Consider the following 52,999-nt stretch of genomic DNA (forward strand, 5'->3'; position numbering starts at 1 on the left):
ATGCCTCGCTGGTGCTGGGGCGGGTTGCGGGTTGATGCTGATCTGGCGCTCGGTCGCGTCCAATGCGTTGACGCTTCTTATCGTTCTGCTTGCCGGGGTCGGGATTGCCGTGGCGCTGGCGCAGAACTCCTATCGCGCGGAGGGGCCGTCCACCGAGGCGGTCTGCCTGAGCGTGCCGCGCGGCGCGACCATGACATCGGTCAGCGGTGATCTGGCCGATAAGGGGATGATCAAATTCCCTGCCCTGATGCGCGTGGGTGCGGATTACGAGGAGAAGGCCGACCGCCTGAAGGCTGGCAACTTCCTGATCCCGCCCGGCGCCTCGATGCAGCAGATCGTCGATCTTGTGACCCGCAGCGGCCAAAGCACCTGCGGCAGCGAGATCAACCTGCGGATCGGTGTGGCCACCACCACGATCCGGGTGCGGGAGCTGGATCCAGCCACCTCGGAGTACCAGATCACCGCCGATTTCACCCTGGGCGATCCGACGCCCGATGCCTATGATGACCTGCTCAGCCGGGGGTTTGCCCGCACGCGGGTGACCATGGCCGAAGGCGTGACCAGCTGGCAGGTGGCCGACAGTCTGAACAAGGCGGGATTCCTGACCGGCGCGCCGGTCGAGGTTGCCCCGGAAGGCGCGCTGGCGCCGGGCAGCTACGATGTGGACATGGCCTCGGACCGGGCCGAATTGCAGCAGCGAATGCGCGAAGAGCAGGAGGCCATCCTGACCGCCGCCTGGGCCGGACGCGCCGAAGGGTTGCCGCTGGAAAGCGCCGAAGAAGCCCTGATCCTGGCGTCGATCATCGAGAAGGAAACCGGCGTCGCCGAGGAACGGCCCTGGGTGTCGAGCGTCTTCATCAACCGGCTGAACAAGGGGATGCGGCTGCAAACCGACCCGACGGTGATCTATGGCATCACCAAGGGCGAGGGCGTTCTGGGCCGCGGGCTGTACCGCAGCGAGCTGGCCCGGCCGACGCCCTTCAACACCTATACCATCGACGGGCTGCCACCGACGCCCATTGCCAACCCGGGGCGCGAGGCGATCGAGGCCGCGGTGAATCCGGCCGAGACCGACTTCCTGTTCTTCGTGGCCGATGGCACCGGCGGGCATGTGTTTGCCCGGACGCTGGAGGAGCACAACATCAACGTGCGCCGCTGGCGTCAGATCGAGCAGCAGCGCAGTCAGTAGCGAGTCGCGCGTGGGGCGAATCTCCCGCGCGGCCTGAAAATCAACGTCAGAAAGTTGGGGATCCCTGCACCGATGGTGTGGGGATCCTGCCTTTTGGCGCCGGTGGCCGGTCAAGGCCCTGTTAATAATCCTGAACACGCGGCGGGGGTTTCCATCGTCAGAAAAACAAGGGCACGCGCGGTGTCGCGGCCCGGTGTTAATCGATTCGCGACCCTGGAAACCTTAACGGCTCGAACGGTTCCGGTTTGTTCTAAAAGTCTGTTTTCATTGACAAAACGGCCCGATCGAATTATCAATTTAGGCAAGCTGGAAGACATGGACAAGACGCCGGAAAGACTTGGTGGATGTCGCGTTCATGGCTCTCTCGACGGGATACCGGGAGAGGCGGGTTAACAAGAATGGTGATGATCATCCCCGAAACGGGGGAGAACACCGCAGGGCATGTGCGCTCTGCGGCACGCAAGCAACTCGACCGCGCCACAGGTGCGCTCGACAAACTGGTGGACCAACTGGACGACGGCGAGATCGGCAAGATCGGGGAGGCAGGCAAGCTTCTTCGGGAGCTGAAGAACGCCCTGCAGTCGGCAATCGCGGAAAGGGAACGTCTTGAAAAGGAACAGCGGGAACAAGCTGGCATTGTCCACGACTATGCCCTCGACTTCGACGCCGCGAGACTTGAAATCGGGCGGCGTCTTGCTTGCCTCGGCGCCGCCGGAGGTGCGGGAGGCGTTTCTGAATGACCTGTCGCCGGGCACGCTTCTGGCCTTGCCCTATCTCTTCGAGTTCTGGGCGCTGGAGCACCAGTTGCCCCCGGCGGGCGAATGGCGGACCTGGGTCATCATGGGTGGCCGTGGCGCGGGCAAGACCCGCGCCGGGGCCGAGTGGGTACGGCGCGAGGTCGAAGGATCGCGGCCGCTGGATCCGGGCCGGTCGCGGCGGGTGGCGCTGGTCGGCGAGACCATCGAACAGGTGCGCGAGGTGATGGTGTTCGGCGACAGCGGCATCCTGGCCTGTTCGCCCCCTGACCGAAAACCGGTCTGGGAGGCGACGCGGAAACGGCTGGTCTGGCCCAACGGTGCCATCGCCCAGGTGTTTTCGGCGCATGAGCCGGAAAGCCTGCGCGGCCCGCAGTTCGATGCGGCTTGGGTCGACGAGTTGGCCAAGTGGAAGAAGGCGGAGGATGCCTGGGACATGCTGCAATTCGGACTGCGACTGGGCCAGACGCCCCGGCAGGTGGTGACCACCACGCCGCGCAACGTCGGCGTGCTGAAGCGCATCCTCGACAATCCGTCGACGGTGGTGACCGCCGCCGCGACCGAGGCCAACGCCGCCTATCTGGCCGACAGCTTCCTGGCGGAAGTGCGGGCACGCTATGCCGGGACGCGGCTGGGGCGGCAGGAGCTGGACGGGGTGTTGCTGGAGGAAGTCGAGGGGGCCATGTGGACCCAGCCGATGTTGCAGGCCTGTCAGGTCGAGACGCTGCCGGATCTGGATCGCGTTGTGGTGGCGGTGGATCCGCCGGTGACCGGGCACAACACCTCGGACCAATGCGGGATCCTTGTTGTGGGGGTCCGCATGTCGGGGTCGCCGCAGGACTGGACCGCCTATGTGATCGAGGATGCCTCGCTGGGCAAGGCCAGCCCGACCGGCTGGGCCGAGGCGGCGCTGGCGGCGATGGCGCGGCACAAGGCCGACCGCATGGTCGCCGAGGTCAACCAGGGCGGCGACATGGTCGAGACCGTGATCCGCCAGGTCGATCCGATGGTGCCTTTCCGGGCGGTGCGGGCCAGCCGGGGCAAGGCCGCACGGGCCGAGCCGGTGGCGGCGCTCTATGAACAGGGGCGGGTGAAACACCTGCGGGGTCTGGGAGATCTGGAAGACCAGATGTGCCAGATGACCATTCGCGGCTTCGAAGGGCGGGGCAGTCCCGACCGCGTCGATGCGCTGGTCTGGGCCCTGACCGACCTGATGATCGAACCTGCCGGGCGGTTCCTTCGCCCGCGCGTCCGGGGCCTGTAGCACCCCCCGAAACCGACACATCCGAGACCGAAAAAGTACACACCGCGGCGCAGGTCGCTTGCGGTCAAGGAGGGCCTTTGCCGATGATCAAGGAATTTTTCAAACGCGAGCCGAACCAGCCGCCGATGACCCCGCCCGCGCCAGAGCGCAAGGCGTCTGCCACCGGCTCGGTGCTGGCGGCGGTGCAAGGGGCCGGGCGGTCGGTCTGGGGACCACGCGATGCCACCAGCCTGATCCGCAACGGGTTCTCGGGCAATCCGGTGGGCTTCCGGTCGGTGAAGCTGATCGCCGAAGCCGCCGCAGCCCTGCCGCTGGTGGTGCAGGATGCCGAGCGCCGCTATGACGCGCATCCGCTGTCCGACCGGCTGGCCCGGCCCAATGGGGCGCAGGGACGGGCCGAGCTTCTGGAAATGCTCTACGGCCAGATCCTGCTATCGGGCAACGGCTATCTGGAAGGCGCGGGCGGTGGTCTGGGCGTGATGCCGCTGGAGCTGCATGTGCTGCGGTCGGACCGGATGCGGGTGGTGCCGGGCGGCGATGGCTGGCCCGCGGCCTATGAATACTCGGTCGGCGGGCGCAAGCATCGCTTCGACATGACCGGCGATGTGCCGCCGATCTGCCATATCCGCAGCTTCAGCCCGCTGGACGATCACTATGGGTTTTCGCCTTTGCAGGCGGCGGCGAACGCGGTGGATGTGCACAATTCGGCGTCGCGCTGGTCCAAGGCGCTACTGGACAATGCGGCACGGCCCTCGGGCGCCATCGTCTTTACCGGCCCCGAGGGGCAGGGGACCATGTCCAACGATCAGTACGAGCGGCTGGTGGACGAGATGGCCGCCAACTATCAGGGCGCGCGCAACGCCGGACGGCCGATGCTGCTGGAAGGCGGGCTGGACTGGCGGCCGATGGGGTTCAGCCCCTCGGACATGGAGTTCCAGAAGACCAAGGAAGCCGCCGCGCGCGAGATCGCCCTGGCCTTCGGGGTGCCGCCGATGCTGTTGGGGATCCCCGGCGATGCGACCTATGCCAATTACCAGGAGGCCAACCGCGCCTTCTATCGCCTGACCGTGCTGCCGCTGGCCACGCGGGTTTCGGCCGCCATCGCCGACTGGCTGGCGCGCTTCACCGGAGAGGCGGTGTGGCTGCAGCCCGATCTGGACAAGATCCCGGCCCTGTCAGCCGAGCGCGAGGCGCAGTGGCGCCGGGTGCGTGAGGCCGACTTCCTGACCCGCAACGAAAAGCGCGGCCTGCTGGGTCTGCCGCCCGTTGTCGAGGGCACGGGAGAGGGCGCGTGAGCGAAATGCCCAGACCAGCGCCCGGCGGTTCACGCTTTCTGTATGAGCCCTTCGACCACAGTCCGGTGAAGGTGCACGAAGTACAGGAAAAGCTTCTGGACCTGAAGTTTTCCGGCATCGACGGGCGGCTGGAACGGATCGAACAGATGATGGAGCGGCTGGAACGCCGGCTGTGGCTGACTGTCTATGGCGTGGTGGCCACCATCCTGGCGCAGGCCATCCGCTCGCTGCTGACTTTGGCTCCCAATGGAGGATTTGGATCATGACCACGCAGAGCCCCTCGGGGTTGGAACACAAGTTCTGCAGGTTCGACGGAGAGGTCGCGCTGGAGGACGGTTGCCGGATCGAGGGCTATGCCTCGTTGTTCGGGCGCACGGATCAGGGCGGCGACGTGGTGGCGGCGGGGGCCTACACAAGGTCGCTGGAGCGGTTGGGCAAGGCGGGCCGCGCGGTCAAGCTGCTGTGGCAGCATGATCCGTCCCAGCCCATCGGCATCTGGGACGAGGTCCACGAGGACGCCACCGGCCTGTTCGTCAAGGGCCGCCTGCTGACCGATGTGACCCGGGGCCGCGAGGCCGCCAGCCTGATCGAGGCCGGGGCCATCGACGGGCTGTCCATCGGCTACCGCACCGTTGCGGCCACCAAGGATGCCGAGGGCCGCCGGGTGCTGACCGAGCTGGAGCTGTGGGAAGTGTCGCTGGTGACCTTCCCGATGCTGCCCGAGGCCCGCATCGGCGCCAAGGCCGAGGATCGCAACGACACCCTTTGCCGGGAGCTGGCCGAGATTTTCGGCGCCGCCCGTCAGACCCTGGCCGCGGCGGACTGAGCCTCCGCGCCCAACCTATCAGAAAGGACATCGGATGATTGAACCCGAGACCAAGGCTCGGGGCGGGGAAGTTATGCCCGCCGCCCAGCCGGTGCCGCCCAGCGGGGTGGCCGAGATGAAGTCCGCCTTTGTCGGGCTCATGCAGGACCTGACCGAGTTCCGGCAGGGGATTTCCAACCAACTCAAAGCACAGGAAGAGAAACTGACCATGCTGGATCGCAAGACCGCTTTCGCCGGGCGCCCCGCCCTGTCCGTCACCGCCGAAACCGAGGTGCCGCACCAGAAGGCCTTCGAAGGCTACCTGCGCAGCGGCAACGAGGAAGCGCTGCGATCGCTGGACCTGGAAACCAAGGGCATGACCACCACCAGCGAGGGCGTGCTGGTCGACCAGGTCACTTCGGAGGCCATCCAGAGCGTGCTGCAGTCGACGTCGTCGATCCGGTCGATCGCCACCGTGGTGCATGTGGAGGCGAACTCTTACGATGTGCTGGTGGATCACGAGGACATGGGCTTTACCTGGGCCAATGAGACCGCGACGCTGACCGACAGCACCACGCCGCAGATCTCGCGCATTCCGATCAACCTGCACGAACTGAGCGCCCTGCCGAAGGTCAGCCAGCGCCTGCTGGACGACAGCGCCTTCGACATCGAGAACTGGCTGGCCGGGCGCATCGGCGAGAACTTCGCCCGCGCCGAGGCCGAGGCCTTCATCAATGGCGACGGGGTCGACAAGCCGCGCGGGTTCCTGACCCATCCGATGATCGACAATGACAGCTGGAGCTGGGGCAACCTGGGCTATGTCTTCACCGGCGCGGCGGGGGATTTCTCGTCCACCAATGCCTCGGACGCGATCATCGAGTTGGTCTATGCGCTGGGAAGCCGCTACCGCGCCAACGCGAGCTTCGTGATGAACTCGAAGACCGCCGGTGCCGTGCGCAAGATGAAGGATGCCGATGGCCGCTTCCTGTGGTCCGATGGTCTGGCCGCGGGCGAGCCGTCGCGCCTGATGGGCTATCCGGTGCTGATCTCGGAAAAGATGCCCGACATCGCGCCCGGCGTGGCCGCCATCGCCTTCGGGGATTTCGCGGCGGGCTACACCATTGCCGAGCGTCCCGACCTGCGGGTGCTGCGCGATCCGTTCTCGGCCAAGCCGCATGTGCTGTTCTATGCCACCAAGCGCGTCGGCGGCGACGTCAGCGACTTCGCGGCGATCAAGCTGCTGAAGTTCGACATCTCGTAACCGCAGCGCAGAACAAGGCCGGACTCTGCAGGGGGTCCGGTCTTCAGGGGTGGCCGTTCAGGAAATGGTCGCGTTGTCCAGCTTTCCCATCCGTTCGAGCAGCGCGGCGGGAGGGCGGCCACCCTGCCTTGGCCTCTGGCCCAACCCCCCAAGTGGAGGACAGTTCATGAAGCTTGTCGAGCTAGCCCCGGTTTCCGTTTTCGATCTGCCGATGGCCGAATTGCGCGAGCATCTGCGTCTGGGCACCGGCTTTGCCGATGACGACATTCAGGATCCGGTTCTGGAGCGGGCCCTGCGGGCGGCGCTGGATGCGATCGAGGCGCGGACCGGCAAGGTTCTGTTCGCCCGCGCCTTCCGCTGGACCGTGCAGGCCTGGCGCAGCCCGGTGGTGCAGGCGCTGCCGGTGGCCCCGGTGACCCAGATCACCGCCCTGTCGCTGGTCGGCGCCACCGGCGATGTGACGCCGCTGAGCCCCGCCGACGTGAGCCTTGAGGAAGACATGCACCGCCCGCAGCTTCATCCCGCCCAGGGCTGCCTGCCGACGATCCCGATGCGGGGCAAGGCCGAGGTGACCTTCGTGGCCGGGTTTGCCGCCAACTGGTCCGGGATCCCCGCCGATCTGGCGCAGGCGGTTCTGCTGATGGCCGCGCATTTCTATGAATCCCGGCTTGACGGCGGTGACGACGGCAACCTGCCCTTCGGGGTCGGCGCGCTGATTGCACGGTATCGCACGGTGCGCATCCTGGGAGGGGCCAGCGCATGAGCCCGCATCTTCTGAGAACACGGCTGGGGCTGGAGCGCCCGGTGGCGCTGGCCGATGGTGCCGGGGGCGCCTCGGTCGGCTGGAGCCAGGAGGGCCTGCTGTGGGGCGCGCTGGAGCCGCTACCGGGCCGCGAGGCCGGACATGACGGCGCGGCGGTGTCGCGGGTGCGCTATCGCATCACACTGCGCGGAGCGCCGGTGGGGGCGCCGTCGCGGCCAAGGGTGCGCGACCGGCTGCGCGCCGGCGTGCGCTGTTTCGAGATCACCGCGGTGCGCGAGGCCGACCCGGCCGCCCGCTTTCTGATCTGCGACGCGGTCGAGGAGGTGAGCGCATGAGCTATGCCACCGCTCCGGCCCTTCAGGCGGCGATCTATGGCCATCTGACCGCCGACGCAGTTTTGGCCGCGCTGGTGGGGCCGGCCATTTTCGATGCCCCACCCGGCGAGGGCGCCTTGCCGCCCACCTATGTGCTGCTGGGCGACGAGGAGGCGCGGGACCGCTCGGACAAGGGCGCGCGCGCCACGATGTACCGGCTGACCCTGTCGGTGGTGACCGATGCGGCCGGGTTCCATCACGCCAAGCGCGTGGCGGCGGCCGTAGACGCGGCGCTGACCGGTGCCACGCTGACCATGGGCAGCGGCCATCTGGTCGCCCTGACTTTCGAACGGGCGCGCGCACGGCGCACCCGCAATGCCTCTGGCCGCCGGATCGACCTGCGATTCCGCGCGCTGGTGGATGAGACCCCTTAACGAAACGGGAGAGTTTCCATGACGGTACAAAGCGGCAAGGATCTGCTGATCAAGATCGATTTCGACGGCAATGGCGATTTCCGCACCCTCGCGGGGCTGCGGGCCACGCGCATCGGGTTCAACGCCGAAACGGTGGATGTGACCAGCCTGGACAGTGCGGGCGGTTGGCGCGAGCTCCTCTCCGGGGCAGGGGTGCGGTCGGCCTCGCTGACCGGGGCGGGGGTGTTTCGCGACGACAGCACCGATCTGCGCGCCAAGGACATGTTCTTCGGTTCTCAGGTCACGGTCTATCAGGTGGTGATCCCCGACTTCGGGATCGTTCAGGGGGAGTTCCAGATCACCGCCCTGGAGTATTCCGGCAATTACGACGGCGAGGCGACCTATGAGATGTCGCTGGCCTCGGCCGGGGCCCTGAGCTTCACGGCGATCTGATGGCCAATCCGTGGCGAGGCGAGGTGGCGCTGACCATCGACGGGCAGGCGCGGGTGTTGCGGCTGACGCTGGGGGCGCTGGCGGAACTGGAGGCGGAGCTGGACAGTGGCTCGCTTCTGGATCTGGTCGGGCGGTTCGAGAGCGGGGCATTTTCGACCCGCGACGTGCTGGCCCTGATCGTTGCCGGGCTGCGGGGCGGCGGGGCCGATCTGGGCCCGCGCGACCTGATGCGGGCCGAAATCGACGGCGGGCCGCTGGTGGCGGCGCAGGCGGCGGCGCTGTTGCTGGCCCGCGCCTTTGCCCTGCCGCAGGAGCCGGGTGGATGAGCGGGCTGGACTGGCCCGGCCTGATGCGCGCGGGCCTGTGCGGGCTGGGGCTGACGCCGGACCGGTTCTGGGCCCTGACGCCCGCCGAGCTTTGGCTGATGCTGGGCCAGTCCGACAGCGCCGACGCGCGCATGGGGCGCGATCGCCTTGGGGCGCTGATGGCGCAATTTCCCGACACGACAACAGGATGATTCAGGATGGACAGCTTGGAAGTGGAAGATTTCAACCGGCAGGTGGATGCGCTGGAAGACAGCCTTGCGGGGGCGCAGAGCGTGGCCTCGGTGTTCACCGGCGAGTTGCAGCAGATCCGCACCACCATGGCCGACACGGGACGCGAGGTGCGCAACCTGTCGGGTGGCATCAGCCGCGGGCTTCGCGGGGCGTTTGACGGGCTGGTTTTCGACGGGATGAAACTGTCGGACGCCATGAAAAAGGTCGGCGAGTCGATGCTGAGCGCCACCTATTCCTCGGCCATCAGCCCGGTGACCAAGCATTTTGGCAAGATCGCCGGGGCCGGGATCGAGTCGGTGATTTCAAGCGCGCTGCCCTTCGCCAAGGGCGGGGCCTTCAGCCAGGGGCGGGTGACGCCCTTTGCGCGCGGCGGCGTGGTCTCGGGGCCAGTGAGTTTTCCCATGCGCGGCGGCACCGGGCTGATGGGCGAGGCGGGGCCGGAGGCCATCATGCCGCTGACCCGCGGCGCTGACGGCAGCCTGGGCGTCAAGGCCGAGGGCGGCGCGGCGCGGCCGGTCAACGTCGTCATCAACGTCTCGACCCCGGATGTGGCCGGGTTCCAGCGCTCGCGCACCCAGATCGCGGCGCAGATGGGCCGCGCGCTTGGCGCCGGGCAACGCAATCGCTGAACAGGAGACAGGCCATGGGTTTTCACGAGATCAGATTTCCGACCTCGCTGAGCTTCGGCTCGGCAGGCGGGCCGGAGCGGCGGACCGAAGTGGTGACGCTGGCCAACGGCTTCGAGGAGCGCAACACCCCCTGGGCACAGTCGCGCCGCCGCTATGACGCGGGCATGGGCGTGCGGTCGCTGGACGATGTGGCCGCGCTGATCGCCTTTTTCGAGGCGCGGCAAGGGCGGCTGTACGGGTTTCGCTGGAAGGATTGGGCGGATTTCAAAAGCTGCCTGCCCTCGGCGGACCCGGCGCCCGGAGATCAGGTGATCGGCACCGGCGACGGGGCGACGGCGGTGTTCGGGCTGACCAAGCGCTATGTCTCGGGCAGCGAGAGCTATCAGCGGCCTATCGCCAAACCCGTGACCGGGACCGTGCGGGTTGCCGTGGCGGGGGTTGAGGTGCCGCCCGGCGGGTTCAGCGTCGATGATACCACCGGGCAGGTCACGCTGGGCGTGGCGCCGGGAGCGGGACAGGTGGTGACGGCGGGGTACGAATACGACGTGCCGGTGCGCTTCGACACCGACCAGATCGTCACCTCGGTCGCCAGTTTCCAGGCCGGCGACGTGCCCGATGTGCCGGTGGTCGAGGTGCGGGTCTGATGGCGGTTTCGGCAGCTCTCCAGGCGCATCTGGACACTGGCACCACGACGCTGTGCCGCTGCTGGCGGATCCGTCGGCGCGACGGGCGAACGCTGGGGTTCACCGATCACGACCGGGATCTTGGGTTCGACGGCACCACCTTCAAGGCCGACACCGGGCTGACCGCGCAGGCGCTGGAGCAATCAACCGGCCTGTCGGTGGACAATTCCGAGGCTTTGGGCGCGCTGAGTGCCGCCGCCGTGACCGAGGAAGATCTGGCGGCAGGCCGCTTCGACGGGGCCGAGGTCGAGTCCTGGTTGGTGAACTGGGCCGATCCGGCCACGCGCCACCCGGTGTTTCGCGGTCATCTGGGCGAGGTGCGCGCCGGCGGCGGGGTGTTCCGGGCCGAGTTGCGCGGGCTGACCGAAGCGCTGAACCAGCCGCAGGGCCGCGCGTTCCAGCCGCTGTGTTCGGCGCATCTGGGCGATGGCGCCTGCAAGGTGGCCCTGGGCGACCCGGCCCATTCCGTCACCCTGACCCTGACCGAAGTGCGCCGCCCGCAAGAGCTGCGCGTGACCGATCCTGTGGCGCATTCGGAAGGCTGGTTCACGCGCGGTGAGATGGTGGTGCTGAGCGGGGCGGCCAAGGATCTGTCGGTGCAGATCAAGGAGGACCAGCTGAACGGGACGGGCCGCACCCTGCATCTGTGGGAAGACCTGCGCGCACCCTTGGTGCCCGGTGATCAGCTGCGCCTGACGGCGGGCTGCGACAAGCGGGCTGCGACCTGCCGAGGGAAGTTCGGCAATTTCCTGAACTTCCGGGGCTTTCCGGATATTCCCGGCGACGACTGGCTGATGGCCGTGCCCAAACGCGCGGGCCGCAACAACGGCGGGAGCCGGGTGCGATGAGCCGGGCGCAGCAAAGCATCGCGGTCGCGCGGGGCTGGCTTGGCACGCCCTATCTGCACCAGGCCACCACCCGGGGCGCGGGCTGCGATTGCCTTGGGCTGTTGCGCGGGGTCTGGCGCGAGCTTTACGGCGCCGAGCCGGAACCGGTGCCACCCTACAGCCCCGACTGGTCGGAACCGCAGGGCGAGGAACGGCTGCTGGCCGCCGCCCGCCGCTGGCTGGTGGCGCGACCGCCGGGGTCCGAGGCCGAGGGCGATGTGCTTCTGTTCCGCATGCGCGACGGCATGGTGGCCAAGCATCTGGGCCTGCAATCGGCCACCGGGCCGGAGGCGGCCTTCATCCACGCCTATGCCCGGCACGGGGTGGTTGAAAGCCCCCTGTCGCAGCCGTGGCGGCGGCGCATCGTGGCGCGTTTTGCATTTCCCGAAGGAGCCTGATCATGGCGACACTACTTCTTTCAGCCGCCGGCGCGGCGGCGGGCAGCGCGCTTGGCGGCTCGTTCCTGGGCCTGTCGGCGGCGGTCATCGGCCGGGCGGCAGGGGCGACCATCGGGCGGGCCATCGACCAGCGGATCATGGGCAGCGGCTCGCAGGTGGTGGAGCGCGGGCAGGTGGATCGGTTCCGTGTCACCGGGGCCTCGCAGGGCGCGCCGATCCCACAGGTCTTTGGCCGTATCCGGGTGCCGGGACAAGTTATCTGGGCGTCGAATTTCGAGGAAAGCCGCAAGACCACCCGCGTCGGGGGCGGCAAGGGCGGCGCGCCGAAATCCAAGGTGCGGACCTACAGCTACAGTGTCAGCGTTGCGGTGGCTCTGTGCGAGGGCGAGATTTCCCGCGTCGGGCGGATCTGGGCCGACGGGCAGGAGATCCGTACCGACCAGCTGTCGTTGCGGGTCTATCGCGGCAGCGAGACGCAATTGCCCGATCCCAAGATCGCCGCCGTGGAGGGCAGCGAGAACGCCCCGGCCTTTCGCGGCACGGCCTATGTGGTGTTCGAGGATTTGCAACTGGAAGCTTATGGCAACCGGGTGCCGCAATTCAGCTTCGAGGTGATCCGTCCCGAGCAGCCCGCCTATCAGGACGCGGACGGTGCGATGGTGGACGGGGTGCAGGCCGTGGCGCTGATCCCCGGCACCGGTGAATACGCGCTGTCGCCCGAACGGGTGCACTATGTCGAAGGGTTCGGGCTGAAGCGGTCGGCCAATGTGAACAGCCCCGGGGGTCGCACGGATTTCACGGTGTCCATGGACGCCCTGCAGGAAGAGCTGCCCAACTGCGGGGCGGTGTCGCTGGTGGTGTCCTGGTTCGGCGATGACCTGCGCTGCGACCGCGCCAGGATCCGCCCCAAGGTCGAACAGAAGCTGGCAGATGGCGACCCGGATTCCTGGCATGTTGCCGGGTTGGAGCGGTATCAGGCGCAAGAAGTGCCCAAGGATGGCGGCCGGTCGATCTATGGCGGCACGCCCTCGGACGCCAGTGTCATCGGCGCGATCCGCAACCTGAACGCGCGTGGGCAGAAGGTGATGTTCTATCCGTTCATCCTGATGGACCAGCTGGCGGGCAACGGGCTGAGCGATCCCTGGACCGGGGCGGCCGACCAGCCGCCGCTGCCGTGGCGCGGGCGGATCACGACCTCGATCGCGCCGGGTCAGCCGGGCAGCCCCGACAAGACGGCGGCAGCGGCGACCGAGGTGGGCGCGTTTTTTGGCTCTGCGCGGGCATCGGATTTCAGCATCTCGGGCGACACCGTCACCTATACCGGTCCCAACGAATGGTCCCTGCGCCGGTTCATCCTGCACAATGCGGCGCTGTGCAAGGCGGCGGGCGGGGTGGAGTCCTTCTGTATCGGCTCGGAAATGCGCAGTCTGACCCAGATCCGCGACAGCCAGAGCGGTTGTCCGGCGGTGGCCGAATTCAAGGCGCTGGCGGGCGAGGTACGCGCCCTTCTGGGTGGCGCGGTCAAGCTGGGCTACGCGGCAGATTGGTCGGAATACTTCGGCTATTCCCCGACCGATGGCAGCGGCGATCACCTGTTTCACCTCGATCCGCTGTGGGCCGATCCCGAGATCGATTTCATCGGCATCGACAATTACATGCCGCTGTCGGACTGGCGCGACGAGGCCGGCCATGCGGATGAAAGCTGGGGCTCGATCTATGACCTCGACTACCTGAAGGCCAATGTGGCGGGGGGCGAGGGCTATGACTGGTATTATGCCAGTGCCGCCGACGCGGCGGCGCAACTGCGCAGCCCGATCACCGATGGCGCTTATGGCGAGCCCTGGGTGTTCCGCTACAAGGATCTGCGCGGCTGGTGGAGCAGTCCCCACCACAACCGCATCGGCGGAGTGCGGGCGGCGGGGGCGACGCCCTGGGTGCCGCGCAGCAAGCCGATCTGGTTCACCGAGCTGGGCTGCGCGGCCATCGACAAGGGCACCAACCAGCCCAACAAGTTCCTGGATCCCAAGTCGTCGGAATCGGTGCTGCCACGCGCCTCGACTGGGGCGCGGGACGACCTGATCCAGATGCAGTACCTGCGCGCCATGGTCGGCTTCTGGTCCGATCCGGCGCAGAACCCGGTGTCGGGGGTCTACGGCGGGCCGATGGTGGACATGAGCCGGGCCTTCGTCTGGGCCTGGGACGCGCGGCCCTATCCGTGGTTTCCCGGCCGCAGCGATGTCTGGAGCGATGGCGACAACTACTTGCGCGGGCATTGGCTGAACGGGCGCACGGGGGCGCAACTTCTGTCCACCGTGGTGCGCGAGATCTGCGTTCGTGCCGGGGTGGCTGACCCGGATGTAAGCGGGCTGCACGGGTTGGTGCGCGGCTATGCCGTTGGTCAGCCCGAAAGCGCCCGCGCCGCACTTGAGCCGCTGATGCTGGCGCATGGGTTCGATGCGCTGGAACGCGAGGGCCGGCTGGTGTTCCGGTCGCGCGGCGGCGCGGCGGATGCGGTGCTGGGCATGGAGGATCTGGCCCAGCACCCCGAAGAGGACGGCGACCTGTCGGTTCTGCGCGCCGCAGACAGCGAGGTGCCCGGACGGGTGCGGCTCGACTATGTGGCCGCTGACAGCGGTTTCGACGTGGCCTCGATCGACGCGGCGGTGCCGGGCGGCGAGGTGGAAAACGTCGCCAGATCCGAGTTGAACATGGTTCTGACCAGGGCCGAGGCGCGGGGGCTGGCTGAACGCTGGCTGGCCGAAGGCCGGATCGCGCGGGACACGGTGAAACTGGCGCTGCCGCCCAGCCGCATGGATCTGGGGGCGGGCGATGTGATCGACCTGCCGCACGGCGGCAGCCTGGGCCGGTTCCGGGTGGATCGCTGCGAGGATGTGGGCCTGCATCTGCTGGAAGCGGTGCGCGTGGAAACGCCGGTCTACCAGCCGGGTCCGGCCATCGAGGAGGTGTCGCGGATTGCGGCCTTTCCCGCCCCGGTGCCGCCGTCGTCGGTGTTTCTGGACCTGCCCTTGCTGCGGTCCGAGGATGTGCCGCATGCACCCTATCTGGCGGTGGCGGCACGGCCCTGGCCGGGCGAAATCGCGGTCTATGGCTCGGGCAGCGACAGCGACTATGACCTGAACACGCTGGTGGAATTGGGCGCGCGGGTCGGGTTGACCCGGACCGATCTGACACGGGCCGCGCCGGGGCGGCTGGATCGCGGCGCGCCGCTGACGGTCGAGATCCCCGAGGGCGGGCTGAGTTCGGTGAGCGAGGCGGAAATGCTCAACGGCGCCAATGCGCTGGCCATTGGCGACGGCAGCCCCGGAAATTGGGAAGTAGTCCAGTTTCGTCACGCCGATCTGGTGGGGCCGGATCTGTTTGATCTGTCCGAGCGGCTGCGCGGCCAGTTGGGCAGCGACGGGATGATCCCGGATGTCTGGCCGGCGGGCAGTCTGGTGGTGGTGCTGGACGCGGCTCTTGTGCAGATCGAACTGGCTTCGGCTGCGCGGGGTCTGACCCGGCACTATCGCATCGGCCCGTCGGACCAGCCCTATACCGATCCCAGCTTCGTGCATCAGCAGGCGGCTTTCTCGGGCAACGGGCTGCGGCCCTATGCGCCGGTGCATCTGCACGCCGAGGTCACCGCGACAGGCGATCACCGGCTGCGCTGGATCCGCCGCAGCCGCGTTGACGGCGATCTGTGGTCACTGCCCGAGATCCCGCTGGGCGAGGCGCAAGAGCGCTATTTGCTGCGCATCCGGCAGGGCACGATCAGACGCGAAGTGACGGTGACCAGCCCGCAGTGGACCTATGACGCGGCCAGCCGCGCGGCGGATGGTGTCAGCGGCCCCTACACGCTGGAAGTGGCGCAATTGTCGGACCGTTTCGGTCCGGGTCTTTTCGGAAAGGTGACGATCAATGGCTAATACGGCGAACCTCGGGCTGCCTCTGGTGATGGAGGCTCAGGCCCAGAAACATGTGACGGTGAACACAGCACTGGCGCGGCTGGATGCGGTCTGTCAGACGACCCTGCTGTCGGTGACGCAAACCGCGCCGCCTGCCAGTGCAATTGACGGCGCGGTCTATGGCGTACCGCAGGGCGCGAGCGGGGTCTGGGCGGCGGAGGTCGGCAAGCTCGCCGTCTTCGACAACGGCGGCTGGGTCTATGTGACCCCGGCGGCGGGCTGGCGCGGTTGGGTCGCGGATCAGGGCGTGCCGGTGCTGCACGACGGGCAAGGCTGGGTGGCCCATGCGGTGGCGGTGTCTGCCCATGGCGCGGCCAGCCTGATGCAGGTGATCGAGGTGGACGTGCCGGTGGGGACCGGCGCGTCGGTGACAACGGCAGCCATCATCCCGGCGCGCTCGGTGGTCCTTGGCGTCACCGGGATCGTCACCACGGCGCTGAGCGGTTCGGCCAGCAGCTGGCGTCTGGGCGTGCCCGGCGGATCGGGGCAATACGGTACCGGGCTGGGCCTTGGGCTGGGATCCTGGGTCGAGGGGCTGAGCGGCCAGCCGCAGGCCTTCTATGCCGACACGCCGCTGCTGATCGAGGCCGAGGGCGGCAGTTTTGCGGCGGGCGATCTGCGGCTGGCGGTGCATCTGATGCGGCTGCAAATCCCGCGGGTGTGATCGGGCCGGGGTGGAAATGGGCGGTCATTCGGCTTAAGTTGCTTCGGTACGCAACGCCGGGAGGCCGCCATGTCCAATCCAAAGACGCAGTTTGCTGCCTTCGATCCTGTCTGGGCGCAGGTGACCGAAGAAGCACAGGCGACCATCCGCGATGAGCCGCTCTTGGGCGGGCTGGTGCATTCGAGCATCCTGCATCACCCCTCGCTCAGCCGCGCGCTGTCATACCGGTTGTCGATGAAACTGGCCTCGGCGGAAATGTCGGACCAGCTTTTGCGCGAGATCGTCGAGGAGGCCTTCATCTCGGATCCCGGCATCGAGGAGGCCGCACGCGCCGACCTTGTGGCGGTCTACGAACGCGACCCGGCCTGCCATCGCATGATCCAGCCGATCCTGTTCTTCAAGGGCTACCAGGCCATCCAGGCCTATCGCGTGGCCCATTGGCTGTGGCGGGAGGGGCGCCGCGACATGGCCTATTTCATCCAGATGCGGGTGTCGGAACTGTTCGGCGTCGATGTGCATCCGGCGGCCCGGTTGGGCAAGGGGATCATGATCGATCACGCCCATTCCATCGTTATCGGTGAGACCGCGGTGGTCGGCGATAATGTCTCGATGCTGCATTCGGTGACCCTTGGCGGCACCGGAAAGGAAGATGACGACCGTCACCCCAAGATCGGCGACGGTGTTCTGATCGGGGCCGGGGCCAAGGTTCTGGGCAACATCAAGGTCGGCCATTGCTCGCGCATCGCCGCAGGCTCGGTGGTTCTGGAAGAGGTGCCGCCCTGCACCACCGTGGCCGGGGTGCCCGCGAAAATCGTGGGCGAGGCCGGCTGCGACCAGCCCGCCATCACCATGGATCAGCATATCTGAGGTCGGGCGCGGCCCTAGCGGATGATCAGGTCATCGGCGCGCATGAGGCCCAGAACCTCGCGCGCGCGTTCGTCGAGCAGATCCAGATCCAGAAAATTGTCGGACAATCGGTGGGTCTTGTTCTTCAGGGCGTCCACCCGTGTCTGAAGCGCGTCGCGTTGGGCTTCAAGCCGACTTTGGTCGGCCTCGATCTCAAGCCGCCGCAACACGCCGAGATCGCCTTGCAGGGCGGCAAAGGCGAAATAGCCGCCCAGCATGACGGCGACGGTGGTGTAGATCAGGAAGCCGAAGCCCGAACCCTGCATGTGACTGCCTCAGATATTTTCCACCGACATTGCCACAGGACGCGTCGCCTGTGAATCCCAAATCGGCGGCGCGCGCGGTGCGGGCGGCTAGGCCGCAGCCGCCGAACGGCGCCGGACCAGAAGCAGGATGGCCCCCAGTACCGACAGGTTGATCAGACCGGCGATGACCGCGTTGGCGTAGGTCCAGTAATAGGCGCCGGTCAGGTCGAAGAACAACCCGCCCTGCCAGCCGCCCAGGGCATGGCCCAGCCAGGCTACGGCCAGGACGATCCCGGTGGACATGGCCCGACGCGCGGGCGGGGCGAAGGCCTGAACCGTGACCAGCACGCCGGTCATCACGCCGCCATAGCCAAAGCCGTAAAGCGGCGAGAACAGCCAGAACGCCTGCATCGACCCCAGCAGGACGAAGCCCATCATCAGCGTGGTTTGCCATGCCGTCGCGGCCATCCACGACCGGGCGGGGCCGATCCTGTCGGCCAGCATGCCAAAGAAGATGCGTCCGCCGATGGCGGCGGTCAGCACGACCAGCAACGGGCCGCCCGCTTCGGCGCCGACGCCGCAGACCTGCTGGATCAACGGCACCAGGTGCATCAGCGGCACCGCCATGCCGGTGCAGCAGCCCAGAACCGCCAGCGACAGCGCCGGCAGGACGATCCAAGCGGGCAAGACGGGGGCGGTTGCGGTCGCTGCCGAGGCGCGGCTTGCCGGTTTTGGCGGGGCGCGCATCAGGAACGACAACGGCACCACGGTCGCGGCAATGACCACCCCAAGGATCGTCAGCGCCGACTGCCAGCCGGACGCCTGTATCAGGTGCCCGGCGGCGAAGGGCACCATGCCCTGACCCAGCGCCTGACCGGCCGATGCGATGCCGATGGCCAGCCCGGTGCCGGTTCGAAACCAGCTTCCGACCAGGGCGATGATCGGGGCGAACAGGCTGCCGCCGCCGATGGCGCCCGCGAAGAAGAACAGGGTGTAGAACTGGGCCAGCGTCTGCGCGCTTGCGGCGAGTATAAGGGCGCCGGACAGCGACATGGCGCCGATCAGGCAGATGGTGCGCGTGGCGATCCGGTCGGCCAGAAACCCCATGACGATGCCGCCGGCGGCAATGCCGATCAGGCCGAAGGAATTGATCGCCGAAACCTGCGCCCGGTCCCAGCCGAAATGGGCTTCCAGCGGCACCAGGAATGCGGACAGCCCGTTGACGAGGGTGCCCATGGAGATGCCGAGGATCAGGGCCGCCGAAACAACAATGGTCCAGCGATATGCAGGTTCGGGAAGGTCGGCTTTGTCCGTCATGGTCAGCCCCTTTGCACACAGTCTGGCGCCGCCCGAAGACGGCCGTGCCTGATCCCTGCCGGTCCAGCCTACGCGGGAGGCGCATCCTTTGTCACGAAAATGCTGGAGCAGGGGCGGTCTGGGCGGTGGGGATGACCGGTGGAGGCCCGACCTTTCGGGGCGCGGAACGAAAAACGCCCGGAGCATGCTCCGGGCGGTTCCTCAGGTCTCTGGGCCTTGGGTCAGGCTTCGCCCTTGTAGATGGCGATCAGCTTGCCCAGCATGTCGAGCGCGTCGGCCTTGCTGCGCTGGAAGCTGTTGCGGCCGATGATCGAGCCGTTGCCGCCGCCGTCGCGGATCGCGCGGGCGTCGTCATAGACGCTGTCGGCGCCCTTCTTGGCGCCGCCCGAGAAGACGATGATCCGGCGGCCGTTCAGCGAGGACTGCACGCAGTGGCGCACACGCTCGGCCTGTTCGGCGATCGAGATCTGCTGTTCCTCATAGACCTTCTTGGCCTCGGGCAGCATCAGGTGATCGGTGGACAGTTTCACCTTGATGACATGGGCGCCCAGCAGGGCCGCGATATGGGCGGCATAGGCGGCCACGTCGATGGCGGTTTCGCCGTCCTTGGTGACGCCTTCGCCGCGCGGGTAGGACCAGATCACCGTGGCGATGCCCTTGGCGGCGGCCTCTTTGCGCATGGCGACGATCTCTTCCATCATCGAGATGGCGCAGTCGGAGCCGGGATAGATGGTGAAGCCGATGGCGGCGCAGCCCAAACGCAGCGCGTCATCGACCGAGGCGGTGACGGCCTGATCCTTGCCGGCGGTGCCCGACATCAGCGAGTTGGCCGAGTTGCACTTCAGGATGGTCGGGATCTGCCCGGCGAAGGTGTCGGCACCCGCTTCCAGCGGCCCCAGCGGCGCGGCATAGGCCGACAGCCCGGCGTCGATGGCCAGTTGGTAGTGGTAATGCGGGTCATAGCCTTCGGGATTGGGCGCAAAGCTGCGGGCGGGGCCGTGTTCGAACCCCTGGTCCACGGGCAGGATGATCATCTTGCCGGTACCGCCAAGCGCCCCCTGCATCAGCATGCTGTGCAGCTTTGCCTTCACGCCGGGGGTCTCGCCCTCGTAGTTCTTCAGGATGTTCTTGACGATTTCAGTGGTCATGCGTTTGCACCTTTCACGGGTGAGGACTGATTAATCTGATAGGCAAGCGCCATCGGCGGTTCAACGGCTGTGACCGCTAACAGGCACAATATATCGCGTTCAGTCTGCCAGAGCAGCCACGCCGGGCAGGGTCTTGCCTTCCATCCATTCCAGAAAGGCCCCGCCAGCGGTGGAGATATACGAGAAATCCCCTGCCGCGCCGGAGGTGTTGAGCGCCGCCACGGTGTCGCCGCCACCAGCCACCGAAACCAGCTTGCCATCGCGGGTCAGTTCCGCCGCCGCCAGCGCCGCCGCATTGGTGGCGCTGTCGAAGGGCGGGATTTCAAAGGCGCCGAGCGGGCCGTTCCAGATCAGGGTCTGGGACTGGGCGAAGACGGCCTTGATGGCCTCGACGGCCTCGGGGCCGGCATCGAGGATCATCGCGTCTTCGGGGCAGGCGTCGCTGGCCACGGTTTCGCTGTCGGCCCCGGCCTTGAATTCGCGCGCCACCACCACATCGGCGGGCAGCAGGATTGTGCAGCCTTCTTCTCGGGCCTTCTCGACGATCTCAAGCGCGGTTTCGGCCATGTCGGGCTCGGCCAGAGATTTGCCGATCTGGGCGCCCTGCGCCACCAGGAAAGTGTTGGCCATGCCGCCACCGATCACCAGCGTATCGACCTTGGCCACCAGGTTGCCCAGCAGATCCAGCTTGGTCGAGACCTTGGCCCCGCCCACAACCGCCACCACCGGGCGCTTGGGATTGCCAAGCGCGCCTTCCAGCGCCTCAAGCTCGGCCTGCATCAGTCGTCCGGCGCAATTGGGCAGCAGCTTGGCGATGCCCTCGGTCGAGGCATGGGCGCGGTGGGCGGCGGAAAAGGCATCGTTGCAATAGACATCGCCGAGGGCGGCGAGCGAGGCGGCAAACCGCGCGCCGTTCTCGGTTTCCTCGGCGTGAAAGCGGGTGTTTTCCAGCAGCAGCACCGTGCCCTCGGCCAGACCGCCGACGGCCAGTTTCGCGGGCAGGCCGATGCAATCCTCGGCGAATTCCACCGGCACGCCCAGAACCTCCTGCACCGCGCCGCGGATGTGGCTGAGCGACATCTCCGGCACGACCTTGCCCTTGGGCCGACCGAAATGCGCCAGCAGGACCGGTTTGCCGCCCTTGGCGAGAATGGTGTCGACGGTGGGCTTGATCCGTTCGATGCGCGTGGCGTCGGTGACGCGCCCGTCGGCCATGGGGACGTTGATGTCCACCCGGGTCAGGACCACCTTGCCGGTCAGATCCATGTCATCGAGTGTTTTCCAGGCCATCCGGCATCTCCCTTAACTGGTCTGCTTTCCTTTCACCCCGAAACCGGCAGGAGGTCAATCGCCTCTGATCAAGGTGGCCGAGGTCGCGGCATTGCGTCTCAAGCACGCGAAGGTGACCTGCCGGGGATGCGAATCGGGTCTGGACCTTCGGGTCGGACCCGGCCTAGGGTCGCGCGGATTCATTCTGGACGAACTACACGAACGGAGATCGGTATGGCCGAGATCAAGGACCCCGAAAACACCATCCTGATGGAACTGAAGGGCGGCACCGTGGTGATCGAACTGCTGCCGGACATCGCGCCGATGCATTGTGATCGCATGAAGGAACTGGCGCGCAGCGGCGCCTATGACAATGTCGCCTTCCACCGGGTGATCGACGGCTTCATGGCCCAGACCGGCGACGTGCAGCACGGCAACATGGAAAAGGACTTCAACATCCGTCGCGCCGGAACCGGCGGCTCGGACCTGAAGGATCTGCCAGCGGAATTCTCGGGCATCCCGCATGATCGTGGCACGCTGGGCGCGGCGCGGTCGCAAAACCCGAATTCGGCCAACAGCCAGTTCTTCATCAACTTCACCGACAACCACTTCCTGAACCGTCAGTACACGGTCTATGGCAGGGTGATTGACGGGATGGAGCATGTGGATGCCATCACCCGGGGCGAGCCTGCGGCAAACCCTGACCGGATGATCAGCGTCAAGGTGGCCGCCGATGCAGATGCGTAACACCGCCTTTGCTGTTGGGTTGAGCCTGTGCGCCGCGCAGGCCGGCGCCACCGGTCTGGTGATCGAAGTCGACGGCGAGGCCCAGGGCACCATCACCATCGACCTGCTGGAAGACGTGGCGCCCCAGCATGTCGAGCAGATCACCGCGCTGGCCTCGGAAGGGGCCTATGACGGGGTGGTGTTTCACCGCGTCATCGACGGCTTCATGGCGCAGACCGGCGACGTGAAATTCGGCAAGACCGGCGATGATTTCAACATGCGCATGGCAGGGCGCGGCGGCTCGGACCGGCCCAACCTTCCGGCGGAATTCTCGGAGGTGCCGTACGAGCGCGGCACCGTGGGCATGGCCCGGTCGCAGGATCCCGACAGCGCCAACAGCCAGTTCTTCATCATGTTCGGGCCGGGAGATTTCCTGAACGGCCAGTACACGGTGGTGGGCCGTGTCACCGACGGGATGGACGTCGTTGACGCCATCAAGCGTGGCACCGGCGCCAATGGCACCGTGGTCGGCGCGCCCGACCGCATGGTGACCGTGACGGTCACCGAGTAAGGCAAACCGGACCCGCCCCGACGCCGGGGGCGGGTCTTTTCGCTTCGAAATCCGTTAAAAAAGTGTTACGATTTCCCTTGCGTCAGCATCACCGATGGATGTGGTTGCACAGGGAGGACACAATGTTCAAATTTTTCTGCGCGGCCTCTGTGGCCGCCTTGTCAGCGACGTCTGCGCTGGCGGTTAGCGTATCCCCGACAAGCTATTCGATGCCCAACGGCAATACCGGGTCCTACTGGTATTTCGACGACAGCTACAATGGCAGCGGGTCCACGACCACGGTCAATGCGCCGCTGTCCGGTGGCACAGGCGATCTGACCGACGGGGTCATCGCGACCCAGAACTGGACCGTGGTGGAGCCGCCCGCCGGGTCGCCCACCGGTCCCTATGTCGGCTGGTCCATCGACCCCACGATCACCTTCTTCTTCAACCAGTTGACGAACTTCAACTCGGCGACGTTCCATTTCGACGATTCCGGCGGTGCGGGCGGCGTGTCGCCACCGCGCGCCGTAACCCGCACGGGTGGGGCCACGGTCGCAGTGACCGATCCGCCGGGCGACGTGCTGCCCTTCGCCTTCGACTACGATCTGACCGGGGTGAGCGCCAGCCAGCTGACCTTCACCATCGCCCGGAGCAATGCCTGGGTGTTCCTGTCGGAAGTCACCTTCGATGCCGTGCCCACCAGCGACGTTCCGTTGCCGGCGGGGCTTGGCCTGATTGCCTCGGCCCTCGCGGGTCTGGGGTTGTTGCGCTATCGTCGCCGGACTGCCTGAGCCGGCGGCGCGCGCACGGGGCGTCACCTTCGCGTGACACCCCCTTCGCATGGGCCCTCTTCATGGCCATCCTGATCCCAAAGCGGTTCGAGGGGTGTCCATGCGAAGCATTTCCATCCGATCCTATCTTCTGGCCTTGGGCCTGGGGCTGCTGGCCAGCGTGGCCGCGGCAGATCCCGCGCGCTGGTCGCAGGCCTGGCCGTCCACCGATTTCACGCAGACCACCGTGCCCTGGTCCGAGATCTTCTCGGGCGGCCCGCCCAAGGACGGCATTCCGGCCATCGACGCACCCCGGTTCCTGGCCGTGTCCGCCGAAACCCGGCTTGATCCGCGCGAGCCGGTGCTGTCGCTGGACCTGCCCGGACATGCCGCACGCGCCTATCCGATCCGCTACCTGATGTGGCACGAGATCGTGAATGATCGGGTGGGCGGCGTGCCGGTGGCGGTGACCTTCTGTCCGCTGTGCAATTCCGGCATGGTCTTCGATCGCCGGGTCGCGGGGCAGGAGCTGAGTTTCGGCGTCTCGGGGCTGCTGCGTCATTCGGACATGATCATGTACGACCGCCAGACCGAAAGCTGGTGGCAGCAGGCCATCGGCACCGCCATCGTCGGCACGATGACCGGAACGGAACTGACCCAGCTTCCGGCGCGGATGGAAAGCTGGGCCGAATTTGCCGCCCGCGCGCCAGAGGGGCAGGTGATGGACGAACCCGCTGCGGCGCGCGCCTATGGCCGCAACCCCTATACCTCCTATGACAGCGCCCGCCGCCCGTTCCTGTATTCCGGCGAAGACCCGCCCCATGGCATCCCGCCGCTGGCGCGGGTGGTGCGGGTGGGGGACCGGGCCTGGCCGTTGACCCGCTTGCGCGTCACGCCCGACCTGACCGAGGCCGGGGTGCGCCTGACGTGGCAGGCCGGGCAGGCCTCGGCGCTGGACACCGCGCGCATCGGGCAGGGGCGCGACGTCGGCTCGATCCGCGTGCGCGACGCGGCCACGGGCCGGGATGTGCCCCATGACGTTCTGTTCGCCTTTGCCTTTCACGCCTTCTGGCCCGACGGCATCTGGATGCGCTGACCGCCCGGCCACAGCCGCGCCACCAGCCGCGTGCCCGGCGCGTCGATCCATGTGTGCCCCAGCGCGCGAGGCGTGGCGCCGGTGCCCAGCTTGAAGCGCGCCAGCCCGGGGGCGGTCTCGGTGTCCACCAGATCCAGATCCAGCCGGGTGCAGCCCTGCGCCGCCGCCCATTGCATCGCCCGCCACAGCAGCAGGTTGGCGGCCCCGACCGCGCGTCCCTGCGGCGCGGACCACGCCATGTGATAGCTGGCGGTGGGCGCATGCAGCAGCACGAGGATGCCGGCCACGCGTTCCCCCGCAAGATAGGCCGTGAACACCTGCGCCGCGCCGGGCGAGGCCGCCGCGAAGGCCGCCGTGAACCCCGGCGGCAACCGGCGATAGCCGCGCGCCTTGGCCTGCCCGGCCTCGGCGCGCAACAGCCAATGGCCGGTGTCGCCGGTCATCCGGGTCTGCCACACCTCAAGGCCCGCAGCCTCGGCCCGGACCAGCCGGTTGCGCCATTTGCCCCGCAGCCGTGCCCGCATCGCCGCCGGGCCGCCGCCCAGATCCAGTTCCACAACATGCGCCGGGGTCATCATCGGCAGATAGCCAAGGCCCGCGAACGGATCGCCTTCCTCCCCGATCTCGGGCGTGGCGATAAGACCTGCGTGGTCCTGCCGCAAATGCGCCAGAAGGTCCGGCAAGGCGGCCCCGCGCACCGCCGCCGGAATCCCAGCGCCCCAGATCGGCCCGCGCGACAGCAGCGCCACCTTCCCAAGCCCCGGCCATCGCCGCACCAGCACCTGCGCGGTGGCCAGCGGTGCGGTACTGTCGCCCAGCACGAAACAGCGCACCTCGCGCCCCCACACCCGGCAAGCGCGTCCATAGGCGGGATGCTGCTGCAAGGCGGCTTCGGCCACGGGGTGTTTGAAAGGGGTCTCGCGCCACTCTGCCATGCCCCTGTTAACCCCGACGCAAACTAAGCCGGGGTTAATGCGGGGATGAAACCTCGGTTGACATCGGTGTTCGGTCACCGCATCCCCAGCCCCCGCGCAACCCCGGCGGGGCTGTTCTGGCTGGCCGCGCTGCTGTCGGTGCCGGTCTTCGTGCTGCTCAGCCTGCTGGAAGCGGTGCTGCGCTGGTTCTTGTGATGTCGGGGATCATCGCCCCTCCGCGCCAATGAAACGCCAAACAGGCGCCCAACCCGAGGATCGACCGCCTGCCAGATCGCCGCCGATGGCGGATCAGTCCTGCAGAACCACCAGCGCGTGCCGCTTCTTGCCCGCCGACAGCTTGATCGGGGCCGACAGCGCGCCCGCGTCGATCATCAGCCCGGCGTCGGTCAGCGGTGCATCGTCCAGCTTCGCGCCATTGTCCGAGATCAGGCGCTTGGCCTCCTTGCCCGATTTCGCCAGGCCGCTTTTCACGATAAGCTGCACAACCGAAATGCCCTCGCCCAGATCTTCATGGCTGAGGGTCAAGGTGGGCAGGTCGTCTCCGGCACCGCCCTTTTCGAACACCTCGCGCGCGGTGGCCTCGGCCGCCGCCGCCGCCTCGGCCCCATGCAGCAGGCCGGTGACTTCGTTGGCCAGGCGGATCTTGGCCTCGTTGATCTCGGAACCTTCCAGCGCGCCCAGACGGTCGCATTCGCCGACCGGAAGCTCGGTGTAGAGCTTCAGGAACCGCCCCACATCCGCGTCTGTGGTGTTGCGCCAGAACTGCCAGAACTCATAGGGGCTCAGCATGTCGCCGTTCAGCCAGACCGCGCCGTTCTGGCTCTTGCCCATCTTCTGGCCGTCCGAGGTGGTCAGCAGCGGCGATGTCAGGCCGAAAATCTGGTTGTCCAGCACCCGGCGGGTCAGGTCGATGCCATTGACGATGTTGCCCCATTGGTCCGAGCCGCCCATCTGCAACCGGCAGCCGTAGCGGCGGTTCAGTTCCAGGAAGTCATAGGCCTGCAGGATCATGTAGTTGAATTCAAGGAAGCTGAGCGACTGCTCGCGGTCCAGCCGCGATTTCACCGATTCGAAGCTCAGCATCCGGTTGACCGAGAAATGCCGGCCGATGTCGCGCAGGAAATCGAGGTAGTTCAACCCGTCCAGCCACTCGGCGTTGTTCAGCATCAGAGCGCCGGTGGCGCTGTCGTCGAAGCCGACATAGTTCTGGAACACGCGGCGGATGCCGGCGATGTTGTCGTCGATCTGTTCGGGGCCCAGCAGGGGCCGTTCGTCAGCGCGGAACGACGGATCACCCACCTTGGTGGTGCCGCCGCCCATCAGGACGATGGGTTTCTGTCCGGTCTGCTGCATCCAGCGCAGCATCATGATCTGGATCAGAGAGCCCACGTGCAGCGATTTTGCCGTGGCGTCGAAGCCGATATAGCCCGGCATCCCGCCCGTCAGCAGGGCTTCGTCCAGCCCCTCCATGTCGGTGCAGTCCGCCAGAAAGCCGCGGCTGACCATCACGTGCAGAAAATCTGATTTCGGGTGGTAGGTCATATCGGATCGGTCCATCTTTGCGCAGGGCGCGCGTTATGGCGCGCACGGAAACAGGGATGGCGCGCGCGCGTTGCCGGGCGCTTATACGGGGTAGGCCGATGAAGGGAAAGACCATCACAGCAGGCCGTGCGGTGCGCGCCATCGGCTGCATGACCGGCACCTCGCTGGACGGGGTGGACGTGGCGGGTCTGGACACCGATGGCGAACGGATCTTCGGCTTTGGGCCGTCCAGCTATCGCGGGTTTTCGGACAACGAAACGGCAGTGCTGCGCGCCGCGCTGGGGCGCTGGCCGGGCGATCCGGGGGTGGCCGAAGCCGCTCAGGTGATCGAGGTGGCGCATCTGGACCTGCTGCGCGACATGGGCGGCGATCTGATCGGCTTTCACGGCCAGACGCTGGCCCATGATCCAGGGGCGCGCGGCACCCATCAGACCGGCAATGGTGCGCGGCTGGCCCGCGAGCTTGGACTTCCGGTGGCCTGGGATTTCCGCAGCGCCGATGTGGCCGCTGGCGGGCAGGGGGCGCCGTTGGCGCCGGTGTTCCACTTCGCGCTGGCGCAGTGGATCGGGGCGCAGGCGCCGGTGGTTTTCCTGAACCTTGGCGGCGTCGGCAACATCACCTGGGTCGATCCGCAGGCCGAGGCGCCCTTTGCCCCCGGCGCGATGCTGGCCTTCGACACCGGCCCGGCCAATGCGCCGATCAACGATCTGATGCGCGCGCGGCGCGGGGTCGGGCAGGACGCGGGCGGCGCGCTGGCCGCGCAGGGCCGCCCCGATCCACAGGTCCTGGCAGATTTCCGCGCGCATCCGTATTTCCGCAAACCGCCACCGAAAAGCCTGGACCGCGATGACTTCGCCGGGTTGGCCGAGGCGGTGGCCGGGCTGGACGACGCCGATGCGGTGGCAACCCTGACCGAAGCGGCGGCGCTGGCCGTGGCCCGCGCGCTAGAGGCGGTGCCACGCCCGCCGACCCGCATACTTGTCTGCGGCGGCGGCCGGAACAATGCCACGCTGTTGGCCCGGTTGCGCCACCATTTGCCCTGCGACACGGTTCCGGCGGAAGACGCGGGGCTGGATGGCGACATGATCGAGGCGCAGGCCTTCGCCTATCTGGCCGTGCGCTGCGCCCGTGGCCTGCCGATCAGCGGGCCAGATACCACCGGCGCACCGGCCCCGATGAGTGGCGGGCAGGTGTCCTGGCCCGTGGCGGCACAGGCATAGCTTTTTTGTCGTCGGGCTGGTCTTTCCTTGTGCCGGTGCGCTGCTATCATCGAGACGGGGCGCGCATGTGTCCCCACTACCACCTACTGCGAGGAGGTCCCATGTTTCGCATTCCCCTGCTGGCCGTCGCCCTGGCCGTGGCCAGCCCCGCCTTCTCGCAAATGTCCGAAGAGGTGCATTTCGAGAAGGGCAACTATGGCGCGATGGTCACCGGCACTCTCACCGGTGACGCCTATGTCGATCACAAGTTGCGCGCCAAGGGCGGGCAGCAGATGTTCGCGGAACTGCGCGTTGCCGAGACCGACGGCCACGGCACGATCTACTTCAACATCCTGCCGCCGGGCAGCGATGGCGCGGCAATCTACATCGGGTCGCGGGACGGCAACACTGCCCTCATCGACCTGCCGAAAGACGGCGTATACACGATCCGCACCTATCTGATGGGGGATGATCGCGACAGCGGCAAGACCGTGGGCTACAACCTTGATCTTTCAATTCAATAGTGTCCGAACTTACCGCGACAGGAAACGCCAATGCATATCGACCTCGTCCACGCCGCGATCTCGGCGGTGCTGATCCTGCTGACCATCACCGGCATGCGCCACTTCGGGATCATTGATCGCGAGCACAAGAAGTGGGACTGGAAACTCTTTGCCGGGGTCTTTGCGGTGATGCTGGTGTTCAACCTCATCTGGCCGGCCTTCTGAGGCGGCAAGGGGTCCGATCACGAACGGACTGGAGCGGGTGAAGGGACACGAACCCTTGTCACTTGCTTGGGAAGCTTAATCTTTAGCGACTATTGACCCAATTGGAACAGTAAACTGGTTTGTAAAGAAGTGAACCGCCCCGTGTTCACAGGAGGGTTTCTGGTTCGATGATTGGGCTGCTTTTCTGACAGCGTTCAGGCCTGCATGGAAGGCTTCCTCTGCTTCTTGCGGCGCGACGTCGCCAATGGCGCTGTGCGGGTGGGTGTTGTTGTAGCAGTCACCCCATTTCAGGGTTTCCCATTCGACCTGACCCACGGACTTCCAGGGGCCGAGGAACTTGATGACCTCGGTTTTGAACAGGCCGATGATGGTTTCGGCCGGAGCCGTGTCACAGGAATCCCAGACGCTGCCGACCGGCGTGCCGATCCCGGCCTCGGCCATCCACCGCATCAGTTCAGACCACCACATGGCCGAACACCCCAAAGCGTCTCACGTCGTCGGAGGCGTCGATACCCACAAGGATTTGCACGTTGCGGCCGTTGTCGACCAACGGGATCGCGATCTCGGTGTCGAGAGCTTCCCCACGACACGACACGACATGGGCATCGCTTGATGCTCGCCTGGATGCGTTTGTTCAGCGATTTGCAGCGCATCGGCATCGAATGTTCGGGGAGCCATGGTGCGGGGTTGCTGCGTTGTATGCAGGCGGCTGGCGTCGAGGTTCTGGGGGTCACTGCGCCTGACAAGCATGACCGACGTCGCCGAGGCAAGGACGACGATTTCGATGCGGAAAGCGCAGCCCACGCCGCTTTTGTCGAACGGCACCGAGCCGTCGGAACCAAAGGTGTGCTGTCCCAGAAGACAGCAAAGCCAATGGTGTTCAAGCTGGTCCAGGCCGCTTCGAAGAAATGGCGCCGCTTCACCGGAGTAAACCAGTTGTCATTTGTGATCCAAGGCATCAAGATCAACGACGGTGTCGCGGGCGTAGAGACCGGAAACCGCGCCGCCTGATCAGGCCGCATCACCCAAATTCAGCCATAGCTTGGGAAGGATGGGTGATAGACATTATGAAGACGCGCAAGTTTTACAATGAGTTGGGCCTGCAGCTGGGGAACAAGCACCCGAAGCGGCGGGTGAAGGCCAAGCTGCGTGAGGACCGCCAGGAAGCAATCGGACCCAATGATGTCTGGGCGATGGATTTTGTCCACAACCAGCTCGCCCTGGGAAAAACGCTGTGTATCCTGACCGTTGTCGACACGCACTCATCGGCCCCGACAAGCGACGTTACATCGTGGGCATCAAGCCAACCGCCAACAGACACGGATCGGAAATTGGTAACATTGAACTTTGTCAGTTTCAGCGGCGCGCACTCCCAATCAGCCACGATACTACTGATCGCGCCGACGCAAAGCACTGCAACACAATGTGCTACTTCTGCCAAGAAGCATGGACTACTAGAAGATTGGAGCGGGTAGCGGGAATCGAACCCGCACTTCAGGCTTGGGAAGCCGGCGCGCTACCACTACACCATACCCGCCGCGCCAGTCGTCTTAGACAGTGGACGCGCCGGATGCAATAGGGATCGGTAGTTTCACCGGTTGACGACCATCAGGGCACGGATCCATTGAACCCATCCGATCGCGAAACATTCATGCATGCTTCAGTAATGGAGTGACTGACGTGGCCAAAGCCGAACGCAACGCGCGCCTCGCCACCAGGCTTTCCGCATCTAAACTTAAGAAAACCACGTTCGCTGAATAATCGGCGATGGCCGAAGCCGAGATGCCCAAAGCACGCAATCCGCGCGAGATGCCCGACCGCGTGGTGGTCGGACCGGGCAAGCCCGAATATGTCGAAGCTACGAAGGCGGGCAGCAAGCGGCGCCTGATGGCCGTGCCACTGGTCAACGGCGCTGGCTTGGAGGAATTGATCGGAACTTTCAGCTGAAAAAAAATACACCTTCTCGTCGGCGCTTTGCACCGAACAAGGCGCACTCGGTCTCGGTGTCGAGCGTTGGTCGGGCGATTACGACCTACTCCAGCCCAAGGGCATGAAGTGCATCCCGGCACTCGAGGCTGGCACGGCACGTGCCGCCGCGCTCGTTGCCGCCTGCAAGCAACCCCAGCGAATTACCAACCGTCCGGGTCTAGGTCATGTTGACAAATGGCGGAGTGGCCTGCGTGCGCGGAGTAGGATCGAGCGATGCCAGTGGAGTCCGGAACTCGGACGACTCTGTTGCATCCTCGATGCCAGCATACTGACTGAGTTCCTCCGAGAAATTCACATCGCAAAATCGCAACTTAGCAAAATCGGCGTCGCTCTTTGTCAGTTCGTTCAACTCGCTCGCGATAAGCAGCCAGCCGCGTGCGGGGTAGCAGATATCGGTATTGTAGGACCGGCTAAGCCACCGGTCGAGCAAGCCGGCATCGCCCAGTGCTTCGCTGAGATCGCGGTGCTGGATGATCCAAGAATACTCCCGCCTGGTAAAGCCCGGATCTTTCTCGCGGCGCCGACGCCACTCCGCGCCTCGGTCATGCTTGTCGCCCAATGACCTACAATCGTTCGTCGATATCCGAGAACAAGAGCATTACCGAGTGCCACGATCGTCTCTTTGTCAAATGATCCGCCGCCTGAAACCAATTAATGCCTCTTTAATCGCCGGGTGAACACCACCATTCGCGTCACTGAATTGTACCGGTGACCTCGCGGGCAAAAGCGTACAGATCCGCTCCAGGTATCCGCGAGCCTTCATCTCGCTGACGGGGAAACGATGTGTTCTGAAACTGCCGCGCAGGTGCTTTCCATCGGCGATCGAAGCTTGGCCAGGCGAGATTGGCCTCCATTGCCGCCTCGAGCCGCGGCGCGCCGATCTGGATCGCCTTGCCGGCACCTCTCCCCATCTCAATGGCGAGGCCGCGCGCAGTCTGCCTTGCGGCCTGCGCGCTGATCTGGGGATGGCGCCCGGTCAGCACCTGATGGGGTCATCGCGCCGACACCTTTCTGAGAATACCGGGTCTTCGAGCGCTTCCCGTCGAAGAGGACGCGCGCCCTGACGTAGTTGTTCCAGTGCTTGTTCGTCCCGGACGCTGAGAAGTGCAGCTTGCGCGCAAAGGCTTCTGTAAGCTTTGGCATGTCGGAATTTTGTCGGATAGGGTGTGCCATGCGGCGCTACTCAGCGCTCCGCCATGCGATCAGTCTTCCAACAAAATGAAACTCTTAGAAACCCGGTGACACGGAGTGAATGTCAACTTTCCTGTTTGGGAAGCGCCCGCTCTACCATTGAGCTACGCCCGCCCGGTACACTGCAAAAGCCAAGCCCCGCGCGCCGGTCATGCGGCTTCGCGGGGTTTTTCTCAGCCGCGCCGTCGGCGTCTGCGGCGTCCACCGTCGCCGTCGCTGCCGCCTCCACCTGCGCCGAAGCCGACATCGGGCAGGGTCACGATCCGGCGCAATTCGGGGAAAGGATCGGTGGCGTGGGGCAGGGCGTTGGCGTTGACGAAATGTTCCTGGAACTTCGGGGCGATGGCGGTTTCGACCTTGGTGATCTTGCGCACCGTGGCCTCGATCTCGTCCCGCGCGGCGCGGGAATGCAAGGCCATCCGCGCCCCGGTTCCGGCGGCATTGCCCGCCGATTGCACCTTGTCCAGCGGGCAGTCGGGGATCATCCCCAGCACCATCGCGTGCTTGGGCGAGATATGGGCGCCAAAGGCCCCGGCCAGCACCACCCGTTCGACCTGATCGACGCCCATCTCGTCCATCAACAGCCGCGCGCCCGCGTAAAGCGCGGATTTCGCCAGTTGGATCGCGCGGATGTCGCCTTGGGTCACCGAGATCAGCGGCCCGCCCGTCGCCCGCGCATCATGAAGCACGTAGGAATGGGTGCGCCCGTCGGGGATCAGCCGGCCGCTGCCCGCCGCCTCGGCCGAGCCGATCAGCCCCGAGGCATCCAGCAGTCCGGCCATGCGCATTTCCGCCACCGCTTCGATGATGCCCGAACCGCAGATGCCGGTGATGCCCGAAGCGGCGGTGGCCTCGGCAAAGGCAGGATCATCGGACCACAGATCGCTGCCGATGACGCGGAACCTGGGGACCTTGGTGATGGGGTCGATCTCGACCCGTTCGATGGCGCCGGGGGCGGCGCGCTGTCCGGCGCTGATCTGGGCACCCTCGAAGGCAGGGCCGGTGGGCGAGGAACAGGCCAGCACCCGGTCGCGGTTGCCCAGCAGGATCTCGGCATTGGTGCCCACGTCCACCACCAGAACCAGATCGTCGGACCGGTCCGGCGCCTCGGCCAGCGCCACGGCGGCGGCATCGGCGCCCACATGGCCGGCGATGCAGGGCAGCACATAGAGGCGCGCGCTTGCGCCGGTGTTGGTCAGCCCCAGATCGCGCGTCGACAGCCGCAGCGCATCCGAGGTTGCCAACGCGAAGGGCGCCTGTCCCAGTTCCAGCGGGTCGATCCCCAGCGCCAGATGATGCATGACCGGGTTGCAGACCAGCACCATCTCGAAGATCAGCCGCGCCTCGATCCCGGCCTGGCCTGCCAGATCGGCCAGCAGATCGTTCAGGGCGGCGCGCACCACGGCGGTCATCTCGCGGTCGCCGCCGGGGTTCATCATGCCATAGGAGACCCGGCTCATCAGGTCTTCGCCAAAGCGGATCTGCGGGTTCATGATCCCGCCCGAGGCCAGAACCGCCCCCGAGACCAGATCGCACAGATGCGCGGCAATGGTGGTGGAGCCCAGATCGACCGCCACCCCGTACAGCCCGCCGTCGTGCAGGCCGGGCCAGAGATCCAGCAGCACCGGCGCGCCGTGGCCGTCGTCATGCACCGCCACCGAGACCTGCCAGCCGCCCTTGCGCAGCACCGGTTGCAGACGGGACAGCACTGGCAGACTGGCGGTCAGCCCGGCCACGCCCCATTGCGCCTGCAACGCGCGTGCCAGCCGTTCGAAATCGCCCGTGGGCTCGTGCATGTCGGGTTCTTCCACCTCGACCACATACAGCCGGGTCACCGGATCCATCTTCATCACCCGGTCCGAGGCCGCCTTGCGCACGATCTGGCGATGGACCTGGCTTTCGGGCGGCACGTCGATGACCACATCGCCGGTGATCTGCGCCTGACACCCCAGCCGACGTCCGTCGATCAGCCCGCGCTTGGACTTGTAGCGGTCCTCGACCGCGTTCCAGCCAGACAGCGCCTCGGTGCCCACATGGATGCCATGCTTGGGGAAGTCTCCGAAGGCCGGGGTGATCTGGCAGCGCGAGCAGATGCCGCGCCCGCCGCAGACCGAATCCAGATCGACGCCCAACTGGCGCGCGGCGGTCAGAACCGGGGTGCCGGGGGCAAAGCGCCCGCGTTTGCCCGAGGGCAGGAAAACGACAAGGGGATCTTTCGGGGCGGTCACGGAATGTCCTCTGGTTTGGCTTGCCGCAGGGCGTGCGGGCGGTCACACTGACGCCCATTCCCTTGTTCATGCAAGCTGAAGGGACATGACCCATGCCTGACACCGACCTTCCCGAACCGTCTGCGACGCGTCTGGTGCTTTCTTTCAAGCCGCCCGCCCATCCCAAGGTCTCGGACGAGGCGGTGCGGCAGGATCTGTCGGCGGTGGTGCGGCGCGGCAAGACGCTGATGCTGGCCTGCGATGAGACCGCCGGGGTGGAGCTGTTGCACTGGACCGGGGACACCTGGGGCGATCATGCCCATGTGGATCTGTCCGACTGGGTGGATCTGCCCGAGGGCGACGGCGAGATGGACATCGAAGGGCTGGAGATTGCCGGGAACTGGCTGTGGATCACCGGCTCGCATTCGCTCAAGCGGGGCAAACCCGATGGGAAGACCGGGGCCAAGGGGCTGAAGGCCATGTCGAAGATCACCTGGGATCGGAACCGGCAATTCCTGGGCCGGGTGCCGCTGGTGGCGGGGCCGGAGGGCCGGGTCCTTCCGGTGGCGCGCGACGGCAAGCGGCGCGCCCAGCACGTGGCGTTTTCCAAGCACGGAGCGCTGCGCAAATGGTTGGCGCGCGATCCTCTGCTGGCACCGTTTCTGGATCTGCCCAGCAAGGACAACGGGCTGGATGTGGAAGGCATCGCCGCGCGCGGCAAACGGGTCTGGCTGGGGCTGCGCGGGCCGGTGCTGCGCGGGCAGGCGATCGTGCTGGAGCTTCACCTGAAGGTCACCCGCAAGGGCCATCTGAAGGCGCAGCGGATCGACGGGCGCAAACGCTATCGCCTGCATGCGCTGGATCTGGGCGGCGCGGGCATTCGCGATCTGGCCTTCGACGGCGATGACCTGCTGCTGCTGACCGGCACCACCTTGGCGGGCGATGGCAGGGCGCGGGTCTATCGCTGGCCCGGCGCGGTGCAGGCGCGGGCCGCCGGCACCCATGGCCCGATGGCGGTCGCGTTGAGCCTGCCTTATGCGGCGGCCAGCGACAATCCCGAGGGGCTGGCGCGATACGACGACGACACCTGGCTGATTGTCCACGATTCGCCGGAAACGGCCCGCACCCCCGAAGGATCGGCCGATTTTCTGGCCGATCTGTGGCATCTGACCGGCTGAGCGCGGATTATTGCAGCGTCGTGTCGGTGCTGTAGTCCTCTGACAGGGCATCCATCAGGTCCAGCTGGCGGGACTGCACGGCGGCCACGGCGGGGGCCTTGGGCGCGGCATCCATCAGGAACTGATACTCGATCTCGCTGAAACTGTTGGCCGGGAAGGTGTAGAGGATCTGCGCCTCTTCACTGTCGGCGAACATGCCGTGGATGGCACCGCCGGGGATGAAGATGGCAGTGCCTTGGGTCAGCTCGTGGGCGACGCCGTCCACCATGATCCGCGCCCGGCCCGACAGGCCGAAGTAGGTTTCGGGATGGGCATGGCGATGCAGCGCCAGGCAGTCGCCGGGCCGCAGATGTGCGACGCCACAGGTCAGCCCGGTGGTGTCGGTACGGTCGGCGGTGAACAGGGTCTGCCAGCGCACGTTGCCATAATCCGGGTCCGAGAAGCTTTCCATCGGCAGTTCCGCACAGTGCAGGATCGTGGCCTGTGATCCGAAATCCTTTGCCATGCTGCGCCTCCCGTCGCCTCTGGTCCAGATTGGGGCGGGATGCCGGAATGCAGCTGCCATGTCGCCTTCGAAAGCGGCATGGCGCGGGTCGTTTTCAGACCGGGGCGCGCAGGCTCAGGCCCGGCGGCGGCGGCGGCCGCCGCGTCCGCCGCTGGCGGCCTGGGAAGCTTGCGAGGCTTCGGCAAACGGCGTGCCTTCGCGGGTGGCCTCCAGCACGCGGGCAAAGCGGATCCATTCGCTGCCGTTGGGATCGTGGTTCATCAGGAAGTTGGCGGCGCGGATCGCCTCCATCTCGACCGGGCGCACCGGGTTCATGATGGCGCTTGTCATGCCCGCGCCGATGGCCATGGGCAGGAAGGCGGCGTTGATGCCGTGGCGGTTGGGCAGGCCGAACGAGATGTTCGACGCGCCGCAGGTGGTGTTGACGCCCAGTTCCTCGCGCAGCTTGCGCACCAGCGTGAACACCTGCTGCCCGGCACTGCCCATGGCGCCGACCGGCATCACCAGCGGATCGACCACGATGTCATGCGCGGGGATGCCGAAATCGGCGGCGCGCTGGACGATCTTCCGGGCCACCTCGAACCGCACGTCGGGATCTTCCGAAATGCCGGTGTCGTCGTTCGAGATCGCCACCACCGGAACGTTGTATTTCTTGACCAGCGGCAGCACCAGTTCCAGCCGGTCTTCCTCGCCGGTGACCGAGTTCAGCAGGGGGCGGCCTTTCGCGGCGGCCAGCCCGGCCTCGAGTGCGGCGGGAACCGAGCTGTCGATGCACAGCGGCACATCCACCAGCCCTTGCACCAGTTCGATCACGGCGGTCATCAGCGGCGGTTCGGTCTCGTTCGGGTTGGGGTTGGAGTTGTAGACAACGCCCGCGTTGATATCCAGAACCATCGCCCCGCAAGCCACCTGTTCCAGCGCGTCCCGCTCGACGGTCGAGAAATCCCCGGCTTCCAGTTCGGCGGCCAGTTTCTTGCGGCCGGTCGGGTTGATGCGTTCCCCAATGACGCAGAACGGTTCGTCAAAGCCGATGGTGACGGTCTTGGTCTGGGACTCGACAACGGTGCGGGTCATGGGCGGGCTCCTGTAAGGCGGTCGAGCATGGGGCCGAGCGCGGGGGCAGTGAAATCCGTGATGGTCATGTCGGCACCGGCAGCGCGCAGGCTGTCGGCATCCAGCGAGCTTTCCAGCCCGACGGTATACGCCCCCGACGCCGCAGCCGCGCGCACGCCCGAGGGGCTGTCCTCAAAGGCGATGCAGCGGGCGGGATCGGCGTTCAGTTGCGCCATGGCGGCCAGATACGGGTCGGGATGCGGTTTGCCCCGGTCACATTCGTCGCCGATGATGATGGCGTCGAAAGCGTCGGCCAGACCGATGGCGGCCAGCATGGCCTCGGCGTTGACACGCGGCGCATTGGTGACGACCGCAAGGCCCAGCCCCTCGGCGCGGGCGCGGGCCAGAAGGGTTTCAGCGCCGGCGGTGGCAGGGGCCTTGCCGCCCAGCTTGTCGCGGAAGGCGGCTTCCTTGTCCCATGACAGTTGCGCGGCATCCTCGTCGGGGAAGAACTCGGTGAAGATATCCTCGTTCAGACGACCGTGCATGTGGCGCAGGTAATAGGCCGTGTCGATGGCAACGCCCCGGGCGGCAAACAGGTCGATGAAGATCTGCGCGTGCAGCGGATCGGAATGCAGCAAGGTGCCGTCCAGATCGAACAGCAGCGCGGCGGTCTGGACGGGCGATGGCATCAGGCGGCGGCGATCGCGGCGGGTTGGCCCGAGGCACCGCCATGGGCGCGGGTCCAGTCGCAGGTGGTCTTGATGCCGCCCAGCGGGAAGAAATGCACCCGCGCGATGGTGAAGTCCGGATGCGCGGCCTTGTGGGCGGCCAGATCCGACAGGAAATCGATGGGCTCGAACGGCAGCACCAGCTTGGTCACATCGCGCGCGCGCCGTTGCAGCACCCGCAGCGAGGGACCGACGCCGCAGGTGATGGCGAACTTGATCATGGTTTGCAGCTTGGCGGGACCGGCCACGCCGATGTGGATCGGCAGGTCGATGCCTTCGGCGGCCAGGCGGTTGGCCCAGGCGATGACCGGGGCGGCCTCGAAACAGAACTGGGTGGCGATGGCCATTTTTGCATCGGTGCGTTGGGCGAATGCCTGTTTCCAGCGCAGCGCCTCCATCACCATCTTGTTGCCGCCGTCGGGGTCGATGTCGCGGCTGCCCTCGGGGTGGCCCGCCACGTGCAGGCGTTTGAACCCGGCCTTGTCGAACAGCCCGGTTTCCATCAGTTGCATCGAGCAGTGGAAGTCGCCCTTCGGATCGGCCACGCCGCCGGCCAGCAGCAGCGCCTGATCGACCCCGGCCTCGCCCTGATAACGGGCGATCCAGTCGGCCAGCATGGCCTTGTCGCGGATGATCCGGGCCGGGAAATGCGGCATCACCGCAAAGCCGTCGCGCGCCAGACGGGCGGCGGTGGTCACCATGTCCTCGATCGGGGTGCCGTCGATATGGGCGATGTAGACGCGGGTGCCGGCGGGCAGCAGGGCGCGGAAATCCTCGACCTTCTCGGCGGTGCGCGGCATCACCTCGATCGAGAACCCGTCCAACAACGCCTCAAGCTGGCCCGAGGCACGCGGCAATTGCGCCGCAGCGGCGGTGGCCCGAGGTTTGAAGTTCAGAAGCGCCATGGCTTTCTCCCAGATGGTCCTTGGGCTCATGCCCAGCCGTGGTTGTCGATCAGCGCCTTCAGGCGCGCGGTATCAAATTCGGCGTCCAGCGCCGCGGCAGTAGCGTCGGCGGCGGTGGTGTCATCGCCGTCAACGGCGATCGGGTCGGCCTTGCGCCATTGCGCAAGGTAATCGTCGGTGCCCGCCATGCCCGCCTTCATCGCGGCCCGGTCGATGGCCTGTTCGAACCGTTCGGGCAGGGCGCGTTTCACCCCGCGCCGCCCCCGCCCCACAATGACCTGCGCGGGGATATCGCGCCAGTAAACGATGATCACATCTGCCATGAACGACACCCGTTGAACCTGGCCCAGCGGTATCAGACCGCCCGTTGCCGCAAAGGTCGGATTTCGACACAGCGGCCATGTTCCGCGACCTTGTTCGCGGCTGCGGCCGATCATGCGCGCTTGCGTCGCAGAAGTGTCACGCTTAAGTTGGGATCAACTAGCAATGGAGGGCGCAGATGACGCCCAGGCGTTCGAGGCGCACGGCGGCGATCCCGAAAACGGTCGAGCCCGCCGGTGCGTCTCCCGTTTCCAGAGAGCCCTATGCCGCGCTCGATCTGGGGACGAACAGTTGTCGTATGCTGATCGCCCGTGCCGAGGGCGACCAGTTGCGCGTGATCGACAGCTTTTCCAAGGCTGTCCAGTTGGGGGCCGGGCTGGAAGCCTCCGGTGCCCTCTCCCGCATATCCGTCAAACGCACGGTGCAGGCGCTGCGCGTTTGCCGCCGCAAGCTGGAACAGCACGGCGTTACGCGGATGCGGCTGGTGGCCACCGAAGCCTGCCGCCGCGCCCGCAACGGCAATGCCTTCATCAATCAGGTGCGGCGCGAAACCGGACTGACGCTGGATGTCATCACGCCCGAGGAAGAAGCGCGGCTTGCGGTCGTCAGTTGCGGCCCGCTGGTGCAGGAAACTTCGGAGCAGCTCCTGGTGGTGGACATCGGCGGCGGCTCGACCGAACTGGTCTGGATCGACCTGTCGGCAGTACCGGCCGGGGGCCGGTCGGCGGCGATCCTCGCGATGCACAAACAGTCCTTTGCCGATCTCAGCAACGGGGTGCGGGTGGTGGACTGGATCTCGGTGCCGCTGGGAGTGGCGACCCTGCGCGACAAGTTTTCGGATGTGGAAGACGACGCCGGGGCCTTCGCGCTGATGAGCTGGTTCTTCGAGGAACACCTGGCCGATTTTTCGCCCTACACCAAGGATCACACCCGCGCCGGATTCCAGATCGTCGGCACCTCGGGCACGGTGACCACGGTGGCGGCCTCGCATCTGGGGCTGCGCCGCTATGACCGGTCGCTGGTGGATGGGCTGGTGCTGAGTTCCGACCAGATCGACGCGGTGATCCACGACTACCTGCGGCTGGGTCCGGACGGACGGCGCAGCGATCCCCGCATCGGGCGCGACCGGCACACGCTGATCATGCCCGGTGCGGCGATCCTGCAGGCGCTGATGCGGCTGTGGCCCACCGACCGGCTGTCGGTGGCGGACCGGGGCCTGCGCGAGGGGCTGCTTTATGCACAGATGAGCGCAGACGGGCTGTTTTCGCCCAGAGGCCACGAACAGGCCCAAGGCTGAGAGGCAAGACCAATGGTTAAGAATACAAGCGGGCGCGGCATGCGCGACTTGCGGGTGCGGGTCAAGACGGCACGGGGGCGCAAGCTGTCCTCGACGCGCTGGCTGGAGCGGCAGTTGAACGATCCTTACGTCCAGCGGGCGAAGGCCGAGGGCTATCGCGGACGGGCGGCGTTCAAGATCCTGGAACTGGACGACAAGTACCGCTTCCTGGTGCCCGGCGCGCGTGTCGTCGATCTGGGCTGTGCGCCCGGCGGCTGGTGCCAGGTCGCGGTGCGGCGGGTTAATTCGCTGGGTGAGAAACAGGGCAAGAAGGTGGGGCGGGTCATCGGGCTGGACCTGCAAGAGGTCGAACCGATCCCCGGCGCCGAGATCCACGTGCTGGACTTCCTTGCCGATGGTGCCGACGATCTGGTCAAGGACTGGCTGGGCGGGCCTGCGGATGTTGTGATGTCGGATATGGCCGCCGCCAGCTCCGGCCACAAGCAGACCGATCATTTGCGCATCGTGGCCCTGTGCGAAGCCGCCGCCCAACTGGCCTTCGACGTTCTGGAAGAGGGCGGCACCTTTGTCGCCAAGGTGCTGGCCGGTGGCGCGGAAAGCGAGCTTCAGTCCCTGCTGAAAAAGCGTTTCACCAAGGTTGCCAACGTGAAGCCGCCCGCGTCCCGGTCCGACAGTTCCGAGAAATTCGTGGTGGCCACCGGCTTCAAGGGGATGCCGGAACCGGAAGCGGACTAGAGGCTGTCCAGAAATCGCTGCAACTGCGCCCAGCCGCCAGGCCGCCAGCCAAGGGTGCGCAGGGCGGTGCAGTCCATGACGTTAGGGCCGGGCGGAGGCGCGGCAGCAGGCAAGGGGTGTCGCAAACCCTGCCGGGCGGCATAGGCGGCCAGAAGTTCCCGCTGGTCCAGCAGGATGTCCGAGACATTGAAGGTGCGGGCCGCCACGCGCGATGCCGGGGCGGTCAGGCACAGGCGCAGGGCTGCGGCCAGATCGGCGCCATGAACCTCGGTACCCTGTCGCGGCGCGAGGGATTTACCGGCCGTGAAATCAGCGAAAAGATCGGCCCATTTGTGCCAGCCGCCCAATGTCGGGGCGCCATAGACCCCGGTGGCGCGCAGGCTGACCGGGCAAAAGCCGGGCGTGCGCATCCCGACGAAAGCTTGCTCCACCTGCCATTTCATCTGGCCATACAGCGTGTCGGGACGCGGCGGCAGATCCTCGGTCAACAAGGTCGGACGCGGGTAGGCGCCATAGACTGCGCGCGAGGACAGGAAGATCACCCGCCCGATCCCCGCCGCCCGCGCGGCCTGGAACAGCGCAACCGAGCCGTCGTGGTTGCGGGTCAGAAACCCCTGCCGATCATCGCCTTCGCCGCCCCGGTAGCGGCCGGGCAGATGGTCGAAGGCGCAATGGATCAGCGCGTCGGCGGTGGGCAGGTCGGCGGGCGGGGTGGCCAGATCGAAGGGGATCCATCCGGTGCCGCCCTCGGGACGGCGGCGCGACAGAAGGGTGATGTGATCCCCGGCTGCCAGCGCCTCGGTCACGACAAAGCGCCCCAGATAGCCGGTGCCGCCGGTGATCAGCAGACGCATGGGCAGGGCAGATCGGAAAGCTTTGGCACCGGCCCGTCGCTGGCATAGGCGTGCCACAGGTCGATCAGCGGCTTCAGCCTGTCCGCCTTGGGATGCGGTATCTGCCAGGGCTTTTCGTACTGATAATGCAGGATTTTCACGCTGTCCCAGTCCCACAGATCGGGCAGGTTGAACCAGACGTATTGCAACATGTTGTAGGTCACCGGCAGCCCGTGCCAGTCGGGGAAGAAATGCTGCAGGAAGGTCTGGTCGGTCCGCCGCCAGAAGACTTCATCCCGGTCCAGCGCCGCCAACATCGCGGCGAAGGTGTCCTGCGAGGGTTTGGCGGTGAACACGCCCGAATTCATCCGGTGCAAATCCGCAAGGCTCTCATAGACATTGGGGGCGGCGCAGAACTCGGGATAAGCAAACAGCGCGTCGCAATTGGCCAGCATCAGCGTATCCGCGTCCAGAAACACCACATCGGAATAGTCCTCCAGCTGCCATAGGCGCAGCTTGGCGAAATTGTCCAGCGGGGTGTGGAAGCTGGGCTTCTCGCCCTTGGTGAAGGGGGCCACGCCGTGCAGGGCCTTGCGGGCGTGACGGGCATTGAATGCATCCGAGGTTGGCAGAAGTTCGGTGCGCACCAGCCGCACCCCCATGGCCGCCAGCGGGGCCAGATCGGCCTCGGCCACGCCGCCGGTGTGAAGAACCACCAGATCCGCCGTGGTGCCGGTCCGCATGATCGAGCGCATCAGCGCCCTGGCCCCCAGCGCATAATCGGCGTTGGTGACCAGCGTCACAAAGGCCCGATCCGCGCGGGCCGGGCGGTTGGCGTGCAGGCCGGGGGTGCTCACGAGACCGATTTCAGCTTCCGGCCCTCGGGGTCGTCCACCACGCGGGTGGCAATGTCGCGGGTCCAGGCCGAGACGGCGGGCACGCGGCTGCGGTCGATGCGATGGGCGTATTTCTTCGCCACCTCGACCACCTCGCCCAGCAGCCCTTCGGCCAATGTCGTGGGGGTCAGGCCAAGGGCCAGGAACTGGTCGTTCTTCACGATCAGATCGTTCTCGGCGGCTTCCTTGCGCGGGTTTGGCAGATAGGCAACCCGCGCCCCGGTCAAGCGGGCGATCATCTCGGCCAGATCGCGCACGCGGTGGGTTTCGGTCATCTGGTTGAAGATCTTCACCCGGTCGCCCGTTTGCGGCGCATCGCCAAGGGCCAGATCGATGCAGCGCACGCTGTCCTGGATGTGGATGAAGGCGCGGGTCTGACCGCCGGTGCCATGCACGGTCAACGGATAGTCGATGGCGGCCTGAATGAGAAACCGGTTCAGCACGGTGCCATAGTCGCCGTCATAGTCGAACCGGTTGATCAGCTGTGCATGCCGCCGGGTCTGATCGGTATGGGTGCCCCAGACGATGCCCTGATGCAGGTCGGTGATCCGCAGCCCGTCGTTCTGGGCATAGAACTGGAACAGGATCTGATCGAGGCTCTTGGTCATGTGGTAGATCGAGCCGGGGCGGGTGGGATAGAGGATCTCCATCCCTTTCTTCTCGCCGTCAAGATTCTCGATCTCGACATCCAGATAGCCTTCGGGGATGGCCGCGCCGACCGAGGAATAGCCGTAGACGCCCATGGTGCCCAGATGCACCAGATGCGCGTCGATGCCGGTTTCCACCAGTGCGTTCAGCAGGTTGTGGGTGGCCCCGACATTGTTGTTGACGGTGTAACTCTTGTGGCGATCCGTCTTCATCGAATAGGGCGCGGCGCGCTGTTCGGCGAAATGGATCACGGCGTCAGGGCGATGGTCTCGCAGCCAGTCGCACAGGCGGTCGTATTCCCTGGCCAGATCGATCAGGTGGAATTGAAGGGTCTCGCCCGAGACCTCTTTCCAGATCCGGCAACGCTCCTGAATGCTGTCCATGGGGGTCAGCGACTGCACGCCCAGTTCGGTGTCGATCCAGCGGCGCGAGAGGTTGTCGATGATGTGCACCTCGTGCCCCTGATGGGACAGGTGCAGAACCGTGGGCCAGCCGACAAATCCGTCTCCGCCCAGAACCGCGATCTTCATGGGTACGCTCCGTTTCCTTCGGTCACCGGGGCCGGGGTCGCCCCGCGTCTTATCTTGGGCTAGGCGATGATGGCGCCAATGTCGAATGAAACAAATGCGACAGAAGGTGTATCAATTGTGGGTGATTGTTCCCAAGACCGCATAACCGCGAAACATGTGGTGCACGCGGGCAGTCCCGCCGGTGTCGCGCGCCAACCCGGTCAGAACCTGTTCCAGATCGGCGCGGGGGGTGACGTGGAATTTCTCCAGCCAGGCCTGCAAGCCTTTGAAAAACCAACTCGGAAGCTGCCCGGACTGGCCGAAGTCCACCACGTGCAACTGCCCGCCGGGGGCAAGGTGGCGCAGGGATTCGCGCAGGGCGCCTTGCCAGTCGGGGATCATCGACAGCGAATAACTCAACACGATGCGGTCGAATTGCGCCTGGCCAAAGCCTGCGTCGGGGTCGAAGGCGCAGGCATCCGCCTGTATCAATCTGGCGCGCTCGGCCATACCGGCGCGGCTCAGGCTGGCGCGCGCGGTGGTCAGCATTTCGCTGGAAATATCCAGACCGTAAAGCCGGGCCTCGGGATGGCTCCGGCCGATCTTCACCAGATTGCGCCCGGTGCCGCAGGCGACCTCAAGCACCGATCCGCCGGGGGGCACGTCCAGATCGGCGATCAACTGGTCGCGGCCCAGAAGGTAATATTTGCGAGTCACGTCGTAGACATACCGCTGGTAGCGATAGACCTGATCCATCAACTGGTCGTGGCTGTGCGTGCTCATCGGCCTATCCGTCGAACGTGTAAAGATGCACGCCGCCATAGATCGCCGAGCGGTCCTGCTCCCACATCCGGCGCGACAGATCCGGATGATAGGTCCAGCGGTCCAGAAGGGCCGGGGCGACGCGGCCCGGCAGGATGTCCGGGGTGCCGCCGGTGCGGAACAGCACGCGGGCGCCGGGGGTGGCGGTGCGGGTGATCTGGGTCCACAGCGCGTTGAGTTGCGCGTCGGTCATCCAGTCCTGTGCGTCCAGCAGCACATAGGCTTGCTTGCTGGCCTCGGGCAGACCGGCCAGCATGTCGGTGAGCGAGCGGTTGACCACGGTGGCACGGGCCGCGCCCTTGCGCACGGCGTCGAAATGCGCGGCTTCCAGATAGGGTGGAACCGGGCCGGTGCCGTCGTCCTTGTAGCCCCGGTTGAACGCGGCCCAGGCAAAGTAATTCTCCTGGATGGGAAAATCGCACATCAGCTTGCGGGTGCGTTCCTTCAGCACCGGCACGATGTCACCGCCGCCGTCGCGGGCCAGTTTCTCGAACTGCGCGGGGGGGATGCCCAGCCCGAACAGCGCCGCCCGTTGCCGGGCCAGCACGCGCACCGCCTTGTTGGCGAACAGCGGCGCGATCTCGGCGTCGAAGAAGGCGCGCTGCTGGTCCAGCGAGGTCGCGGCCAGAAGCGGCGCATAGTTCACGCCCCCCAGCCGAGACACAGCGTGCATGGCGGCGATGAACCGTCCCAGCGCGCCATGGCGATACAGCCCCCGGCGGAACATGTTGATGCGCCGGCCCAGCAGACCCTGCTTGCTGTCCCACCAGCGGCGGCTTTCGGCATCCAGCACCGGCGCGATGAATTCGCGATAGAGCGCGATGTTACTGTCCTTGTCCGCATGGCCCAGAAAGTCATAGAATGTGCGATGATCGGGCAGGGTTTGTGCGGCGGCCAGTTTCAGCCGCACCAGCGCCACATGCGCCGGCGACAGATCCACCGCCGTGATCGAGGCCGGGCTGGCGGTCAGATAGGACATCAGGTTGCAGCCGCCCGAGGCGATGCAGACGATGTTGTCCTCGGGCCCGAGGTCCAGACCGACCATGTCGGCCACCGGGTCTTCCCAGATCTGGGCATAGACAAGCCCCTGGAACAGTTTCGAGAACACCCGTTCCTGCAATCCGGTGCGGCTGAGCGCAGAATTCTGGTGAACGGCGCCGCCCAACTGCACACGGGCGAGATCGGTTTGCGTCATGGGATGCCTTTCATGGCCGCTCAGGCGGCGGGTTCGGAGTCTTGGGTCTTGTCGTGGGAAAGCGCGCCGCGTTCGGACGCCTTGGCCTTCAGCTTGCGGCGATGGTTGGCCTGGCGGGTCTTGCGGGCCCAGTCGATCAGCTTCAGCGTGCCGTCGGGAAGTTCGACAATGGCGGTGCAGCTTTCCACCCAGTCGCCGCAATTGACGTATTCCACATCGCCGACCTGGGTCAGCTCGGCCTTGTGAATATGGCCGCAGATGATCCCGTCATAGCCGCCGCGCGCGGCCTCATCGGCCAGCACGGATTCGTATTCGCCGATGAAGTTCACCGCGCGCTTGACGGTCTGCTTGGCCCAGTTGGACAGCGACCAGTATTGCCCGCCCCACAACCGCCGCACCCGGTTGAGCCATGTGTTGGCCCCCAGCACGAATTTATAAGCGCGGTCCCCCAGGTGGGCGAGCCATTTAGCGTTCAGCACCACCACGTCGTACTGGTCGCCATGGGTCACCAGAAAGCGCCGCCCGTCGGCGGTCAGATGCTCATGGGTGATCTTGACCTCGATGCCGCCGAAATGGGTGCCCACATAGCTGCGCATGATCTCGTCATGGTTGCCGGGGATGTAGACGATGGGCACCCCGGCATGGGCCTTGGCCAGCAGCGCCTCGATGACGTTGTTGTGCGATTGCGGCCAGTGCCAGCCGCGCCGCAGCCGCCAGCCGTCGAAAATGTCGCCGACCAGAACGATCTTGTCCGCGTCGTGGCTGCGCAGGAAATCCAGCAGCATGTCGGCCTGGCAGCCCCGCGTTCCGAGGTGAATGTCGGACAGGAAAAGCGTGCGATACCGGGGCCGGCGGGAAGGAGCATCGGGCGTCATGGCTCAGCCCATACGCCAAGGATGGTGACGCAACCATGACAAAGGGTGACGCAGGCGGCTCCTTGCCGAAGCATGCCCGGCCGGGTCAGGCGCGCTTGCCGGGCCGGAGCCCGCCACGGGGGCGGCTGCGGGAATAGCGCGACAGCAGCGCCTCGAGCCGGGTGCGTTCGAACGGCTTGGGCAGGAAGGCATCCATGCCGGCGCTGAGATAGCTGTTCTGGTCGCGCACATGCGCCGAACAGCCGATGATCGGCACCTCGCCGATGGGGCCCGCATCGCGGATTTCCTTGGTCGCCTTGATGCCGTCCATATGCGGCATCATCACGTCCATGATGACCAGATCGAACTTCTTGCGCTTGACCGCGTTGACCGCATGCAGCCCGTTCTCGGCGATGGTCACCCGGTGGCCCAACTCGGTCAGCAGATCCTGCATCAGGGCGCGGCTCATGTCGTTGTCTTCGGCCACGAGGATATCCAGCCCGGCGGGACGTGGTTCGGGATCGACGATGGTCGGCACCGATTTGGCCTTGTCTGCGGCCGTGTCGGCGCATTCATACCCGACATCCAGTTCGAAGAAGAAGGTCGAGCCTTCGCCGGGCCGCGATTGCACGCCGACCTTGGCCTCCATCGCGGTGGCGATCTCGTGACAGATCGACAGGCCCAGCCCCCAGCCGGTGGAGGTGTTGGAAAACCCCGAGCCGACCTGCACGAAGGGGCGGAACAGCTGCGCCACCTGGTCTTCGGTCATGCCAGGACCGGTGTCGTCGACCTCGAAGCGGATGGTCATGCGGTCGCCGTCACGGGCGACCTCTTCGACCGACAGGGTGATGCGGCCTTCACGGGTGTATTTCACCGCGTTGGCCAGATAGTTGTTCAGCACCTGCTGGATGCGCGAGCGGTCCGAGATAATCCGGGCGGGCAGGCCCTGATCCTTGGCGATCCGCATCCGCAGACCCTTTTCGTTGGCGCCGGTCTGCCACCAGTCGGCGATCTGCGCCAGGAAACAGTCCAGATCGAAGATCTCGCGCGCGACCTTCAACTGTCCGGTTTCGATCTGGCTGAGATCCAGCAGGTCGTTGAGCATCTTCATCAGGGTGCTGCCCGCACTCTGGATCGCGTCGACATGGCTTTGGCGGCGGTCGTCCAGCCCCGACATCTTCAGCAGTTGGGTGAAGCCGAGAATGGCATTCATCGGCGTGCGGATCTCGTGGCTCATGGCGGCCAGGAAACGGGACTTGGCCTTGCTGGCCTCTTCGGCCTCGGCGATGGCGGCGCGCAGGGCGGCCTGGGTCGCGCGGGCCTCGGAGTTGTCGTACATCACCGCCAGCGCCCGCTTGATGCGGCCATCGGTGCCCATATGCGCCTTGGCCGACAGCACCACAGGCAGGGCGGTGCCGTCCTTGCGCCGGAATTCATACTCGGCCCCGTCCATGGTGCCGCGGGCGCGAAATTCCTGCTCGACCTGCGCCAGCGCCTTGGCCTGGCTGTCCGGCGTCAGGAAATCGAACGAGGGTTTGCCGATCATCTCGTCGGCGGCATAGCCCAGGGCTTCGGCCATGAACTCGCTGACCCGCACGACGCGCCAGTCGGCGTCGACGGAAATCATGTAGATGGGGGCCTGATCGAAGAATGCGTCGAAGGCTGCGTCCGAATTGCCGGTCCACTGGTTCAACAAGACACGCTTCATTTCCACTCCCGCACCGGCGACGGTGGCTGCCCGCAAACGGACCCGTCGCGTCCGCTACTATGCCGGGACTGCGGCAAGTTGTCCAGAAGCGGAGCGCCCGACCTTAGTCGCGCACGCCCGAGAACCGCGCTTGCCAATCCTCGCGATCCTCGTCCGCGATCTTGGCGAACAGGACCTCGGGCACGGTGAAGGCATGGCCGGGCTGCATCCGGTCCAGTGCCTTGCGCACATCCTCGGGCCAGGGGCTGTCGCCCAGGGCCATCGCCTCGGTCAGCTTGGCGCTGGCGTCGGGGATGAAGGGCGCCGACAAGGCCGCGTAGAGCCCGATCAGGTTCAGCGCCAGACGGACCACAGCGGCGGCAGCCTCGGGGTCGGTCTTGAACTGCGCCCAGGGGGCGGCGTCCTGCAGGTATTCGTTGCCCAGCACCCAGATCGCCCGCAATTCGGCGGCGGCCTTGCGGATCTCGATGGCGTCCATGTGGTCTTGGTAGGCGGCGACGCGGGTTTCCAGCGCCGCGATCAGCGCTTCTTCGCGGTCGCCATAGGTGCCGCCGGCAGGCACTTCCTCGCCGAATTTCGACCGGCAGAACTTGGTGATCCGGCTGACGAAATTGCCCAGAACATCGGCCAGATCCTTGTTCACGCTGGTCTGGAAATTCTCCCAGGTGAATTCGCTGTCGGAGTTTTCCGGCGCATGGCTGAGCAGCCACCAGCGCCAGTAGTCGCTGGGCAGGATGTCCAGCGCCTGATCCATGAACACGCCGCGCCCCTGGCTGGTCGAGAACTGACCACCATCGTAGTTCAGGTAGTTGAAGGACTTGATGTAATCCACCAGCTTCCACGGATCGCCCGAGCCCTTGATCGTCGCCGGGAAGCTGAGCGTGTGGAACGGCACGTTGTCCTTGCCCATGAACTGCACATAGCGCACGTCGTCGGCACCCTTGTCGGTGCGCCACCAGCGTTCCCAGTCGACCTCGGTCTTGCCGTTGGCCTCGGCCCATTCGGCGCTGGCCGCGATATATTCGATGGGGGCGTCGAACCAGACGTAGAAAACCTTGCCTTCCATGCCGGGCCAGTCGGCCTCGCCGCGTTTGACCGGCACGCCCCAATCCAGATCGCGGGTGATGCCGCGATCCTGCAGGCCGTCGCCGTCGTGCAGCCATTTCTTGGCGATCGAGGTGGTCAGCACCGGCCAATCGGTCTTGGAGGAGATCCAGGCGTCCAGATCATCCTTCAGGGCGGACTGGCGCAGGTACAGATGCTTGGTCTCGCGCACTTCAAGGTCGGTCGAGCCGGAAATGGCCGAGCGCGGGTCGATCAGGTCGGTGGGATCCAGCTGCTTGGTGCAATTCTCGCACTGGTCGCCGCGCGCCTTGTCATAGCCGCAGTTGGGGCAGGTTCCCTCGATATAGCGGTCGGGCAGGAAGCGGCCATCGGCGTGGGAATAGACCTGACGCTCGCTGACTTCCTCGATCAGCCCGTTGTCGGCCAGCCGGCCCGCGAAATACTGGGTCAGCTTGTGGTTCTGCGGGCTGGAGGAGCGTCCGAAGTGATCGAAAGACAGGCGGAACCCTTCGGCCAGCGCCGATTGGGTCTTGTGCATCGCGGCGCAATATTCGGCCACCGGTTGGCCGGCCTTGGCGGCGGCCAGTTCGGCGGGGGTGCCGTGTTCGTCGGTGGCGCAAAGGAACATGACTTCGTTGCCGCGGGCACGCTGGTAGCGGGCATAGAGATCGGCCGGCAACTGGCTGCCCACCAGATTGCCCAGATGCTTGATCCCATTGATATAGGGGATCGCCGAAGTGATCAGAATTCGTGCCATTGGTCGCTGTCCCATCTGCTGCCGTTGCCCGACCGCGCCCGTGTAACGCAGCTTTGCGGCAAGGGCCAGATGGCGTGGAGGGTCAGGGCGCCTCGATCCGCGCAAGGATGCGCAACCCGACCACATCGCCGACCAGATCGCTGTAGCCGGATGCCCCGAAATCGCTGCGCCGGATCTGGCCGGTCAGCAGCACCGACAGTCGGCTCAGGTCGCCCGCTCCGGTGCCGCGCTGGCGATAGATCTGCGCGTCCAGCACCAGCGGGCGGGTGACGCCGCGCAGGGTGACATCGCCGGTGATCCGCGCGCCGCCCGTAAGGGCCGTGACCCTGCGCGAGACGAAGCGGATGATGGGAAAGCGGGCGGTGTCCAGTACTTGCGGCGATTTCAGCGCCTGCGTGACGAAGCCGACGTTGGTGCGGCTGCGGGCGGCGTCCAGTTCGACCACCGCGCGCGAGTTGGCCACCCGGTCGAAATCCAGCCGCAGATCGGCGCGGACGACCGGCATGGTGCCGGTGCCGGGGGTGCCGCCCAGCGAGTAGGTGAATTCCACCGTCGAGTTGGAGGTATCCAGCGCATAGTCGCGCGGCTCGGCCAGCAGCGGACCAAGGGGGAGCAGGATCAGAAGGACAAGCAGGCGGGTCAGTCGGGACATGCATCAGTGGTAGCGCAGAACCGGGCCGCGTCGGGGAAACTTTTTCGTGTCACGGCGCGTGGTTGCGTGGCCGTGAGGCCGGGCCGCTACATCAGCGCCGCGGCGGCGGTGGGCAGATGGTCCAGCTGCCAGCGGGCCGGCGGGGCGGTGCGGGCGCGCAACCGCTCCAGCCGCCAGCCCAGCCGATCGGCGGTATGGGTCGGGGTCAGCGACCAGCGGCTTTCCACCCCGCCCGCGCCGCCCGCGCCGGGCGTCAGGATCAGCCCCAGCGGCGCGCGGCCCCGTGCCTCGGCCCCCGCTTCGGCGGCCAGATGCAGGCGGCGCACCGGGGTCAGCGGCGGCGGGCCGGGCAGTTCCGCCACCGCCAGCGCCACCGCGCCCGAGCGCAGGCTTTCCTCAAGGCACCACAGCAGATCCTCGGCCCGCTTGGCCTGCACGAAGATCAGCCGCCCCGGCAGACCGGCCACGCCGATGCCTTCGGGATTGAGCTGTTCGGCCTGCCATTCGGGGCGGATCCAGATCACCGGCCCTTCGGTGCGCGCCGCCACCTCCAGCGCCAGGCTGCGCCGGGCCGGGCCGCAGATCTCATGGGCGCGGCCGGGCATCAGCGCCATCTCTCCGATCACCGGCAAAAGCGGGACGGGGCGATGCGGCGCGCGGTGCAGGCGAAGATGTTCCATGCCGTCAATTTAGAGTGTTCTTTATATGTTCTCAAGTCCGCCGTGCAGATCCCGGTCAAAATCCGGTCCGGGGGCCTTGGGTTCTTGTTTCCCGGACGCGCCCGGACTACCTGCCTGTGAGCGTTAACGAGGGGACAGACATGAAAATGAATCCGTTGGGCCGCACCGAGACGATGGTCTCCGATCTTTGCCTTGGCAGCATGACTTGGGGCACGCAGACCCCCGAAGCCGATGCCCACACCCAGATCGACATGGCGCTGGACCACGGCATCAACTTCATCGACACCGCCGAAGCCTATCCGGTCAATCCAATGCGGGCCGAGACCGCCGGCCTTACCGAAACGGTCATCGGCAACTGGATCGCCACGAGCGGCCGCCGCGACGAGGTGGTTCTGGCCACCAAGATCGCCGGTGCCGGCGGCATCTGCCACGAGGGCGCGCCGATCTCGTCCAAGCTGGTGGACAAGGCGCTGAAGGACTCGCTGGCGCGGCTGCAGACCGACCATGTGGACCTGTACCAGTTGCACTGGCCCAACCGCGGCTCTTACGCCTTCCGCCAGAACTGGACCTTCGACCCGTCAGGTCAGGATCGCGCCCAGACGCTGGCGCATATGGAAGACACGCTGGGCGCGCTGAAGTCGCATGTGGAGGCCGGACGCATCCGCCACGTGGGCCTGTCCAACGAATCCGCCTGGGGCACGATGATGTGGCTGGAAGCGGCCCAATCCATCGGCGCGCCGCGCATGGTGTCGATCCAGAACGAATATTCGCTGCTGTTCCGCCTGTTCGACACCGATCTGGCCGAGGTTACCGCGAACGAGCAGGTCGGCCTGCTGTCCTATTCGCCGTTGGCCTGCGGGATGCTGACGGGCAAATACCGGGACGGCGCCTGTCCCGAAGGCTCGCGCCTTGCGGTGGGCACCAACAAGCTGGGCGGGCGGTTCACCGACCGCGCGCAGGAGGCGGTGGAAATCTATGCCGCATTGGCCAGCGACCATGGTCTTGATCTGGCCCATATGTCGCTGGCGTTCTGCCGCGCCCGGCCGTTCATGACCTCGACCATTTTCGGGGCCACCTCGGCGGCGCAACTGGCGCACATTCTGGCCGGGATCGAGGTCAGCCTGCCGGACGAGGCGCTGACGGCGATCAATGACGCGCACCGCAGCGTCCCGATGCCCTATTGAGACGGTCCCTGTTCCTGCCCTTTCAGGCGCAGGAACAGGGTTTCCTCGTCATCGTTGTTGAAGAAGGGCACGCTCTCGGGCGGGGCGTTCCGCGCGACCAGCGCGGCTACTTCGGCCAGCACCACCTCGGTGATGAAGGGCAGATCGAAGCCGCGGGCCTGCCGCAGCGGGATCCATTGCAGGTTCGACAATTCGTCCGAGGCCCGGCTGAAGTCATCCGGGTCGCTGGCCAGCCCCTCGGCCGGGGCCAGGAAAAACCGCGCATCGAAACGCCGGGGCCGTCCCGGCGGGGTGATGGCGCGAAAGATGAACCGCAGGGCGCTGGCGTCGGGCAGATGGCCGGTGGCGGCAAAAT

General features: G+C 66.3%; 60 protein-coding genes, 1 tRNA gene and 3 pseudogenes (2 of these 64 only partly in view). 37 read left to right on the forward strand and 27 right to left on the reverse strand.

The genetic code is table 11. The features are described 5' to 3' along the window. From fabF to cysE, 21 genes are all read left to right on the forward strand, one after another. A protein-coding gene (gene fabF, locus AB0T83_RS01380) for a beta-ketoacyl-ACP synthase II (protein WP_366190907.1) crosses the window boundary here: on the forward strand, positions 1–35 show its end. Its footprint begins 1,228 nt before the window's first position; only the last 35 of its 1,263 coding nucleotides appear in the window; its start codon lies beyond the left edge, outside the window; it ends in the stop codon at positions 33–35. Between the two features lie 5 nt (positions 36–40). Beyond that, positions 41–1,189: an endolytic transglycosylase MltG gene (gene mltG, locus AB0T83_RS01385; protein ID WP_366191086.1), complete on the forward strand. Its 1,149-nt coding sequence runs from the start codon at positions 41–43 to the stop codon at positions 1,187–1,189. 398 nt (positions 1,190–1,587) lie between these two features. Beyond that, complete coding sequence (locus tag AB0T83_RS01390) at positions 1,588–1,929, forward strand: hypothetical protein (protein ID WP_366190908.1); 342 nt, start codon at positions 1,588–1,590, stop codon at positions 1,927–1,929. Beyond that, entirely contained in the window at positions 1,838–3,208 is a 1,371-nt protein-coding gene (locus tag AB0T83_RS01395) for a DNA-packaging protein (protein WP_366190909.1), read from the forward strand. Before AB0T83_RS01390 ends, AB0T83_RS01395 begins: the two co-directional genes overlap by 92 nt. An 83-nt stretch (positions 3,209–3,291) precedes the next feature. Further along, positions 3,292–4,503 carry a phage portal protein gene (locus AB0T83_RS01400; RefSeq protein ID WP_366190910.1) on the forward strand — a complete coding sequence of 404 codons (1,212 nt, stop codon included), beginning with the start codon at positions 3,292–3,294 and terminating at the stop codon, positions 4,501–4,503. A gap of 5 nt (positions 4,504–4,508) precedes the next feature. Then, a complete protein-coding gene (locus tag AB0T83_RS01405; RefSeq protein ID WP_193141902.1) occupies positions 4,509–4,769 on the forward strand; it encodes a GTA head formation protein, RCAP_rcc01685 family in 261 nt (86 codons plus the stop codon). Continuing rightward, the gene (locus tag AB0T83_RS01410; protein WP_366190912.1) at positions 4,766–5,329 is read left to right on the forward strand and encodes an HK97 family phage prohead protease; all 564 of its coding nucleotides are present in this window, start codon (positions 4,766–4,768) and stop codon (positions 5,327–5,329) included. Before AB0T83_RS01405 ends, AB0T83_RS01410 begins: the two co-directional genes overlap by 4 nt. Positions 5,330–5,363: 34 nt before the next feature. Then, positions 5,364–6,569 carry a phage major capsid protein gene (locus tag AB0T83_RS01415; protein ID WP_366190914.1) on the forward strand — a complete coding sequence of 402 codons (1,206 nt, stop codon included), beginning with the start codon at positions 5,364–5,366 and terminating at the stop codon, positions 6,567–6,569. 166 nt (positions 6,570–6,735) lie between these two features. Further along, a complete protein-coding gene (locus AB0T83_RS01420; protein WP_366190916.1) occupies positions 6,736–7,332 on the forward strand; it encodes a head-tail connector protein in 597 nt (198 codons plus the stop codon). Continuing rightward, positions 7,329–7,667 (forward strand): head-tail adaptor protein, encoded by a 339-nt coding sequence (locus AB0T83_RS01425; protein WP_366190918.1) that lies wholly within the window; start codon positions 7,329–7,331, stop codon positions 7,665–7,667. Before AB0T83_RS01420 ends, AB0T83_RS01425 begins: the two co-directional genes overlap by 4 nt. Beyond that, the gene (locus tag AB0T83_RS01430; RefSeq protein ID WP_366190919.1) at positions 7,664–8,080 is read left to right on the forward strand and encodes a DUF3168 domain-containing protein; all 417 of its coding nucleotides are present in this window, start codon (positions 7,664–7,666) and stop codon (positions 8,078–8,080) included. The genes AB0T83_RS01425 and AB0T83_RS01430 overlap by 4 nt, the downstream gene beginning before the upstream one ends. An 18-nt stretch (positions 8,081–8,098) precedes the next feature. After that, complete coding sequence (locus AB0T83_RS01435) at positions 8,099–8,512, forward strand: phage major tail protein, TP901-1 family (RefSeq protein ID WP_366190921.1); 414 nt, start codon at positions 8,099–8,101, stop codon at positions 8,510–8,512. Next, positions 8,512–8,838: a gene transfer agent family protein gene (locus AB0T83_RS01440; RefSeq protein WP_366190922.1), complete on the forward strand. Its 327-nt coding sequence runs from the start codon at positions 8,512–8,514 to the stop codon at positions 8,836–8,838. Before AB0T83_RS01435 ends, AB0T83_RS01440 begins: the two co-directional genes overlap by 1 nt. Further along, positions 8,835–9,029, forward strand: a complete 195-nt coding sequence (locus AB0T83_RS01445; protein WP_366190924.1) for a rcc01693 family protein — start codon at positions 8,835–8,837, stop codon at positions 9,027–9,029. The genes AB0T83_RS01440 and AB0T83_RS01445 overlap by 4 nt, the downstream gene beginning before the upstream one ends. Positions 9,030–9,035: 6 nt before the next feature. Continuing rightward, the gene (locus AB0T83_RS01450; RefSeq protein WP_366190926.1) at positions 9,036–9,698 is read left to right on the forward strand and encodes an RcGTA-type gene transfer agent tail tape measure protein; all 663 of its coding nucleotides are present in this window, start codon (positions 9,036–9,038) and stop codon (positions 9,696–9,698) included. 14 nt (positions 9,699–9,712) lie between these two features. Beyond that, entirely contained in the window at positions 9,713–10,342 is a 630-nt protein-coding gene (locus AB0T83_RS01455) for a phage distal tail protein, Rcc01695 family (protein ID WP_366190928.1), read from the forward strand. Beyond that, positions 10,342–11,229 (forward strand): phage/gene transfer agent baseplate hub protein, encoded by an 888-nt coding sequence (locus AB0T83_RS01460; RefSeq protein ID WP_366190930.1) that lies wholly within the window; start codon positions 10,342–10,344, stop codon positions 11,227–11,229. The genes AB0T83_RS01455 and AB0T83_RS01460 overlap by 1 nt, the downstream gene beginning before the upstream one ends. After that, positions 11,226–11,666: a C40 family peptidase gene (locus tag AB0T83_RS01465; protein WP_366190931.1), complete on the forward strand. Its 441-nt coding sequence runs from the start codon at positions 11,226–11,228 to the stop codon at positions 11,664–11,666. Before AB0T83_RS01460 ends, AB0T83_RS01465 begins: the two co-directional genes overlap by 4 nt. A gap of 2 nt (positions 11,667–11,668) precedes the next feature. Then, positions 11,669–15,592: a baseplate multidomain protein megatron gene (locus tag AB0T83_RS01470; protein ID WP_366190933.1), complete on the forward strand. Its 3,924-nt coding sequence runs from the start codon at positions 11,669–11,671 to the stop codon at positions 15,590–15,592. Next, the gene (locus AB0T83_RS01475; RefSeq protein ID WP_366190935.1) at positions 15,585–16,295 is read left to right on the forward strand and encodes a DUF2793 domain-containing protein; all 711 of its coding nucleotides are present in this window, start codon (positions 15,585–15,587) and stop codon (positions 16,293–16,295) included. Before AB0T83_RS01470 ends, AB0T83_RS01475 begins: the two co-directional genes overlap by 8 nt. A gap of 69 nt (positions 16,296–16,364) precedes the next feature. Then, on the forward strand, positions 16,365–17,162 hold the full coding sequence (gene cysE, locus AB0T83_RS01480) for a serine O-acetyltransferase (RefSeq protein WP_366190937.1): 798 nt from the start codon (positions 16,365–16,367) through the stop codon (positions 17,160–17,162). A gap of 14 nt (positions 17,163–17,176) precedes the next feature. Here cysE and AB0T83_RS01485 read toward each other — a convergent pair whose 3' ends face one another. From AB0T83_RS01485 to AB0T83_RS01500, 4 genes are all read right to left on the reverse strand, one after another. Then, the gene (locus tag AB0T83_RS01485; RefSeq protein ID WP_366190939.1) at positions 17,177–17,467 is read right to left on the reverse strand and encodes an FtsB family cell division protein; all 291 of its coding nucleotides are present in this window, start codon (positions 17,465–17,467) and stop codon (positions 17,177–17,179) included. An 87-nt stretch (positions 17,468–17,554) separates the two neighbouring features. Then, entirely contained in the window at positions 17,555–18,763 is a 1,209-nt protein-coding gene (locus AB0T83_RS01490) for an MFS transporter (protein WP_366190941.1), read from the reverse strand. A gap of 221 nt (positions 18,764–18,984) precedes the next feature. Next, positions 18,985–19,911, reverse strand: coding sequence for a class I fructose-bisphosphate aldolase (locus AB0T83_RS01495; RefSeq protein WP_366190943.1), 927 nt, complete (start codon positions 19,909–19,911; stop codon positions 18,985–18,987). A 99-nt stretch (positions 19,912–20,010) separates the two neighbouring features. Continuing rightward, positions 20,011–21,201 (reverse strand): phosphoglycerate kinase, encoded by a 1,191-nt coding sequence (locus AB0T83_RS01500; protein ID WP_366190944.1) that lies wholly within the window; start codon positions 21,199–21,201, stop codon positions 20,011–20,013. Between the two features lie 213 nt (positions 21,202–21,414). On the opposite strand from AB0T83_RS01500, the gene AB0T83_RS01505 reads away from it, so the two are divergent. The 4 genes from AB0T83_RS01505 to AB0T83_RS01520 all read left to right on the forward strand — a co-directional run bounded on the left by AB0T83_RS01505 (position 21,415) and on the right by AB0T83_RS01520 (position 24,325). Then, positions 21,415–21,927, forward strand: coding sequence for a peptidylprolyl isomerase (locus tag AB0T83_RS01505; protein ID WP_193141625.1), 513 nt, complete (start codon positions 21,415–21,417; stop codon positions 21,925–21,927). Continuing rightward, positions 21,920–22,477 carry a peptidylprolyl isomerase gene (locus AB0T83_RS01510; RefSeq protein WP_366191088.1) on the forward strand — a complete coding sequence of 186 codons (558 nt, stop codon included), beginning with the start codon at positions 21,920–21,922 and terminating at the stop codon, positions 22,475–22,477. The genes AB0T83_RS01505 and AB0T83_RS01510 overlap by 8 nt, the downstream gene beginning before the upstream one ends. 122 nt (positions 22,478–22,599) lie before the next feature. Beyond that, positions 22,600–23,250, forward strand: coding sequence for a VPLPA-CTERM sorting domain-containing protein (locus AB0T83_RS01515; RefSeq protein ID WP_366190945.1), 651 nt, complete (start codon positions 22,600–22,602; stop codon positions 23,248–23,250). Positions 23,251–23,350: 100 nt separating this feature from the next. Beyond that, positions 23,351–24,325, forward strand: coding sequence for a DUF3179 domain-containing protein (locus AB0T83_RS01520; protein ID WP_366190947.1), 975 nt, complete (start codon positions 23,351–23,353; stop codon positions 24,323–24,325). Here AB0T83_RS01520 and AB0T83_RS01525 read toward each other — a convergent pair. Continuing rightward, positions 24,289–25,260: a GNAT family N-acetyltransferase gene (locus AB0T83_RS01525; protein WP_366190949.1), complete on the reverse strand. Its 972-nt coding sequence runs from the start codon at positions 25,258–25,260 to the stop codon at positions 24,289–24,291. The genes AB0T83_RS01520 and AB0T83_RS01525 overlap by 37 nt on opposite strands. A gap of 45 nt (positions 25,261–25,305) precedes the next feature. Here AB0T83_RS01525 and AB0T83_RS01530 point away from each other — a divergent pair, with 45 nt between their 5' ends. Next, positions 25,306–25,455 (forward strand): hypothetical protein, encoded by a 150-nt coding sequence (locus tag AB0T83_RS01530; RefSeq protein WP_366190951.1) that lies wholly within the window; start codon positions 25,306–25,308, stop codon positions 25,453–25,455. Between the two features lie 93 nt (positions 25,456–25,548). Here AB0T83_RS01530 and tyrS read toward each other — a convergent pair whose 3' ends face one another. Next, a complete protein-coding gene (tyrS, locus tag AB0T83_RS01535) occupies positions 25,549–26,802 on the reverse strand; it encodes a tyrosine--tRNA ligase (RefSeq protein WP_366191090.1) in 1,254 nt (417 codons plus the stop codon). Positions 26,803–26,915: 113 nt separating this feature from the next. Between tyrS and AB0T83_RS01540 the strand changes: the two genes are divergently transcribed. The 3 genes from AB0T83_RS01540 (at position 26,916) to AB0T83_RS01550 (ending at position 28,729) form a co-directional block, all read left to right on the forward strand. Beyond that, positions 26,916–28,022 carry an anhydro-N-acetylmuramic acid kinase gene (locus AB0T83_RS01540; protein ID WP_366191092.1) on the forward strand — a complete coding sequence of 369 codons (1,107 nt, stop codon included), beginning with the start codon at positions 26,916–26,918 and terminating at the stop codon, positions 28,020–28,022. Positions 28,023–28,123: 101 nt separating this feature from the next. Next, positions 28,124–28,525, forward strand: a complete 402-nt coding sequence (locus tag AB0T83_RS01545) for a hypothetical protein (RefSeq protein WP_366190952.1) — start codon at positions 28,124–28,126, stop codon at positions 28,523–28,525. 30 nt (positions 28,526–28,555) lie between these two features. Next, on the forward strand, positions 28,556–28,729 hold the full coding sequence (locus tag AB0T83_RS01550; RefSeq protein ID WP_366190953.1) for a hypothetical protein: 174 nt from the start codon (positions 28,556–28,558) through the stop codon (positions 28,727–28,729). Between the two features lie 75 nt (positions 28,730–28,804). On the opposite strand, the gene AB0T83_RS01555 is transcribed toward AB0T83_RS01550, so the two are convergent. Then, on the reverse strand, positions 28,805–29,197 hold the full coding sequence (locus AB0T83_RS01555) for an integrase core domain-containing protein (protein ID WP_366190955.1): 393 nt from the start codon (positions 29,195–29,197) through the stop codon (positions 28,805–28,807). Here AB0T83_RS01555 and AB0T83_RS20570 point away from each other — a divergent pair. The 3 pseudogenes from AB0T83_RS20570 to AB0T83_RS01570 form a co-directional block, all read left to right on the forward strand. Then, positions 29,196–29,542 (forward strand): annotated as a pseudogene (locus AB0T83_RS20570) (IS110 family transposase); the annotation flags it as partial. The gene AB0T83_RS01555 and the pseudogene AB0T83_RS20570 sit on opposite strands and share 2 nt — an antisense overlap. Positions 29,543–29,548: 6 nt before the next feature. Continuing rightward, positions 29,549–29,740 (forward strand): annotated as a pseudogene (locus AB0T83_RS01565) (IS256 family transposase); the annotation flags it as partial. Positions 29,741–29,775: 35 nt separating this feature from the next. Beyond that, positions 29,776–29,994 (forward strand): annotated as a pseudogene (locus AB0T83_RS01570) (IS3 family transposase); the annotation flags it as partial. Positions 29,995–30,192: 198 nt separating this feature from the next. On the opposite strand, the gene AB0T83_RS01575 reads toward AB0T83_RS01570, so the two are convergent. Continuing rightward, positions 30,193–30,266: transfer RNA gene (locus AB0T83_RS01575), tRNA-Gly, on the reverse strand. Positions 30,267–30,496: 230 nt separating this feature from the next. Between AB0T83_RS01575 and AB0T83_RS01580 the strand changes: the two genes are divergently transcribed. Then, entirely contained in the window at positions 30,497–30,676 is a 180-nt protein-coding gene (locus AB0T83_RS01580) for a hypothetical protein (protein ID WP_366190959.1), read from the forward strand. 199 nt (positions 30,677–30,875) lie between these two features. Here AB0T83_RS01580 and AB0T83_RS01585 read toward each other — a convergent pair whose 3' ends face one another. From AB0T83_RS01585 to AB0T83_RS01595, 3 genes are all read right to left on the reverse strand, one after another. Further along, positions 30,876–31,277: a hypothetical protein gene (locus AB0T83_RS01585; RefSeq protein WP_366190961.1), complete on the reverse strand. Its 402-nt coding sequence runs from the start codon at positions 31,275–31,277 to the stop codon at positions 30,876–30,878. Positions 31,278–31,410: 133 nt separating this feature from the next. Beyond that, complete coding sequence (locus AB0T83_RS01590; RefSeq protein WP_366190963.1) at positions 31,411–31,701, reverse strand: hypothetical protein; 291 nt, start codon at positions 31,699–31,701, stop codon at positions 31,411–31,413. A 381-nt stretch (positions 31,702–32,082) separates the two neighbouring features. Further along, a complete protein-coding gene (locus AB0T83_RS01595; RefSeq protein WP_366190965.1) occupies positions 32,083–34,137 on the reverse strand; it encodes an ASKHA domain-containing protein in 2,055 nt (684 codons plus the stop codon). A gap of 92 nt (positions 34,138–34,229) precedes the next feature. On the opposite strand from AB0T83_RS01595, the gene AB0T83_RS01600 reads away from it, so the two are divergent. Next, the gene (locus AB0T83_RS01600; protein WP_366190966.1) at positions 34,230–35,294 is read left to right on the forward strand and encodes a DUF3616 domain-containing protein; all 1,065 of its coding nucleotides are present in this window, start codon (positions 34,230–34,232) and stop codon (positions 35,292–35,294) included. Between the two features lie 7 nt (positions 35,295–35,301). On the opposite strand, the gene AB0T83_RS01605 is transcribed toward AB0T83_RS01600, so the two are convergent. The 5 genes from AB0T83_RS01605 to AB0T83_RS01625 form a co-directional block, all read right to left on the reverse strand. Then, positions 35,302–35,799: a cupin domain-containing protein gene (locus tag AB0T83_RS01605; RefSeq protein WP_366190968.1), complete on the reverse strand. Its 498-nt coding sequence runs from the start codon at positions 35,797–35,799 to the stop codon at positions 35,302–35,304. A 114-nt stretch (positions 35,800–35,913) separates the two neighbouring features. Then, positions 35,914–36,873: a methyltetrahydrofolate cobalamin methyltransferase gene (locus AB0T83_RS01610; RefSeq protein WP_366190970.1), complete on the reverse strand. Its 960-nt coding sequence runs from the start codon at positions 36,871–36,873 to the stop codon at positions 35,914–35,916. Then, positions 36,870–37,544, reverse strand: coding sequence for an HAD family hydrolase (locus AB0T83_RS01615; RefSeq protein ID WP_366190972.1), 675 nt, complete (start codon positions 37,542–37,544; stop codon positions 36,870–36,872). Before AB0T83_RS01615 ends, AB0T83_RS01610 begins: the two co-directional genes overlap by 4 nt. Next, positions 37,544–38,488, reverse strand: coding sequence for a methylenetetrahydrofolate reductase (locus AB0T83_RS01620; protein WP_435891132.1), 945 nt, complete (start codon positions 38,486–38,488; stop codon positions 37,544–37,546). The genes AB0T83_RS01615 and AB0T83_RS01620 overlap by 1 nt, the downstream gene beginning before the upstream one ends. Positions 38,489–38,514: 26 nt before the next feature. Further along, the gene (locus AB0T83_RS01625) at positions 38,515–38,811 is read right to left on the reverse strand and encodes a virulence factor (RefSeq protein ID WP_366190975.1); all 297 of its coding nucleotides are present in this window, start codon (positions 38,809–38,811) and stop codon (positions 38,515–38,517) included. Between the two features lie 176 nt (positions 38,812–38,987). Here AB0T83_RS01625 and AB0T83_RS01630 point away from each other — a divergent pair, with 176 nt between their 5' ends. Both AB0T83_RS01630 and AB0T83_RS01635 read left to right on the forward strand, forming a co-directional pair. Further along, the gene (locus tag AB0T83_RS01630) at positions 38,988–40,106 is read left to right on the forward strand and encodes a Ppx/GppA phosphatase family protein (protein WP_366190977.1); all 1,119 of its coding nucleotides are present in this window, start codon (positions 38,988–38,990) and stop codon (positions 40,104–40,106) included. Between the two features lie 12 nt (positions 40,107–40,118). After that, positions 40,119–40,841, forward strand: coding sequence for an RlmE family RNA methyltransferase (locus tag AB0T83_RS01635; protein ID WP_366190979.1), 723 nt, complete (start codon positions 40,119–40,121; stop codon positions 40,839–40,841). On the opposite strand, the gene AB0T83_RS01640 is transcribed toward AB0T83_RS01635, so the two are convergent. The 10 genes from AB0T83_RS01640 to AB0T83_RS01685 form a co-directional block, all read right to left on the reverse strand. After that, a complete protein-coding gene (locus tag AB0T83_RS01640; protein WP_366190981.1) occupies positions 40,838–41,695 on the reverse strand; it encodes an NAD-dependent epimerase/dehydratase family protein in 858 nt (285 codons plus the stop codon). The genes AB0T83_RS01635 and AB0T83_RS01640 overlap by 4 nt on opposite strands. Then, positions 41,683–42,531 carry a glycosyltransferase gene (locus AB0T83_RS01645; RefSeq protein WP_366190983.1) on the reverse strand — a complete coding sequence of 283 codons (849 nt, stop codon included), beginning with the start codon at positions 42,529–42,531 and terminating at the stop codon, positions 41,683–41,685. Before AB0T83_RS01645 ends, AB0T83_RS01640 begins: the two co-directional genes overlap by 13 nt. After that, positions 42,528–43,748, reverse strand: coding sequence for an NAD-dependent epimerase/dehydratase family protein (locus AB0T83_RS01650; protein ID WP_366190984.1), 1,221 nt, complete (start codon positions 43,746–43,748; stop codon positions 42,528–42,530). The genes AB0T83_RS01645 and AB0T83_RS01650 overlap by 4 nt, the downstream gene beginning before the upstream one ends. Positions 43,749–43,859: 111 nt before the next feature. Then, the gene (locus tag AB0T83_RS01655; RefSeq protein ID WP_366190986.1) at positions 43,860–44,510 is read right to left on the reverse strand and encodes a class I SAM-dependent methyltransferase; all 651 of its coding nucleotides are present in this window, start codon (positions 44,508–44,510) and stop codon (positions 43,860–43,862) included. A 4-nt stretch (positions 44,511–44,514) separates the two neighbouring features. Then, positions 44,515–45,744 carry a BtaA family protein gene (locus AB0T83_RS01660; protein WP_366190987.1) on the reverse strand — a complete coding sequence of 410 codons (1,230 nt, stop codon included), beginning with the start codon at positions 45,742–45,744 and terminating at the stop codon, positions 44,515–44,517. A 20-nt stretch (positions 45,745–45,764) separates the two neighbouring features. Beyond that, positions 45,765–46,619: a UDP-2,3-diacylglucosamine diphosphatase gene (locus AB0T83_RS01665; RefSeq protein WP_366190989.1), complete on the reverse strand. Its 855-nt coding sequence runs from the start codon at positions 46,617–46,619 to the stop codon at positions 45,765–45,767. Positions 46,620–46,704: 85 nt separating this feature from the next. After that, entirely contained in the window at positions 46,705–48,306 is a 1,602-nt protein-coding gene (locus tag AB0T83_RS01670; protein WP_366190990.1) for a PAS domain-containing hybrid sensor histidine kinase/response regulator, read from the reverse strand. Between the two features lie 103 nt (positions 48,307–48,409). After that, entirely contained in the window at positions 48,410–50,128 is a 1,719-nt protein-coding gene (metG, locus tag AB0T83_RS01675; protein WP_366190991.1) for a methionine--tRNA ligase, read from the reverse strand. Positions 50,129–50,210: 82 nt separating this feature from the next. Next, on the reverse strand, positions 50,211–50,780 hold the full coding sequence (locus AB0T83_RS01680; protein ID WP_366190992.1) for a YceI family protein: 570 nt from the start codon (positions 50,778–50,780) through the stop codon (positions 50,211–50,213). A gap of 86 nt (positions 50,781–50,866) precedes the next feature. Further along, on the reverse strand, positions 50,867–51,460 hold the full coding sequence (locus tag AB0T83_RS01685; protein WP_366190994.1) for an ImuA family protein: 594 nt from the start codon (positions 51,458–51,460) through the stop codon (positions 50,867–50,869). Between the two features lie 140 nt (positions 51,461–51,600). On the opposite strand from AB0T83_RS01685, the gene AB0T83_RS01690 reads away from it, so the two are divergent. Beyond that, a complete protein-coding gene (locus AB0T83_RS01690; RefSeq protein ID WP_366190995.1) occupies positions 51,601–52,644 on the forward strand; it encodes an aldo/keto reductase in 1,044 nt (347 codons plus the stop codon). Here AB0T83_RS01690 and AB0T83_RS01695 read toward each other — a convergent pair. Next, on the reverse strand, positions 52,638–52,999 hold the 3' portion of the coding sequence (locus AB0T83_RS01695) for an NUDIX hydrolase (RefSeq protein WP_366190997.1). Its footprint extends 331 nt past the window's final position; 362 of the gene's 693 nt are visible here — the last part of the coding sequence; the start codon falls outside the window, past its right edge; it ends in the stop codon at positions 52,638–52,640. The two genes, AB0T83_RS01690 and AB0T83_RS01695, sit on opposite strands and share 7 nt — an antisense overlap.

It is taken from the genome of Meridianimarinicoccus marinus, assembly GCF_040689105.1.
GTDB classification, from domain to species: domain Bacteria; phylum Pseudomonadota; class Alphaproteobacteria; order Rhodobacterales; family Rhodobacteraceae; genus Meridianimarinicoccus; species Meridianimarinicoccus marinus.

What these genes read in the sequence shown, in the direction of transcription:
- AB0T83_RS01390 (WP_366190908.1), top strand. Translation starts at nt 1,588, where the DNA reads ATGGTGATGATCATCCCCGAAACGGGGGAGAACACCGCAGGGCATGTG.
- AB0T83_RS01395 (WP_366190909.1), top strand. Translation starts at nt 1,838, where the DNA reads ATGCCCTCGACTTCGACGCCGCGAGACTTGAAATCGGGCGGCGTCTTG.
- AB0T83_RS01400 (WP_366190910.1), top strand. Translation starts at nt 3,292, where the DNA reads ATGATCAAGGAATTTTTCAAACGCGAGCCGAACCAGCCGCCGATGACC.
- AB0T83_RS01405 (WP_193141902.1), top strand. Translation starts at nt 4,509, where the DNA reads ATGCCCAGACCAGCGCCCGGCGGTTCACGCTTTCTGTATGAGCCCTTC.
- AB0T83_RS01410 (WP_366190912.1), top strand. Translation starts at nt 4,766, where the DNA reads ATGACCACGCAGAGCCCCTCGGGGTTGGAACACAAGTTCTGCAGGTTC.
- AB0T83_RS01415 (WP_366190914.1), top strand. Translation starts at nt 5,364, where the DNA reads ATGATTGAACCCGAGACCAAGGCTCGGGGCGGGGAAGTTATGCCCGCC.
- AB0T83_RS01420 (WP_366190916.1), top strand. Translation starts at nt 6,736, where the DNA reads ATGAAGCTTGTCGAGCTAGCCCCGGTTTCCGTTTTCGATCTGCCGATG.
- AB0T83_RS01425 (WP_366190918.1), top strand. Translation starts at nt 7,329, where the DNA reads ATGAGCCCGCATCTTCTGAGAACACGGCTGGGGCTGGAGCGCCCGGTG.
- AB0T83_RS01430 (WP_366190919.1), top strand. Translation starts at nt 7,664, where the DNA reads ATGAGCTATGCCACCGCTCCGGCCCTTCAGGCGGCGATCTATGGCCAT.
- AB0T83_RS01435 (WP_366190921.1), top strand. Translation starts at nt 8,099, where the DNA reads ATGACGGTACAAAGCGGCAAGGATCTGCTGATCAAGATCGATTTCGAC.
- AB0T83_RS01440 (WP_366190922.1), top strand. Translation starts at nt 8,512, where the DNA reads ATGGCCAATCCGTGGCGAGGCGAGGTGGCGCTGACCATCGACGGGCAG.
- AB0T83_RS01445 (WP_366190924.1), top strand. Translation starts at nt 8,835, where the DNA reads ATGAGCGGGCTGGACTGGCCCGGCCTGATGCGCGCGGGCCTGTGCGGG.
- AB0T83_RS01450 (WP_366190926.1), top strand. Translation starts at nt 9,036, where the DNA reads ATGGACAGCTTGGAAGTGGAAGATTTCAACCGGCAGGTGGATGCGCTG.
- AB0T83_RS01455 (WP_366190928.1), top strand. Translation starts at nt 9,713, where the DNA reads ATGGGTTTTCACGAGATCAGATTTCCGACCTCGCTGAGCTTCGGCTCG.
- AB0T83_RS01460 (WP_366190930.1), top strand. Translation starts at nt 10,342, where the DNA reads ATGGCGGTTTCGGCAGCTCTCCAGGCGCATCTGGACACTGGCACCACG.
- AB0T83_RS01465 (WP_366190931.1), top strand. Translation starts at nt 11,226, where the DNA reads ATGAGCCGGGCGCAGCAAAGCATCGCGGTCGCGCGGGGCTGGCTTGGC.
- AB0T83_RS01470 (WP_366190933.1), top strand. Translation starts at nt 11,669, where the DNA reads ATGGCGACACTACTTCTTTCAGCCGCCGGCGCGGCGGCGGGCAGCGCG.
- AB0T83_RS01475 (WP_366190935.1), top strand. Translation starts at nt 15,585, where the DNA reads ATGGCTAATACGGCGAACCTCGGGCTGCCTCTGGTGATGGAGGCTCAG.
- cysE (WP_366190937.1), top strand. Translation starts at nt 16,365, where the DNA reads ATGTCCAATCCAAAGACGCAGTTTGCTGCCTTCGATCCTGTCTGGGCG.
- AB0T83_RS01485 (WP_366190939.1), bottom strand. Translation starts at nt 17,467, where the DNA reads ATGCAGGGTTCGGGCTTCGGCTTCCTGATCTACACCACCGTCGCCGTC.
- AB0T83_RS01490 (WP_366190941.1), bottom strand. Translation starts at nt 18,763, where the DNA reads ATGACGGACAAAGCCGACCTTCCCGAACCTGCATATCGCTGGACCATT.
- AB0T83_RS01495 (WP_366190943.1), bottom strand. Translation starts at nt 19,911, where the DNA reads ATGACCACTGAAATCGTCAAGAACATCCTGAAGAACTACGAGGGCGAG.
- AB0T83_RS01500 (WP_366190944.1), bottom strand. Translation starts at nt 21,201, where the DNA reads ATGGCCTGGAAAACACTCGATGACATGGATCTGACCGGCAAGGTGGTC.
- AB0T83_RS01505 (WP_193141625.1), top strand. Translation starts at nt 21,415, where the DNA reads ATGGCCGAGATCAAGGACCCCGAAAACACCATCCTGATGGAACTGAAG.
- AB0T83_RS01510 (WP_366191088.1), top strand. Translation starts at nt 21,920, where the DNA reads ATGCGTAACACCGCCTTTGCTGTTGGGTTGAGCCTGTGCGCCGCGCAG.
- AB0T83_RS01515 (WP_366190945.1), top strand. Translation starts at nt 22,600, where the DNA reads ATGTTCAAATTTTTCTGCGCGGCCTCTGTGGCCGCCTTGTCAGCGACG.
- AB0T83_RS01520 (WP_366190947.1), top strand. Translation starts at nt 23,351, where the DNA reads ATGCGAAGCATTTCCATCCGATCCTATCTTCTGGCCTTGGGCCTGGGG.
- AB0T83_RS01525 (WP_366190949.1), bottom strand. Translation starts at nt 25,260, where the DNA reads ATGGCAGAGTGGCGCGAGACCCCTTTCAAACACCCCGTGGCCGAAGCC.
- AB0T83_RS01530 (WP_366190951.1), top strand. Translation starts at nt 25,306, where the DNA reads ATGAAACCTCGGTTGACATCGGTGTTCGGTCACCGCATCCCCAGCCCC.
- tyrS (WP_366191090.1), bottom strand. Translation starts at nt 26,802, where the DNA reads ATGACCTACCACCCGAAATCAGATTTTCTGCACGTGATGGTCAGCCGC.
- AB0T83_RS01545 (WP_366190952.1), top strand. Translation starts at nt 28,124, where the DNA reads ATGTTTCGCATTCCCCTGCTGGCCGTCGCCCTGGCCGTGGCCAGCCCC.
- AB0T83_RS01550 (WP_366190953.1), top strand. Translation starts at nt 28,556, where the DNA reads ATGCATATCGACCTCGTCCACGCCGCGATCTCGGCGGTGCTGATCCTG.
- AB0T83_RS01555 (WP_366190955.1), bottom strand. Translation starts at nt 29,197, where the DNA reads ATGTGGTGGTCTGAACTGATGCGGTGGATGGCCGAGGCCGGGATCGGC.
- AB0T83_RS01580 (WP_366190959.1), top strand. Translation starts at nt 30,497, where the DNA reads ATGGCCGAAGCCGAGATGCCCAAAGCACGCAATCCGCGCGAGATGCCC.
- AB0T83_RS01600 (WP_366190966.1), top strand. Translation starts at nt 34,230, where the DNA reads ATGCCTGACACCGACCTTCCCGAACCGTCTGCGACGCGTCTGGTGCTT.
- AB0T83_RS01605 (WP_366190968.1), bottom strand. Translation starts at nt 35,799, where the DNA reads ATGGCAAAGGATTTCGGATCACAGGCCACGATCCTGCACTGTGCGGAA.
- AB0T83_RS01610 (WP_366190970.1), bottom strand. Translation starts at nt 36,873, where the DNA reads ATGACCCGCACCGTTGTCGAGTCCCAGACCAAGACCGTCACCATCGGC.
- AB0T83_RS01615 (WP_366190972.1), bottom strand. Translation starts at nt 37,544, where the DNA reads ATGCCATCGCCCGTCCAGACCGCCGCGCTGCTGTTCGATCTGGACGGC.
- AB0T83_RS01620 (WP_435891132.1), bottom strand. Translation starts at nt 38,488, where the DNA reads ATGGCGCTTCTGAACTTCAAACCTCGGGCCACCGCCGCTGCGGCGCAA.
- AB0T83_RS01625 (WP_366190975.1), bottom strand. Translation starts at nt 38,811, where the DNA reads ATGGCAGATGTGATCATCGTTTACTGGCGCGATATCCCCGCGCAGGTC.
- AB0T83_RS01630 (WP_366190977.1), top strand. Translation starts at nt 38,988, where the DNA reads ATGACGCCCAGGCGTTCGAGGCGCACGGCGGCGATCCCGAAAACGGTC.
- AB0T83_RS01635 (WP_366190979.1), top strand. Translation starts at nt 40,119, where the DNA reads ATGGTTAAGAATACAAGCGGGCGCGGCATGCGCGACTTGCGGGTGCGG.
- AB0T83_RS01640 (WP_366190981.1), bottom strand. Translation starts at nt 41,695, where the DNA reads ATGCGTCTGCTGATCACCGGCGGCACCGGCTATCTGGGGCGCTTTGTC.
- AB0T83_RS01650 (WP_366190984.1), bottom strand. Translation starts at nt 43,748, where the DNA reads ATGAAGATCGCGGTTCTGGGCGGAGACGGATTTGTCGGCTGGCCCACG.
- AB0T83_RS01655 (WP_366190986.1), bottom strand. Translation starts at nt 44,510, where the DNA reads ATGAGCACGCACAGCCACGACCAGTTGATGGATCAGGTCTATCGCTAC.
- AB0T83_RS01660 (WP_366190987.1), bottom strand. Translation starts at nt 45,744, where the DNA reads ATGACGCAAACCGATCTCGCCCGTGTGCAGTTGGGCGGCGCCGTTCAC.
- AB0T83_RS01665 (WP_366190989.1), bottom strand. Translation starts at nt 46,619, where the DNA reads ATGACGCCCGATGCTCCTTCCCGCCGGCCCCGGTATCGCACGCTTTTC.
- AB0T83_RS01670 (WP_366190990.1), bottom strand. Translation starts at nt 48,306, where the DNA reads ATGAAGCGTGTCTTGTTGAACCAGTGGACCGGCAATTCGGACGCAGCC.
- metG (WP_366190991.1), bottom strand. Translation starts at nt 50,128, where the DNA reads ATGGCACGAATTCTGATCACTTCGGCGATCCCCTATATCAATGGGATC.
- AB0T83_RS01680 (WP_366190992.1), bottom strand. Translation starts at nt 50,780, where the DNA reads ATGTCCCGACTGACCCGCCTGCTTGTCCTTCTGATCCTGCTCCCCCTT.
- AB0T83_RS01685 (WP_366190994.1), bottom strand. Translation starts at nt 51,460, where the DNA reads ATGGAACATCTTCGCCTGCACCGCGCGCCGCATCGCCCCGTCCCGCTT.
- AB0T83_RS01690 (WP_366190995.1), top strand. Translation starts at nt 51,601, where the DNA reads ATGAAAATGAATCCGTTGGGCCGCACCGAGACGATGGTCTCCGATCTT.